This is a genomic window from Streptomyces sp. MNU76 (assembly GCF_020982545.1).
Lineage (GTDB): Bacteria > Actinomycetota > Actinomycetes > Streptomycetales > Streptomycetaceae > Streptomyces.
In genome coordinates, this window is record NZ_JAJKLK010000001.1 from 115,344 (window position 1) to 171,896 (window position 56,553).

Genomic DNA, 56,553 nt, shown 5'->3' on the forward strand with positions numbered 1-56,553 from the left:
TTTCCGGGCCTGGTGGCCACCAGCGTCTTCTCCTTCATCTCGACCTGGAACGACTTCCTGTTCGCCAAGTCGTTCATCATCAGCGACACCTCCCAGTCGACCCTGCCGATGGCCCTGCTGGTCTTCTACAAGCCGGAGGAGCCGGACTGGGGCGGTGTGATGGCCGCCTCCACGGTGATGACTGTGCCGGTGCTGATCTTCTTCGTACTCGTACAGCGGCGCCTGGTCTCCGGACTGGGCGGCGCGGTGAAGGACTGACACGATGCACACGGACCTGATTCCTGCGCCCGTCTCTGTCGAGGGGCCCCTGCGGTGCCGCGTGGCGCTCGGCGAGAACACCCCCCTGTGGGCGGCGCCGGGCACGGAGGGCACGCAGCGGTGGCTGCGCTCGACCCTCGGCGCGGCCCTCGGGCTGTCGCTGCCGCCCGGCCCCGAGGGCGCGCGCGACGCGGTGCGGCTGTGCCTGGACGAGAGCCTGGAGCCCGAGGCGTACCGGCTCAGCGTCGTCACCGACCGGGGCATCGAGATCCGCGGCGGCGGCCCGGCAGGCGTCTTCTGGGGGGCCCAGACCCTGCGTCAGCTGCTCGGGCCCGAGGCCTTCCGGAGGGCCCCGGTCCGGTCGGCCACCACGTACGGCATCCCGCACCAGATCATCCACGACAGCCCCCGCTTCCGCTGGCGCGGCCTCATGCTCGACGTGGCCCGGCACTTCCTGCCCAAGGACCAGGTGCTGCGCTATGTCGACCTGATGGCCGCGCACAAACTCAACGTCCTCCATCTGCACCTGACGGACGACCAGGGCTGGCGGGTGGAGATCAAGAGGTACCCCCGGCTGACCGAGGTCGGCGCCTGGCGGGCGCGTACGAAAATCGGCCACCGGGCGTCACCGCTGTGGGAGGAGAAACCGCACGGGGGCTATTACACCCAGGACGACCTCCGGGAGATCGTCGCGTACGCGGCGGAGCGGCACATCACCGTGGTCCCCGAGATCGACGTCCCGGGGCACAGCCAGGCCGCCATCGCCGCGTATCCGGAACTCGGCAACACCGATGTCGTCGACACGGCCTCCCTCGGCGTGTGGGACACCTGGGGCGTCAACAAGAACGTCCTCGCCCCCACCGACCACACCCTGCGCTTCTACGAGGGGGTGTTCGAGGAACTCCTGGAGCTGTTTCCGGCCGACGCCGTCGGGTCCTCGGGGTTTTCGGCGTTCGTGCACATCGGCGGCGACGAGTGCCCCAAGGACCAGTGGCGGGAATCCGCCGCCGCGCGGGCCCGGATGCGGGAGCTGGGGCTCGCGGACGAGGACGCGCTGCAGTCCTGGTTCGTCCGGCACTTCGACAACTGGCTGGCCGCGCGCGGGCGTCGCCTGATCGGATGGGACGAGATCCTGGAGGGCGGCCTTGCGCGGGGGGCCGCCGTGTCCTCCTGGCGGGGTACGCGGGCGGGGTCACGGCGGCCCGCATGGGCCACGACGTGGTCATGTGCCCCGAGCAGCAGGTGTATCTGGACCACCGTCAGGACGGCGGCCCCGACGAGCCGGTGCCCATCGGCTGGGTCCGCACCCTGGAGGACGTCTTCCGGTTCGAGCCGGTACCACCGGAGTTGACGGCCGACGAGGCCCGGCACGTGCTGGGCGCCCAGGCCAACGTGTGGACCGAGGTGATGGAGGACCGCGCCCGCGTGGACTACCAGACGTTCCCGCGCCTGGCGGCCTTCGCCGAGGTGGTCTGGAGCCGGCTGCCGGCCCCCGCCGAGCGTGACTTCGGCGACTTCGAGCGGCGGATGACGGCCCACTACGCGCGACTTGACGCCCTGGGGGTCGGTTATCGGCCGCCTTCGGGCCCGCGCCCGTGGCAGCGGCGACCCGGGGTGCTCGGACGTCCGATCGAGGGGGCGCCCCCGAACGTGTGAGGCGGGTGCGAAGACGTAGGACCGAAAGCGCGTGCCCTGCGACCGTGGCCGCTCGGGGAACGAGCGGGACAAGAGGTGCTTGAGTCAACGGAAGGTGCCGATATTCACCTATGGGCAATGACGTATCAAATCGGACCATCTCTCGGGTGAGGCGGGCGAATGCCTCCTAGCGGACCCCCGCGTTCGGGCCTCGCGAGAATGTGCCAGAGTTGCCACGTCCGCCCTGTCAGCACGTACCGTACGGCAACACAGGCGGACCAGGTGGGGCAGCGGGAAGGGGTAGCCGGTTTGACCACGCACGCACCGCAGGCGGCGCAGGCCGTGACCCTGCCCGGCTCGCTGGACGAGGCCGTGGCGGCCCTCGCCGCCATGCCCTGGGCGGTTCCGGTGGCGGGAGGCACGGACCTCATGGCCGCGGTCAACTCCGGGCAGCTCAGGCCCGCGGCACTGGTCGGCCTCGGCCGGATCAGCGAGATCCGCGGCTGGCAGTACCAGGACGGGCATGCCCTCCTGGGGGCGGGACTGACGCACGCCCGGATGGGGCGCCCGGACTTCGCGGCGCTCATTCCGGCGCTCGCCGCCGCCGCGCGCGCCGCCGGACCACCGCAGATCCGCAACGCCGGCACCCTCGGCGGCAACATCGCGACGGCCGCCCCCACCGGGGACGCGCTGCCCGTGCTCGCCGCCCTGGAGGCCACGCTGATCATCGCGGGCCCGGGCGGGGCCCGCCGCGAGATGCCCGTTTCGCACCTGCTGGCCGGCATGGAAATGTTGCGACCCGGTGAACTCATCGGCTTCGTGCGCGTGCCGCTGCTGCACGCCCCCCAGGTCTTCCTGAAGGCCACCGGGCGCACCGGCCCCGGCCGCGCGGTCGCCTCCGTCGCCCTCGTCCTCGACCCCGCCCGGCGCGGGGTGCGGTGCGCCGTCGGAGCCATAGCGCCGATGCCGCTGCGCCCGCTGGACGCCGAGGCGTGGGTCGGCCAACTGATCGACTGGGACGGCGAGCGCACCCTGGTGCCCGAGGCGCTCCAGGCCTTCGGCGAGTACGTGGCCGCCGCCTGCATCCCGGACCCGGCCCCCGAGGTGGACGGCTCCGTGGCACCGCTTCCGCCCGCCGTACTGCACCTGCGGCGCACCGTCGCCGCGCTGGCCCGACGAGCACTGGGGAGGGCGCTGTCGTGACCGACGACCAGCACGGGGAGGGCACCCCGCAGCAGGGGGGCCAGGGCGGCTGGGAGCGGCTGCCGCAGGGCGACTACGACGACGGCGCCACCACGTTCGTCCAGCTCCCCGAGGGGGGCATCGACGCGCTGCTCGCCGCCGACAGCCCGCTGGCCGCGCCAGGCCACGGCTACGTGCCGCCGCAGATAGCGACGAACTCCATCAACGCGGCCAACCCGGTCCCGGGGCAGGTCGGTGACACGGCCCACACCGCCGGTACCGACCCGTCCGTCCCAGGCACCTGGACGATGCCGGCCGGGGGCGCCGAGTGGCACGACCCGAACGCCGGGCAGCCCTCGCCGCTGACGCAGCACGGGTTCACGTACAACCCCGGCTCGACCGGGCAGTGGATGTTCGAGGAGCCGGCCGCCCCGGAAGGCGCCGCTCCCGGTCACGATGTGACCGGCGAGTGGTCGATTCCGGTCGCCGGTGGTGATCTTCCGGACGAATCCGGTGAGTTCAGCACCTCGGCCCTGGTCGAGCAGTGGGGCGGCACCCCGCCCGCCACGCTCCCCGGCGGAGCCGCCGCGCCCTGGGCGACGGAGGAGATCGGCACGGCGTGGACCGCGCCGCCGCCCCCGCCCGGACCGAGGAGCCCCCGGCCGACGAGCACCCTGGAGGGGAACGTCCGGCCGAGGGTCCGGCGGCGGACGGGAGCGCGCCGGGTGCGGCGCCGGACGCGTCCGGTGAGCCCTCCGCGACCGCGGCGACCGCGGCGACCGCCGCGGCCTCCGGGGCTCTGGGGGCGCGTACGCCGGTCAGGGGTCGGAGGGCGCCGAGGAGGCCCCGGAAGGCGCCCAGGAGCCCGCTGGGCCGGCCGGCGGGCCGACGCGGAGACCTCGGGCCCCGAGCGGACCGAGCAGCCGGAGACGGGCGCCGACGCGCCGGGGCCACCGGGCCTGCCGAGTCCGCCGACCGCGCCGAGTCCGCCGACTCCGTCCAGTCCGTCGAGCCTTCCGGGGCCGAGGGCGACCCGGCCGCGGCCGAGGAAGCCGCCCCGACCCCGCCCCCGCACGACGACCACCCCTCGCCTCCTACGTCCTGCGCGTCAACGGCACCGAGCGGCCCGTCAGCGACGCCTGGATCGGCGAGTCGCTGCTCTACGTGCTGCGCGAGCGGCTCGGCCTGGCCGGCGCCAAGGACGGCTGCTCGCAGGGCGAGTGCGGCGCCTGCAACGTGCAGGTCGACGGCCGTCTCGTGGCCTCCTGCCTGGTGCCCGCGGTCACCTCCGCCGGCAGCGAGGTGCGCACCGTCGAGGGCCTCGCCGCCGACGGCCGGCCCTCGGACGTGCAGCGGGCCCTCGCCAAGTGCGGTGCCGTGCAGTGCGGTTTCTGCGTGCCCGGCATGGCGATGACCGTGCACGACCTCCTGGAGGGCAACCCCGCCCCCACCGACCTGGAGACCCGCCAGGCCCTCTGCGGCAACCTCTGCCGCTGCTCCGGCTACCGGGGCGTCCTCGCGGCCGTCCGTGACGTCGTCGCCGAGCGCGAGGCGCACACGGCCGCCGAGAACGAGGCCGCCGCCGACACCGACGAGGCCCGCATCCCGCACCAGGCCGGCCCCGGCGCGGGCGGCGTCAACCCGGCGGCGTACGACGCCCAGCGGACACCCTCGCCGGCCCCGCACGACGCCGACCGGTCCTACGGCGGCCAGGGACTGTCGTTCACCGGCCCGGACGACTCGTACGGCGGCCAGGGCCAGTCGTTCGGCGCCAGCGGCGACACCTACGGCGGTCAGGGCCAGTCGTTCGGCGGCCAGGACCAGTCCTTCGGTCAGGACCAGTCGTTCGGCGGTCCCGGCGACACCTACGGCGGTCAGGGGCAGTCCTTCGCCGGGCAGGGCGACACCTACGGCGGCCAAGGGCAGTCCTTCGTCGGTCAGGACGACTCGTACGGCGGTCAGGGCCGGTCGTTCGGCCAGGACGGAGGCCAGGCGTGAGCAACGAAACCGTCATCGCGACGCCCGCGGGCCCCGGCGAGACCGCGCCCGCACCCGAGCAGTTGCCGCACGGCCTCGGCGCGTCCCTGCCGTCCGCCGACTCCCGGGCCAAGTCGGAGGGCACCTTCCCGTACGCGGCCGACCTGTGGGCCGAGGGCCTGCTGTGGGCCGCCGTGCTCCGCTCGCCGCACCCGCACGCGCGCATCGTGTCCATCGACACGACCCACGCCCGCGAGATGCCCGGCGTCAGGGCCGTCGTCACCCACGAGGACGTGCCGGGCGTCGCCCTGCACGGCCGGGGCAAGGCCGACCGGCCCCTGTTCGCCTCCGAGGTCGTACGCCACCACGGCGAGCCCATCGCGGCCGTCGCCGCCGACCACCCCGACACCGCGCGGATGGCCGCCGCCGCCGTCATCGTCGAGTACGAGGTCCTCGACCCGGTGATCGACCCGGAGCAGGCCTTCGAGGCCGAGCCCCTGCACCCCGACGGCAACCTCATCCGCCACATCCCGCTGCGCCACGGCGACCCGAACGCGGCGGGCGAGATCGTCGTCGAGGGGCAGTACCGCATCGGCCGCGCGGACCCGGCCCCCATCGGCGCCGAGGCCGGCCTGGCCGTGCCCCGCCCCGACGGCGGCGTCGAGCTGTACGTGGCCTCCACCGACCCGCACACCGACCGCGACGCGGCCGCCGCCTGCTACGGCCTGCCGCCCGACCGCGTCAAGATCGTCGTCACCGGCGTCCCCGGCGCCACCGCCGACCGCGAGGACCAGGGCTTCCAGCTGCCGCTCGGACTGCTCGCCCTGAAGACCGGGTGCCCGGTCAAGCTGACGGCCACCCGCGAGGAGTCCTTCCTCGGCCACGCCCACCGCCACCCCACCCTGCTGCGCTACCGCCACCACGCCGACGCCGAGGGCAGGCTCGTCAAGGTCGAGGCACAGATCCTGCTCGACGCCGGCGCGTACGCGGACACCTCCTCGGAGGCGCTGGCCGCCGCCGTCTCCTTCGCCTGCGGCCCGTACGTCGTCCCCAACGCCTTCATCGAGGGCTGGGCGGTCCGCACCAACAACCCGCCCTCCGGCCATGTGCGCGGCGAGGGCGCGATGCAGGTCTGCGCCGCGTACGAGGCGCAGATGGACAAGCTGGCGAAGAAGCTGGGCATCGACCCGGCGGACCTGCGCATGCGCAACGTGATGTCCACGGGCGACATGCTGCCGACGGGCCAGTCGGTGACCTGCCCGGCGCCGGTCGCCGAACTCCTCCAGGCCGTCCAGGAGTTCCCGCTGCCGGCCCTGCCCAAGGACACCCCCGAGGAGGAGTGGCTGCTTCCGGGAGGCCCGGAGGGCGCGGGCGAGCCGGGAGCCGTCCGGCGCGGCGTCGGCTACGGCCTCGGCATGGTCCACATGCTCGGCGCCGAGGGCGCGGACGAGGTCTCCACGGCCACCGTGAAGGTCCACGACGGCATCGCGACCGTGCTGTGCGCGGCCGTCGACACCGGCCAGGGCTTCTCCACCCTCGCCCGGCAGATCGTCCAGGAGACCCTCGGCATCGACGAGGTGCACATCGCCCAGGTCGACACCGACCAGCCGCCGGCCGGCCCGAGCTGCCGGGGCCGCCACACGTGGGTCTCGGGCGGCGCGGTGGAGCGGGCGGCGAAGATGGTCCGCACGCAACTGCTGCAGCCCCTCGCCCATAAATTCGGCATGTCCACGGAGCTGCTGCAGATCACCGACGGCAAGATCACGTCGTACGACGGTGTGTTGTCCACCACGGTCGCGGAGGCGATGGACGGCAAGGAGCTCTGGGCCACCGCCCAGTGCCGCCCGCACCCCACCGAACCGCTGGACGAGGCCGGACAGGGCGACGCGTTCGTGGGCCTCGCGTTCTGCGCGATCCGCGCGGTCGTCGACGTCGACATCGAACTCGGTTCCGTACGGGTCGTGGAGCTGGCCGTCGCCCAGGACGTCGGCCGCATCCTCAACCCGGACCAGCTCGCCGCGCGCATCGAGGCGGGCGTCACCCAGGGCGTGGGCATCGCGCTGACCGAGAACCTGCGCACCCCCCGGGGCCTGGTCCGCCACCCCGACCTGACCGGCTACGCCCTGCCCACCGCCCTCGACGTCCCCGACATCCGGCTCGTCAAGCTGGTGGAGGAACGCGACGTCGTCGCCCCCTTCGGCGCGAAGGCGGCCAGCGCGGTGCCGGTGGTGACCTCGCCGGCGGCCATCGCGGCGGCGGTACGGGCGGCCACGGGACGCCCCGTGAACCGGCTGCCGATCCGCCCGCAGGCGGCGGTGGTGACGGGGGCGTAGGGCCGGGGGAGGAGGCCGCGAGCCGCCTCCGGCACCGCCCTTGAGGTGCGTGTTCGCGCGTACGGCAGGTGTTGTCAGTGGGGCGGCGTAAGGTTCTTGGAAGTGGGGACGACGACCGCTCGGCGGCTGTTCGGCGGTGCCGTGGTCCCCGCCGCTGGGGGACGCACGCCGAGAAGCACGTGCCGGGGGGAGCCATGAGCACAATGACGATGGGGACAATGGGCCTGACGGACCTGAACGACCTGCGCGATCCGAACCTTTCGAACGACCTGGCGGTGCTGACCGGAGGCCCGGTCACCCGCTCCGGACTGGCGCTGGACCTGCCGGCCCGGCTGCTGGACGAGGAGTTCGGCCGGAGCAGGGTGTGGCGCTTCGAGGACTTCGACTTCCCGGCCACGCTCACCCACGAGCCGACCCGCCGCTTCCTGCGGGACATGGGTCTGCCCGAGGACCACGGCTTCTTCCACCTCGACACGGACATCCCGCTGCCGACCCTCGCCGAGTACTACGCGCATGAGCGCGCCGACGCCCTCACCCCCGGCCGACTCCCTTCCAGAGCGGCCCACTTGATCCGCCTCGGTCACTTCGTCGAGGGCAACAGCGTCGTGGTGGACGGCACCACCGGCGCGGTCCTCAACTGGAGCGAACCCGAGTCGACCCTCTGCCCCCTCGACGCCGACCTCTCCACCCTCGCCTTCACCCTCTGGCTCCTCCACCGCGAGAAGCACGAGAAATCGGCAACGGGCTGCTGGGTGGACCGCCTCCGCAACGAGGCGTGCGCGGAGCTCTGACCCACGGGGCCGCATGGGCGCCCGCTATCAGCACACGGGGATGCCGTGCGGACGGACATCGCGAGGCAACCAGCCTGCTGTGATGCCAGGGCGGCCATGAGCTCCCCTCTCGACCTCGCCGGGCCAGTGGCCATGGTGCCCAGCCCTCGCACCGAGCCCGAGACGGAGGCAGCCCGGCCTGGCCGCGGCGTTGCCGGTTGACGGACCTCATCGTGTTCAGCTGGCTCATCTGCCGTAGGCGTTCATGAGGGGCGGGGGGCGATGTCGGCGTGGCGGCCGGGGCGCCGGCCGAGCGCTGACGCTCCCGATCGGCTCTTGGTGCGGTGGGCACCGCACGGGCCACGGTCGGCTGCTGGATGCGGCACCGCGTGCAACGGCCGGCGGGCACCGGACCAGGGAAGGTCAGGCGGCGGCCAGGGCGGGCAGCGTGGCGCCGAGCCGGCCGGTGGCCTCGTCGGCGACGGGCTTGAGGGCATCCAGGCCGAACCCTTGATCGTTCAGTGCCTGGCGAACGGCGGCAGTGGCGGCGTCGAAGTCGATCAGGTTTCTTGATACCCCACCGGGTATTCCCGCAGTGAGCGCGTTGCCGGACCAGGGGGCCTCCACCTGACAGGAATACCCCCCCAGGTATTCCTGTTAGGGTAAGTGTCGAATACCCCCAGGGGTACACCGTTTTCTTGTGGAGGAGCCGCAGTCGTGTTCTTCGTAGACACCTTGGAGTTCGAGGGGCTGGGCAACCGCAGCTACCTGGTCGGCGGGCCCGCGGCTGCGGTGGCTGTCGATCCGCCGCGCGACATCGACCAGGTGATCGCCGTCGCCGCCCGGCGCGGGGTGCGCATCGCCTACGTGGCGGAGACCCACGTGCACAACGACTACGTCACCGGCGGCCTGGAGCTGGCCCGCGTCACCGGCGCCTCCTACCTGGTTCCGGCCGCGGCGCATGTGTCCTTCGCCCGCACCCCGGTCGCCGATGGCGACACCGTGGACGTGGACGAGGGTCTGGTCCTGCGGGCGATCGCGACCCCCGGGCACACCCCGCACCACACCTCCTACGTCCTGGAGGAGGACGGGCGCGGTGTGGCGGCGTTCACCGGCGGGTCGCTGCTGATCGGCACGGTGGGCCGCCCCGACCTGGTCGAGCCGCGGCTGACCGAGCAGCTGGCCCGGGCCCAGCACGCCTCCGCCCACCGGCTGGCCGCCGAGCTGGACGACGAGGTGCCGGTGCTGCCCACCCACGGGTTCGGCAGCTTCTGCTCCTCCGCCCAGTCCGAGGGGGACGCGAGCACGATCGGCCAGGAGCGCAAGACCAACGACGCGCTCACCCTGGACGTGGACACCTTCGTCACGCAGATGCTGGCCGGGCTGGAGGACGTGCCCGCCTACTACGCGCACATGGGCCCGGCCAACGCCGCCGGCCCCGCCCCCATCGACCTCACCCCGCCGCGGCGTGCGGAAGCAGGCGAGATCGCCTCCCGGCTGGCCGCGGGGGAGTGGGTGGTGGACCTGCGCAGCCGCATGGCCTTCGCCGAGGGACACGTGGCCGGATCGTTCAACTTCGAGGGCGAGGGCAAACTCGCCACCTACCTGGCCTGGCTGATCCCGTGGGGCAAGCCCGTCACCCTCCTCGCCGACACCCCCGCGCAGATCGCCGACGCACAGCGGGAGCTGGCCCGGGTGGGCATCGACCGCCCGGCCGCCGCCGCCACCGGCGACCCAGCCACCTGGGTCCGCGCCGACGAACAGCTCGCCACCTTCCCGCGGGCCCGCTTCGCCGACCTCGCCCAGGTGCGCGAGCGTGGCGACGAGGTGGTGGTCCTGGATGTGCGCCGGGACTCGGAGCGCATGGGCGGCTACATCGACGGCTCGGTCCACATCCCGATCCACGAGCTGCACGGCCGCCTCGGCGAAGTACCGGACGGGACGGTGTGGGTGCACTGCGCGGGCGGGATGCGCGCGGCGATCGCCGCCTCCCTGCTCGACGCCGCCGGCCGCGATGTGGTCGCCGTCGACGACGGCTTCGACGCCGCGACGGATGCCGGGCTGTCCCTGACGTCCGACTGCTGATCTCAGCCGTTCCCCCTCGCAAGGAAGGAAGCGTGTGATGTTCCTCTTTCGCCGAAACGGGCCCCGCGTCACGGTCGACGAGGCGCGCAGCCGTACCAGCGGCGACCGGCCCGACGCGGTCCTGCTGGACGTCCGTGAGAAGCCCGAGTGGACCGCGGGCCACGCCCCGGTCGCTGTCCACGTACCGCTGACGAGACTGGTCGCCGGCGCCACCCTGCCCGCCGAGGCGCAGGGCCGTCCGCTGGTGGTGATCTGCCGCAGTGGTCACCGCTCCCAGCAGGCCGCGAAGCTCCTCACCGGACGCGGAGCGCAGGCGGTGGACGTCGAGGGCGGCATGAACGCGTGGGCCGCCGCCGGGCACCCGGTCGTCGACGAACGCGGGAACAGCGGTCGGATAGCGTGACCGTACTCGTTCTCGCCCTCATCGCCGGGGCCGTCACCGGTCTCGCCCTGGGAGCCCTCGGTGGCGGCGGCAGCGTCCTTGCCGTACCGGCACTGATCTACCTGCTCGGCTTCACCGCGGCCGCCGCCACCACCGCCAGCCTGATCATCGTTACCGCCACCTCCGCCACCGCCCTGTACGCCCACACCCGCGAGGGGAACGTGGCATGGAAGACAGGGGCGCTGTTCGCCGCGGCGGGCGTCGTCCCCGCCTTCCTCGCCGGCGCTGTCGCCGGACGCCTGCCCGAAGCAGTACTGACGGCGGCGTTCGCGGTCATCGCCGCGCTGGCCGCCCTGCGCATGCTGCGGCCGTCCGCGTCAAAGCCGCCGGAGCGGATCCGTCCCGGCAAGGCGGTCGGCGCGGGTGCCGGACTCGGTTCCGTCACGGGCTTTCTCGGCGTCGGCGGCGGCTTCCTCGTCGTGCCTGCCCTGGTGAGCGTCCTGGGACTGGCCATGCGCCGGGCGGTGGGCACCAGCCTGCTCGTCATCACGGTGAACTCACTCGCCGCCCTCGCCGCTCGCACCGGCACCACCGGCGGGCTCCACTGGGAGATCATCGGCCCCTTCACCGGAGCCGCGATCCTCGGCGCCTGGGACGGCAAACGCCTCGCGGCGAAGATCCCCGGCACCACGCTGCAGAAGGTCTTCGCCGGCGTCCTGCTGGCAGTAGCGGCCTTCATGCTTGCTGACGTGATTGTCTGAACACGAGGGCCGCCAACGGCTCGGGCCAGGACCAGGAGAGCCTCTCCAGCCAGCCGCGCATCCCAGGACAGGACTGCCTTCAGTCCGGCTCCCGCCAGATCAGCTCCAGCACACCCCGACACACAAGGATGACTCTGCCATGACCACCCCCACGGCCCTCGCCACCGACGAGGCGCGCACCCGCCTGCACGAACTGACCATCATCGACGTGCGCACCCCGGGCGAATACGCCGGCGGCCATCTCCCCGGCGCGCTCAACATCCCCCTCGACCAGATCCGGCGCGCGCTGCCCGACATCCGTCACGCCACCGACCGCGGCGACGTCCTGGTCGTCTGCGCCTCGGGCGCCCGCTCCGAGAACGCCTGCAAGATCCTCGCGGAGAACGGCATCACCGCCGTCACCCTGTCGGGAGGCACCGGCGCCTGGGCGGCCGACGGCCACGAGCTCCACCGCCCCCAGGGCGCATCCCGTGCCACCTGGGGAATGGAGCGGCAGGTAAGGCTCACCGCAGGAGTGATCGTGCTGCTCGGCCTGCTGCTCGGGCTTGTCGTCCACCCCGCCTTCCAGCTCATCTCCGCCGGCATCGCGGGCGGTCTGGTCTTCTCCGCCCTGACCGACACCTGCGGCATGGCCGCCATGCTCGCCAAGCTCCCCCACAACCGCCCTCGCGCCGCCGACCTCGACAACACGCTGGCCGCACTGCGCAACCGCTGAACATCACCACGAAGGGGAGGGACCCGGAGCCGGGTCCCTCCCCTTCGCATGCCCGGCCATGTGGTCACCCGCCCCGAACCGGGCGGGTGATCCGGCACCGCGGCACCACAGCTCAGGCCAGAGAAAGAAACAGCTTCTCCAGTCGAGTACGCATCTGCTCCCGGTCGCCGGAAGCAGCCATGTCCGCATCGGCCAGACAGTGCTGCAGCCCCGTGGCGATGATCGCGAAACCGGCCTTGTCCAGAGCCCTGGACGCTGCGGCGAGCTGGGTGACGACGTCCTCGCAGTCCCGCCCCTCCTCGATCATCTTGATCACACCGGCGATCTGACCCTGCGCCCGGCGCAGCCGGTTGACCACCGTCCTCAGCTCCTCAGCCGCCATCGCCAGTTCCACAACCCACACTCCTTCGAGATACCCCCTTGGGTATCCTACCGAAGGGGTAACCCCCGCCGGGCAAAGTGAAGATCCCCGCCGCTCCACCGACCGCCATAAGCCGTTCATGAATGGGGGTGTGGGGGCTTCGGACAGGGGCGAAAGTCTGCTGTGCCCCTTACGCTGGCTCGCATGGCCGCTTCCGAACCGCGTGACGCCGGTGTCACGCAGAGCCCTGCCCCGACGCCGGTCGCCGACGGTGGGGAGAGCGTGCTGAGCCGCTCCTATCGGGGGCTCAGTATCGGGATCGTCTCGGTCGTGCTGCTGATCGCGTTCGAGGCCATGGCGGTCGGTACGGCGATGCCGGTCGCGGCGCGTGAGCTGGACGGGATCCCGGTGTACGGCTTCGCGTTCTCGGCGTACTTCACGACCAGCCTGTTCGGGATGGTGCTGGCGGGTCAGTGGGCCGACCGGCGGGGGCCGTTGGGGGCGCTGACGGCGGGGATCGGTGCCTTAGCGGCCGGGCTCGTGCTGTCGGGGACGGCCGGCGCGATGTGGCTCTTCATCCTCGGACGGGCCGTGCAGGGCCTCGGCGGCGGGCTGGTGATCGTCGCGCTGTACGTCGTGGTCGGGCGCGCGTACCCGGAGCGGCTCCGGCCCTCGATCATGGCGGCGTTCGCGGCCGGTTGGGTCATCCCCTCCGTGGTCGGCCCCCTCGCGTCGGGCGCGGTGACGGAACAACTGGGCTGGCGGTGGGTGTTCCTGGGGATCCCCGCGCTGGTGGTCCTGCCGCTGGGGCTCGCACTGCCGCAGATACGACGGCGCGCTTCCGGGCCGGTCGCTTCGGCTTCCGGGCCGGATGCTTCGGCTTCCGGGCCGGTCGCTCCTCCTTCCGCCCCGGCTTCTGCGTCTGCTTCCGCCTCCGCCCCCTCCTTCGACCGCCGTCGGATCCGGCTCGCCTTCGGGATCTCGCTCGGGGCCGGGCTGTTGCAGTACGCGGCTCAGGATCCGCGGTGGTGGTCGCTGGTGCCGGCTGTCGTGGGGGTCGCGCTCCTCGTGCCGGCCGTGTCGGGGCTGCTGCCGAGGGGGACGTACCGGGCGGTGCGGGGCTGCCGGCGGTGGTGCTGCTGCGCGGGGTGGCGGCGGGCTCGTTCGTGGCGGCCGAGTCGTTCGTGCCGTTGATGCTGGTGACCCAGCGGGGGCTGTCGCCGACGCTCGCCGGGTTCTCGCTGGCGGCCGGCGGGGCGACCTGGGCGCTGGGGTCGTGGGTGCAGGCGCGGGCGCGGGTGGAGCCGTACCGGGAGCGGCTGATGACGGTGGGGATGGTGCTGGTGGCGGCGGCGATCACCACGCTGCCGGGTGTGCTGGTCGACTCCGTCCCGGTGTGGACCGTGGCCGTCGCCTGGGCGTTCGGGTGCTTCGGGATGGGGCTCGTGATCGCCTCGACCAGCGTGCTGTTGCTCCAGCTCTCCGCCCCGGAGGAGGCCGGCACCAACTCCGCGTCCCTCCAGATCTCCGACGGTCTGTCCAACGCGCTCCTCCTCGCGGCGGGCGGTGCCGCGTTCGCCGCGCTGGGCGGTGGCGCGGTCGGGCAGGGGGCCACCACGACCGCCGCCGCGTCCCACCCGGCCGCCTTCGTCGTGGTGTTCCTGCCGATGGCGGGGGTGGCGCTGGTGGGGGCTTGGGTGACCACGCGGTTGCGGGCCCGCTAGCTGGATCTGGTACCGATGTGACCCCACCCGGTGGTACGGCGCTCTCGACGAGGTCAAGGTCATTTCCGAGGCGCTGCGAGACCTGGCCGAGTAGCGATGTGACCTCGGTCCCATCCTTGGGCGGCCCGGCGGAATGAGCGCGTTGGCGCGACCGCCCCGCCGGTAGGGTGGCCCGGTTGTCATACGTAGCCGAGGTGTCCGCGTCGCTGCGCGAGCCACCCGGGCTGCCCGCCGAGCCGCTCGACCCCCACCGGAGACCGTGACTACCACCGCCACCTCCTCCTCGAACCACCACCTCTCGCCCGCCTTCCCCGGCCGTGCCCCCTGGGGTACCGCCAGCAAGCTGCGTGCCTGGCAGCAGGGGGCGATGGAGAAGTACATCCAGGAGCAGCCGCGGGACTTCCTCGCGGTCGCGACCCCGGGCGCCGGTAAGACGACCTTCGCGCTGACGCTCGCGTCCTGGCTGCTGCACCACCACGTCGTCCAGCAGGTGACGGTCGTGGCCCCCACCGAGCACCTGAAGAAGCAGTGGGCCGAGGCAGCGGCGCGGATAGGGATCAAGCTCGACCCCGAGTACAGCGCGGGGCCGCTCAGCAAGGAGTACGACGGGGTCGCGGTCACCTACGCGGGTGTGGGCGTACGGCCCATGCTGCACCGCAACCGCAGCGAGCAGCGCAAGACCCTGGTGATCCTCGACGAGATCCACCACGCCGGTGACAGCAAGTCCTGGGGCGAGGCCTGCCTGGAGGCGTTCGAGCCGGCCACCCGCCGGCTCGCGCTCACCGGTACGCCCTTCCGGTCCGACACCAACCCCATCCCCTTCGTCACGTACGAGGAGGGGACGGACGGCATCCGGCGCTCCTCCGCCGACTACACCTACGGCTACGGCAACGCCCTCGCCGACAACGTCGTGCGGCCCGTCATCTTCCTCTCCTACAGCGGCAACATGCGCTGGCGCACCAAGGCGGGCGACGAGATCGCCGCGCGCCTCGGCGAACCCATGACCAAGGACGCGGTCAGCCAGGCCTGGCGTACGGCGCTCGATCCGCGCGGCGAGTGGATGCCGAGCGTGCTGCGCGCCGCCGACCAGCGGCTCACCGAGGTCAGGAAGGCCATCCCGGACGCCGGCGCCCTCGTCATCGCCACCGACCAGGACTCCGCCCGCGCCTACGCCAAGCTGATCCGGGAGATCACGGGGACGAGCGCGACGGTCGTCCTGTCCGACGATTCCGGTGCCTCGGACCGTATCGACGAGTTCAGTCGCAACACCGACCGGTGGATGGTCGCCGTGCGCATGGTGTCCGAGGGCGTCGACGTGCCCCGGCTGGCCGTCGGGGTCTACGCCACCACCATCTCCACCCCGCTGTTCTTCGCCCAGGCCGTGGGCCGGTTCGTACGGTCCCGGCGGCGCGGCGAGACCGCGTCCGTGTTCCTGCCGACCGTGCCCGACCTGCTCACCTTCGCCAACGAGATGGAGGTCGAGCGGGACCACGCCCTCGACAAGCCGAAGAAGGGGGGCGAGGAGGACCCGTACGCCGAGGAGGACAAGCTCCTCGCGGAGGCGGAGAAGCAGCAGGACGAGGACACCGGCGAGCAGGACATGCTGCCCTTCGAGGCGCTGGAATCCGACGCCGTGTTCGACCGGGTCATGTACAACGGGGCCGAGTTCGGTATGCAGGCCCACCCGGGGAGCGAGGAGGAGCAGGACTACCTCGGGATCCCGGGGCTCCTCGAACCCGACCAGGTGCAGCTGCTGCTCCAGAAGCGGCAGGCGCGGCAGATCGCGCACAGCCGCAAGAAGCCGGACGCCGAGGCCGACCTGGTGGAGCTGCCGGCCGACCGGCGGCCCGTGGTCACCCACAAGGAACTCCTCGAACTGCGGAAACAGCTCAACGGCATGGTCGGCGCGTACTCCCACCAGAGCGGCAAGCCGCACGGGGTCATCCACACCGAGGTACGGCGGGTGTGCGGCGGACCGCCGAGCGCCGAGGCCACGGCGGGGCAGCTGCGCCAGCGGATCGCCAAGGTGCAGGAGTGGGCGACCCGGATGAAGTGACGCGGCGAGCGCGCTCCGGGGGAGGAGTCGGGAGGGTGCCGCCCGGGCGCGCACCGAGTGGGCGCCCCGGCTTGCGCACTGAGCGGCGCTCCCGGGGGGCGTGCGCCTGTCCTGCGGGGTGTGTGACGTGCTTCGTGCGCCCGTACATTTCGCGACAAAGCGAAGTAGTCCGTACCGGTCACTGACCGGATTCTGGACGGAGTCTTCCGCTCAGCGAACCGGCTCGTCTACTGTCCCGCTACGCACACGCCCCGTGGCAGCGCCGCCGCGGAGCGCAGCCGTGAAGCGACTCCGCCCGGATCATCCGGGTTCAGCCGATCGGCGGCCTCTGTAGCGCGTCGCCGAACGGGACCGGTGACGCATCAGCCGTGACAGGGGTCGCCGCCCTCACCCAAGAAGGAGTGGGCGTCGTGACCGCGGAGACCTCTCAGACGCTTGATCGGGGACTGCGCGTCCTCAAGCTGCTCGCCGACACCGACCACGGGCTGACCGTCACCGAACTGTCCAACAAGCTCGGGGTCAACCGGACCGTCGTCTACCGCCTGCTCGCCACCCTGGAGCAGCACTCCCTCGTCCGCCGTGACCTGGGCGGACGTGCCCGGGTGGGGCTGGGGGTGCTGCGGCTCGGGCGGCAGGTGCACCCGTTGGTGCGGGAGGCCGCGCTGCCCGCGCTGCGGTCGCTGGCCGAGGACATAGGGGCGACCGCCCACCTCACACTCGTCGACGGCACCGAGGCGCTGGCCGTCGCCGTCGTCGAGCCGACGTGGACGGACTACCACGTGGCGTACCGGGCCGGCCCGGCACTCGCTGGACCGGGGGCCGCGGGGCGGGCCATCCTGTCGGGGCGGCAGCAGCCGGGGACTGGCCGGGGTACGCGCTCACGCACGGCGAGCTGGAGGCCGGGGCGAGCGGGGCCGCCGCCCCGCTGCTCGGGGTGACGGGCGTCGAGGGCAGCGTGGGCGTGGTGATGCTGGCCGACGCGGTGCCGGAGCGGGTCGGCCCGCGGGTGATGGACGCGGCCCGGGAAGTGGCCGACGCGCTTCGGTGACGTGACGCCCTTTCGGTGACTGGCACGTCCTCCGGTGACGCGCACGCCCTTCGGCGGTCCCTAGGGCAGTCGGTTCAGCCAGTTCAGCACGTGTGCGGTGAAGGTGTCCGGCTGCTCCATGTTCACGTAGTGTCCGGCGCCCTCGACGGTGACGGCGTGGCCCTTCGCGGCGACCGTGGTGACCAGGCGTTCGGCCATGGCGATGAGGTCGGGAGCGTCCAGGGCGCCGTTGACGGCGAGGGTGGGGACCGTGATCGTGGCGGCGCGGGCCCAGGTGTCCGTGACCGGCACGTGCCAGTCCCGCTCGCCGACGGTGTGCTTGAGGGCGGTGGCGCGGCTCATCTCCCGTACTCGCCGGACGATGTCGGGGTCCACGTCGTCGACCTCGCGGTGTGGACCGGCGACCGCCTCGGCGACCACTTCGAGCCAGCCCTCCAGGTCGCCTGACATCAGCGTGCCGTAGTACCGGGCGACGCTGTCCTTGGTCCAGGGATCGGTGTACTCGGGCTCGCTGGTGCCCACGCCGCTGACGACGAGGGCGCGTACCAGGTCGGGATGTTCCAGTGCCGTGTCGACCGCCGTGCCGCCGCCCATCGACATGCCGACCAGGATCGCCGGGCCCGTGTCCAGGTGGCGCAGCAGCGCGGCGAGGTCGTCGGCGAAGCGGAACGGCTTGCTCGCGTTGGCGGAGGCGCCGTGCCCTCGCGCGTCCGGGGCGACGACCCGGTGACCGGCCGCCGTCAGCGCGGGTACCAGGTCCCGCCACATGGTGTGGTCCGTGAAGCCGCCGTGCAGCAGGACGAGCGGGGTGCCGGAGCCGGTGTCCAGGTAGGCGAGGGGACCGTCGTCGGACGGGAACGTGTGCGGGCGGACCTGCGAGGCATCAGTCATGACAACCAAGGTGTCATGTTGGCGAGAGGATGACAACCCAGTTGTCATTCTGCGGAGTGGTGGGGGCGTGGAAGACAATGAGCCCGTGACAGGGACCAATGAGCCGCTGCCGCCCGACGCGCTCGCCGGGCGGCTGTCCGAGGTGTTCGCCGTCCTGGGGCCCCTCTACCGGAGGACGACCCGCGCGCTGGAGCTGAAGGAACGGAAGGAGGGGTTCCCCGTCGGCGTACGCGCGGTCCTGGAGCTGTTGCGCATGGCCGAGCGGCCGATGACCGTGCCGCAGATGGGGCGCACACTGGCGCTGAGCAGGCAGTTCGTGCAGCGGATGGTCAACGAGGCGGCCGGGCGGGAACTCGTCGAGGCCATCCCCAACCCGGCCCACCAGCGCTCCTCCCTGATCCGGCTGACCGACACCGGCCGTACGGCCATCGACGCGCTGGTCGCCCGGGAGAGCGCGCTGCTGAAACAGGCCGGAGGCGATCTGACGGCGGCCGACGTCGACTCCTGCGTACGGGTGCTGACGCAGCTCCTCGAACTCTTCGAGGACGTGGACGTCAACTGATGGCTGGGCTCGCCCACTCGCCCGGAACCACGTTGGCCGCCCGTCGCGGGCCCGAGGGGGACCACCGCCCCCTGGCCGGAAGTACCCCTCGCGTTAGATTGGCTCCGTGCTCTCTCGTCTCTCCAGTCTTTCGCGTCCCGTCGCCGTAGCCGTGAGCTCCCTGCCGGTGGTGGGGCTGCTCGTCACGGTGGCGTTCGCACCGTTGCCGTTCTCCGTGGCGCAGCCGGGGATGACGGCGAACGTGCTCGGTGAGAACAAGGGCGAGCCGGTGATCACGATCAGCGGCGCCCAGGCCCGGAAGACCAGCGGCCAGCTGCGGATGACGACGATCGAGGCGACGGGACCGGACGCCCGGGTCGGCCTCGGTGACGTGCTCGACGGCTGGTTCCGCAGCGACCAGGCCGTCATGCCCCGCGAAGCGGTCTACCCCAGTGGTGACACCACCGAGGAGATCCAGGAGCACAACGCGGCCGAGATGAAGGAGTCCCAGGACACCGCCACCGAGGCCGCGCTCGCCTACCTCGGCGAGGACTCCGGTGACATCGAGGTCACCCTGCGGCTCGCCGACGTCGGCGGCCCCAGCGCGGGCCTGCTCTTCTCCCTCGGCATCGTCGACAAGCTCGACGGCGACGGCAGCGGCGGCGACCTCACGGGCGGCCGGGTCATCGCCGGTACGGGGACCATCGACACCGCCGGCAAGGTGGGCGCGGTCGGCGGGGTCGCCCTCAAGACCCAGGCCGCCCGGCGTGACGGCGCCACCGTGTTCCTGGTCCCCAAGGCCGAGTGCGCCGACGCGAAAGCCGAACTGCCCAAGGGGCTGCGGCTCATCCCGGTGACGACCCTGAAGGGCGCGGTGGGCTCCCTCGTCGCGCTGGAGACGGGCAAGGGGTCCGTACCCAGCTGCTGACGGCGGCCCTTTCAAGCCCTCAGGCCGTTCATGCCGGCCATGTCAGTCATGCCGGTCAGGCCCTCAGGTCGTCGTCTCCCGAGGTCCGTCCGTCGGTGCGTTCGCGGAGCGCCTCCTGCTCCACCAACGGGATGATCCGCAGCGGAACGGGGTTCTCCATCACGATCGCCGTGGCGGCCCGGACGATGCCGTCGATACCGACGACCCGGTCGATCACCCGCTGGAGATCGGCGTTCGAACGGGCCACCAGCCGGCACAGCATGTCCCCGCTGCCCGTCGTCGTGTGCAGTTCCAGCACCTCCGGCACGGTCGCCAGGTGCGCCCGTACGTCCGCGCCCTGCCCCTGCCGGATCTGCAGGGTCGCGAACGCCGTGACCGGGTAGCCGAGCGCCGCCGGGTCCACCTCGGGGCCGAAGCCGCGGATGACGCCGTTCGACTGGAGCCGGTCGAGCCGGGCCTGCACCGTGCCCCGCGCGACCCCCAGCCGCCGCGACATCTCCAGCACCCCGATCCGGGGCTCGCGCGCGAGCAGGACGATCAGCCGCCCGTCCAGATGATCGATCGCCACCAGACCTCCCGGGGTGGGCATGCTGTGCGGAACGCGCCGCCCGACGCGCCTGCCGCTGAGCAGATTGTCCAACGGACCCGCCAACTGTTGCACACCTTGTGGGCGCGGAGGACGCTGCGGTCATGGCAGCCACCTCCGCGCACACCCACGGCTCGCACGACGTCCCGCGCACCGCACGGCAGGCTGATCCCTTCCCGGTCAAGGGAATGGACGCGGTCGTCTTCGCGGTGGGCAACGCCAAGCAGGCCGCCCACTACTACTCCACGGCCTTCGGCATGCGCCTCGTCGCCTACGCCGGCCCCGAGACCGGCAGCCGCGAGACGGCGAGCTACGTCCTGGAGAACGGCTCGGCCCGGTTCGTCCTCACCTCGGTCGTCAAACCCGCCACCACCTGGGGCCACTTCCTCGCCGAGCACGTCGCCGAGCACGGCGACGGCGTGGTCGACCTCGCCATCGAGGTCCCGGACGCCCGCCGCGCGTACGCCTACGCCGTCGAACACGGCGCGCGTTCCGTAGCCGAGCCGTACGAGGTGAAGGACGAGCACGGCACGGTCGTGCTGGCCGCGATCGCCACGTACGGCACGACCCGGCACACCCTCGTCGAGCGCACCGGCTACGACGGGCCGTACCTCCCCGGGTACGTCGCCGCCGAGCCCCTCGTCGAGCCGCCCGCCCAGCGCACGTTCCAGGCCATCGACCACTGCGTGGGCAACGTCGAGCTCGGGCGCATGGACGAGTGGGTGGAGTTCTACAACCGGGTCATGGGCTTCACCAACATGAAGGAGTTCGTGGGGGACGACATCGCCACCGAGTACAGCGCGCTGATGTCGAAGGTCGTGGCGGACGGCACGCTCAAGGTCAAGTTCCCCATCAACGAGCCCGCCATCGCCAAGAAGAAGTCCCAGATCGACGAGTACCTGGAGTTCTACGGCGGCGCGGGGGTCCAGCACATCGCGCTCAACACGAACGACATCGTGCGGACGGTACGGACGATGCGGGCGGCGGGGGTCGAGTTCCTCGCCACGCCCGACTCGTACTACGACACGCTGGGGGAGTGGGTCGGGGAGACCAGAGTGCCTGTCGACACCCTGCGTGAACTCAGGATCCTGGCGGACCGGGACGAGGACGGGTACCTGCTGCAGATCTTCACCAAGCCGGTCCAGGACCGGCCGACGGTCTTCTTCGAGATCATCGAGCGGCATGGGTCGATGGGGTTCGGCAAGGGCAACTTCAAGGCGCTGTTCGAGGCGATCGAGAGGGAGCAGGAGAGAAGGGGCAACTTGTAGGTCGGGCGCTTGATAGCTCGGGGGGTGCGGTGCGTGGGCGGGTGCGGCTCGGTGGGGCTTCTCGCGCAGTACCCCGCGCCCCTAGGGCGTGTTTCGGAAGTCCCTTCTGCTCTGCGACGCCCGGCACGCTCCCCCGGTCTCGGCTGGCGCTCGACCGGGAGGTACCCCCACCGCCGCACCGGACGAAAGGCCAAGTACACCCAGTACGAGGCCTTTCGTCCGGCGCGCCGAGAGCACGCACCGGACGCCGCAGAGCCGCCCTTCGGGCGACGAAGGGACTTCCGAAACACGCCCTAGAAGACCAGGCCCCTGCGGGCCTGAAGCGCGGCGGGGCCGCGGGATGAAAAGCACGGGGCGCAGCCCCTGCTTTTCAGGGGCGCGGGAAACTGCGCGAGAAGCCCACCGGAGCCGCACCCGCCCACGCACTCGCCCACGCACCCGAACCCCCCCCGTTACGCGAACCGCCCACCCTCCCCGACATACGGATTCAACCGCCGCGCTCCTCCAGATGCCGCCGCCCCGCCGCCTCCAACCCCACCGCCCGCTCGATCACCCCCGGTGATACGCGTAGGCCACTCCGTACCTCCCCACCCCGCGCCCGATCCGTCGCCCGCCGTGCGAACCGCAGTGCCTCCCCGTCCCGCCCGGCCCGGTGCAACGCCCACCCCAGCGCGTCGGCCACCCGTAGCCCCGGTTGCCGCTCCCACTCCGCCCGCAGCACCCGCACCGCCTCCGCCGGATCCCCGTGGTCCGCCTCCAGCGTCCCGAGGACGAGCGACTCGTCCACCCCGGCCGCGGCGGACCGCGCCACCAACGCCCGCACCACGCCCCACTGCTTCCGAGTCTCCCTCGGCCGCCCCAGCGACTCGTACAACTCCCCCAGACGCAGGGCGACTTCGGCGGACGGCCGCCGCGCCAGTGCCGCCCGGTACGCCCGTACCCCCTCCGCCGTACGCCCCAGCGCGACCAGCGCCCGCGCCCGGCACGCCCCGGCCTCGGGTTCACCCGCGGCGGAGGCGGACCCGCCGGCCTCGCAGTACCGCAACGACTGCTCCGCGTCCCCGCTCCCAGGCCAGTTCCCCGGCCCGTACCCACCACGCCGCCCCCGCGGCCGACGGGCCCGCCGCCGAGGTCTCGGCTGCCGCCGCGTCCGAGAGCGCCGCCGCCGCGTCCTCACGCGCCCCTGGTCCCAGGAGACCCGCGCGGCCCGCGCCCTGGCCGCCGGCCCGGAGTCGACGGCGAGCATCCTGTCCCGGGTCGCGCGGGCGGCCTTGTACCGGCCGAGCCCGTCGTACGCGTCGATGAGCAGGGCGTACGAGGTCCAGCGCCCCGGCGCCACCCGGACGGCCTCCTCGCCCCACCGCTCCGCCGCCCGGAAGTCACGGCGGGCCACCGCGAGGGCGGTGAGGCCTTCGAGGGCGTCCGCGTTGCCGCCCGGCCGGAGCCGCAGCGAGGTGCGCAGGGCGCGTTCGGCCCGGGGGTAGTCGGTGACGCCACCGGTCCGGCGGGCCCGCTCGACGTACGCCACGCCGAGCACCGCCCAGGAGACGTGGTCCCCGGACGGGCCCGCACCCGGGCCTCCCGCTCCCGCACGGTCGCCACCACGTCGGGCAGCGCGGTGGCACCCGGCGGACAAGCGGGCGGGCACCCCGGCAGCCGCGACGGCCCCGGCCCGCCGGCCCTCGGCCCCGGCCGCCCCACGACCCGCGCCTCCCGACCGCCGCCCACTTCACCCGCGTCACCCCGCCCGGCGGCACCACCATCAGCACACCCCGGGCACGAAACGCCCGACGACGGCCGCCACCACGCCTCCACCGCGCCGCCGGACCCGTCCCCACGCCTGCCCCCGGTCGGCCATCCACCCCGGCCACGGCACCGAACGCACCGCCCGCCCGCACCAGCAGCCCGACCCGCCCGCTCCTCGTTCTCCTCAGACATGCCGTCACTGTGCGTCAATACGACGACCACATTCGGCACCCGAACGCTCGCGCCGACGGGTTCACACCGATGGCCGCGAGTGCGAACCTGTGATCATGAGCCGTATCCAAGCCCCGCCCGACGAGACGACCGGCAACCTCGTCGACCGACTGCTCAGCGGCCTGCCGCCGGAGGCGGTCCTCGTCGACCCGGACGTCACCACCTCCTACGCGAACGACATGGCGAGCTTCTGCGAGGCCGGTGTCCCGGCGGTCGTCGTCCTGCCCCGGACCGTCGAACAGGTGCAGCACGTCATGCGCACCGCCACCGAACTGCGCGTCCCGGTGGTCCCGCAGGGCGCCCGCACCGGCCTGTCCGGCGGCGCCAACGCCGCCGAGGGCTGCATCGTGCTGTCCCTGACGAAGATGGACCGCATCCTGGAGATCAACCCGGTCGACCGCATCGCCGTCGTCGAACCCGGTGTCGTCAACGCCGCCCTCTCCCGCGCGGTCGACGAGCACGGCCTCTCCTACCCGCCGGACCCCTCCAGCTGGGAGACGTGCACCATCGGCGGCAACATCGGCACGGCCTCCGGCGGCCTGTGCTGTGTGAAGTACGGGGTGACCGCCGAGTACGTCCTCGGCCTGGACGTCGTGCTCGCCGACGGCCGGCTGATGTCCACCGGCAGGCGCACCGCGAAGGGCGTCGCCGGTTACGACCTCACGCGGCTCTTCGTCGGCTCCGAGGGCTCGCTCGGCATCGTCGTCCGCGCGACCCTCGCCCTCAAGCCGCGGCCGCCCCAGCAGCTGGTGCTGGCGGCGGAGTTCGCGTCGGCGGCCGCCGCCTGCGACGCGGTGTGCCGGATCATGGCCGGCGGACACGTCCCCTCACTGCTCGAACTCATGGACCGTACGACGGTGAAGGCCGTCAACGACCTGGCGCACATGGGACTGCCGGAGACCACCGAGGCGCTGCTGCTCGCCGCCTTCGACACCCCGGACCCGGCCGCCGACCTCGCCGCCGTCGGCGCGCTGTGCGAGGCCGCGGGCGCCACCCAGGTCGTCCCGGCGGACGACGCGGCGGAGTCCGAACTGCTGCTCCAGGCAAGGCGGTTGTCGCTCACCGCGCTGGAGGCGGTGAAGGGCACGACGATGATCGACGACGTGTGCGTGCCGCGCTCCAGGCTCGGCGAACTGCTCGACGGCGTCGACCGCATCGCCGAGAAGTACGACCTGACCATCGGGGTCTGCGCACACGCCGGCGACGGCAACACGCACCCCACCGTCTGCTTCGACGCGGCAGACCCCGACGAGTCCCGGCGCGCCCGCGAGTCCTTCGACGAGATCATGGCCCTCGGTCTGGAACTCGGCGGCACGATCACCGGCGAGCACGGAGTGGGCATCCTCAAGAAGGAATGGCTGGCCCGGGAGATCGGCCCGGTGGGCATGGAGATGCAGCGGGCGGTGAAGTCCGTCTTCGACCCGCTGAACATCCTCAACCCGGGCAAGCTGTTCTGACGTCCGTGTTCCCGAGGCACGCGCCTCACTGGGCGAGGAGTTCGGCCAGGCCGTCGTCGATGCCCAGCCTGTCGAACTCCGAGCCCGGCGGGACCATCCGCAGGGTCCGCTCCAGCCAGGCCGACACCGCGGCCACCGGTGCTTCGAGCAGGGCGTCCCCGTCCGGCGAGCTGAGCGCCATCAGGACGACGCCGCGGCCCGACACCTTCGTCGGCCACACCCGCACGTCCCCGTGCCCGCACGGCCGGAACACCCCCTCGACCAGCAGCTCCCGCGCGAACGTCCAGTGCACCGGCCGGTCGGAGTTGACGTGGAAGGTGATGTGGACGGCGTACGGGTCGTCGCCGCGGTAGACCAGCTTGGCCGGCACGGGGATGCTGCGCTCGGGCGACAGGACGAGTCTGAGCTCCAGTTCGCGCTCCACGACGGTGTGCCGCATGGTGATCGTTCCTCTCTCGTAGAGGGCTCCGTGAGCGGGCCCGTACGAGTGAGAGGGGCGTGGCCCCCGAAGCATTACGCGGGTTCGCGAAACTCTTTTCCGACGAGTCCACCGACCGCCCGCGGACGCCCATGCCGCCCGCTCCGCCGTAGCAGATCCGTGCGCGAATGGGGCGGGTCCGGAGGCAGCGGTCATGGACCGGGCCGACGTCTGGTAGATCTGGATGCCTCCACCCGACCCACGAGCAGATACGGGACGACGGACATGAGCGCCCCAACCCCGGCCCCCGGCGACGACAGGCCCCGCGAAGGGTATTACCCGGACCCGTCCATTCCTGGATATGTCCGGTACTGGAACGGCGCGGCCTGGGTGCCGGGTACGAGCCGTCCGGCGCCCTCGGACGGTGACCCGCTCGCCCCGCCGCCCGGCTCCGGCTCGTCCGGCGCCGTGGAGGAGACGGGCCCGCACTTCTTCGACGAGGACCCCGTGGGCGACGGCGGCGCGGCGCGGTCGGCCGCCGACAGCGCCCTGCACGGCTCCCGCCCCGAGCCCGCCTCCGCATGGGGCGCCGACCGCTCCCGGCAGACCGGCTTCGGCGGCGACAACGACCGTCGGGTGTCCTGGGGTTCCGCCCGCGGCGCCGACCCCCGCCTCTCCCTCACGGCCGGCCCGGGGGACACGGGCGGCGCCGCCGACGGCTCCGCCGTCCCGGCCGCGCCCGTCGGCTCCCCGGGCTACGGCGACCCCGGGCGGACGGCGAGCACGGACGGCACGGCGACCATCCCGCCGGCGGACGCCGAGGACGAGGACGGGGCCACACCCGGCACGGTGGTCTTCCGGCGCCCGGCCGCCTCCGGGCGCCCGGAGGCGGCCGAGAGCGCGGAACCCGCTCCGTCGGACGGCACCATGACGTTCCGTCCGTCCTCGCCCGCGGGGCAGCAGGACGGGGCCGCCCCGTGGCCCCGCCGCCTTCGGCGCGCCCCTGACCCCGGCCCAGGTCGCCGCCCAGCAGGCCCTGGGGCTCGCCCCCAGTCCTCGTCGCCCTCATCGGCGCCGTCCGGTCCTCAGCAGGGCCCGCAGACGCCGCCCGCCGCGCAGGACCCGTCGGTGCCGCAGCAGGGTCCGCGGCCTGGCCCAGCGGTCCCGGCGGCGGCATCCGCCCAGGCCTCGGCTCCCTCGGCCACTGCTCCGGCGGCCCCGGCCGCCCCTGCCGTCCCGAGCCCGCAGCAGCCCCGTTCGGTGGCGCATTCCCACCGGCCCCGCAGTCCCGCAGGCGGCCCCGTCCCCGAACCTCGCGCCGGGTGCGCCCCGCAGTCCACCACCCCGCAGTCCGCCGACACCCCGATGGCCGTGGGCCTCGGCGGCGGGCAGCCCTCCTGGGCCCAGCAGGTGCATCAGCTTGCCGGGGGCGACGGGGAGCAGCCGGTCGCGCCGTGGAAGCCGGTCGTCGAGGACCCCTTCCAGGCGGCCGCGCGGCGGCAGGCCGAGGCCAGACCGGCGGGGCTCGGCAGACGGCTGGCGGCCCGGCTGGTGGACAGCCTGGTCGTCGGCGGGGTCACGGCCGTGGCCGCCGTGCCGTTCGGCACCAAGGCGGTCGACCACGTCGAAGAGAAGATCGACGAGGCCAGGCTCTCCGGCGAGCGGGTCACCGTCTGGCTGGTCGACGGCACGACCTCCGTCTACCTGGGCATCATCCTGGGCGTCCTGTTCCTGGTCAGCGCCCTCTACGAGGTGCTGCCCACCGCCAAGTGGGGCCGCACCCTCGGCAAGAGGGTGTTCGGCATCGAGGTCAGGGACATCGAGGGCCACGAGCCACCGTCCTTCATGGGCTCACTGCGGCGCTGGCTCGTCCACACCGTCTCCGGGCTGCTGGGCATCGGTGTGATCGGCGTGCTGTGGTGCGTGTGGGACAAGCCGTGGCGCCAGTGCTGGCACGACAAGGCGGCCCACACGTTCGTGGCGGGCGACTAGTAGACTGTCGCGGCTAGTTTTTGGGATAGAGGTGGCGCAGTTTGATGCGTGCGTCGTGGGTGGTGAACTGCCAGTTCACCTGACGCTGGTCGGTGTTGGTGGCGTTCTGCCAGGCTGAGAGTTCGGTGTTGAGGGTGTCGAGGTCGCTGATCCGGCGGTCGAGGCATTGCCGGGTCAGTGCGGAGAGTTCGATCTCGGCGATGTTGAGCCATGACCCGTGCTTGGGCGTGTGGTGGATCTCGAGGCGTTGGGCCAGGGCGAATGCCTCTTCGGGTTCGAACGCCTCGTACAACGAGGCGATGTTGTGGGTGTTGAGGTTGTCCATCACCAGCACCACGGTCTCGGCGTCGGGGTAGTCCACGCTCAGTAACTGTTTGACCTGGTAGGCCCAGTCGATCCGGGTCCGCCGGGACAGTGCCTGAACGCGACGCCACCCGCGCAGGGGTTCGACCCACACGAAGATCGAGGACGTGCCGCAGCGGATGTACTCGCTGTCCTGGCGGGCGTCGTGACCAGGGCGGGCCGGGAGTGGGTCGCGGGCATCGCCGAGGAGCTGGTAGGGCTTCTCGTCCATGCACACCACCGGACGTGCCGGGTCGTAGGGCCGGGCATAGACGGCCAGCACGTCTTCCATCCGGGCCGCGAACTCCGCGTTCGCCCGGGGTGGGATGGTCCAGCACTTTCTCAGGTGAGGGCGCAGTTCCGTTTTTTTAAGACCCGCCCGATGGTGGAGTGGTCCAGATCGGGGATGTCCTCGGCCAGCGCGACATGTTTCTCCAGCAGCCGCAGCGACCACCGGGTATGGCCCTGGGGTGGCTGTGAGCACGCCATCGCGATCAGCCGGGCTTCGACCTCGCCGGTCACCGGCGAGGGCACCGGTGGGAGGTCGCGCTTCTTCCGCGCGATCGTGGCGTGCACATCGCCACCGGTCTCGGCGAAACGCTTGGCGACCAGCCGTAACGTCTCACCGGAGACGCCGAGCCGGGCCGCGATCACCGCCTTGGGATCCACGTCTCCCACCGAGGTGTCCAGTGCTAGCAGTACACGCGCACGCATGATCATCGAGGCCCCACGAACACCCGTGGTGGTCACCCGGACCAACTCCTCACGATCCTGCGGTGTCAACCTGACCGGCCGCTTCTTCTGTGAACCCATGACGACAGTCCTGTCCGGCAAAAGGGAAGGAGGAACCCACCAGACACCAGCCTCCCAACCAGACACGCCACAACTAAGCAGCGACGCACTACTAGGGCGTGTTTCGGAAGTACCTTCTGCTCTGCGACGCCCGGCACGCTCCCCCGGTCTCGGCTGGCGCTCGACCGGGAGGTACCCCCACCGCCGCACCGGACGCCGCAGAGCCGCCCTTCGGGCGACGAAGGGACTTCCGAAACACGCCCTAGCCGGGGGCCACCCCAGGCCCTGGCCTCCCCGCCGGAGCCGTACTCCGGACGGCCCCGTGCCGGATGCGGAGGCGGGGGGTTCGCGGTCGACTCGGGCCATGAGTACCGAACCGCCGCCCTTCGGCTCCGGTCAGTCCCCGGACGACGACCCGTTCAGGAAGCAGCAGCCCCCGCCGCGGCAGGGCGGCGGCTCCCCGTACGACCCGCCGCCCCAGCAGCCGCCGTCCGGGGGAGGCGCCGGGCAACCGCCCTACGGCAGTCAGCCGCCGCCCTACGGCGACCAGCCGCCTCCCCCCGGCGGCGGCCCCTACGGCGGCGGTCCCTACGGCGGTGACCCCTACGGCGGCGGGCCGTACTCCAACGACCCGCTGTCCGGCATGCCGCCGCTCGCCGACAGCGGGAAGCGGGTGCTCGCGCGGATCCTCGACATGATCCTGGTGGGGATCGTGGTGGGGCTGCTCGCCTGGGCGTTCCGGATCAGCCAGTACACCGTGGACTCGGACGACTTCGAGTTCGGCAAGTCCCTGGTCCAGGAGGCGCTGGCGGCGGTCCTCTACATCGCCTACGACACGTACTTCACCGTCCGGAACGGCCAGACCCTCGGCAAGAAGCTGCTGCGCCTGCGGGTGGCGAACCTCAACGACGGCTCCACGCCCTCCGTGCAGACCGCGCTGACGCGCGCGGCCGTGCTGTGGATCCCCTTCGCATTCTGCTGCGCCTGCATCTGGACGGCGATCGCGGGCGGCTGGAGCTTCTTCGACAAGCCCTACAAGCAGGGCCTGCACGACAAGGCGGCCAAGACGGTGGTGGTCAGCACCGGTTGAGCGGCGCGAGCGGGCACGGGGGGCGCACGACGACGGCGGGTCCGTGGACCACGGGCCCGCCGAAGCGTTTCATCAAGCTTGTCACCGAATGCCGGTTCAGGAACCCATTCGCTCGTGCACGGGCTCCCGTACGGACTCGGACCGCGCGGTCACCCGGCTTCGGGCCGGGGTGGCGGCGGAGATCCTGGAGCGTGCCGCGGGGCGGGCGGAGGCGCCTGGCGCGGACTTGGGCAGCGGCACCGTCAGCGCGACGAGCAGGCCCAGGGCCAGGGCGGACAGCGCGATCACCGCGATGCCCGCGCCGGAACTCGTCTGTGACAGCAGCAGCATGGCGAGGGTGGACAAGATCACGGTGCAGGAGCCGTAGGCGAGCTGTGCGGTCGTCGGACGAGGCATGGCAATCGTGTCCTCGGGTGGGAATCAAAGGTGAAGCAGTGCAGTCGGCTTGGCTTCTACCGACCTCCGGCGTTCCGCCAATCGACTCTATTCGCCAGGGTGCCCGAGTGGAACGACGGGTAAGCGTGACCTGACACACGGTGCCGGGTGCACAGGGGGCGCACGGATTCATGGGGTCCGGCAAGTGGACGCATATGCGCGCCGGTTCGAGAGGCGGACGAGAGGGCGGGCGAGCGGTGGACGAGCGGCGGACGGCCGCACGCGTAACGACCGGATAACGAACAAGCGCTTCCCCTGGACGCCGATAATCCACTTGACCTGACCAAGTCAAGATCTGTTTTTTCAGTCGAAACTCCGGTCGAATGGCGCCACTTGACTACACGCGTATACCGCGCGCGGACTCCTCCACGATCGGGGCCATCCCCCTTCCGCGCGAACGGTACGCGGGGGAGGAACTCAAGTGACCAGTAGACCCTGGACGTACAGAGCGGCGGCGATCGGTGTCGCGGTCGCCACGGCGGCGGCGACCATGTCCGCGTTCACCGTGGCGCAGGCCGCGGACACCGCTCCGGCGGCGTCCGCCGACCGGCACGACCCGGCGGACCACGAGCACGCCGACGACCACGACCTCGAAGGCCCCCTGAGCAAGACCCAGGAGGCCCAGCGCGAGGAGGCCCTGCAGCAGGTCATATCCGGCGACGCCACGGTCAAGGACCGCGACGGCTCGCAGGTCGTGCAGCTGAAGAGCAAGAAGGGCAAGAGCAAGTACGTCGAGCTCGGCCGCGAGAAGACCGACAAGATCTTCACGATCCTGGTCGAGTTCGGCGACGAGATCGACAGCCGCTACGGCGGCACCCCCGGCCCGCTGCACAACCAGATAGCGAAGCCGGACCGCACCCAGGACAACTCCACGGCCTGGCAGGCGGACTACGACCAGAAGCACTTCCAGGACCTGTACTTCGGCACCGGCAAGAAGACCGAGTCGATGAAGAAGTACTACGAGAAGCAGTCCTCGGGCCGCTACTCGATCGAGGGCGAGGTCTCGGACTGGGTCAAGGTCCCCTACAACGAGGCCCGCTACGGCAACAACGCCTGCGGCCAGAGCACCTGCTCCAGCGTGTGGAACGTGGTCAGCGACGGTCTCACGTCCTGGGTCGCCCAGCAGAAGGCAGCGGGGCGCACCGACGCGGAGATCAAGGCGGACGTCGCCGAGTTCGACCAGTGGGACCGTTACGACTTCGACGGCGACGGCGACTTCAACGAGTCCGACGGCTACATCGACCACTTCCAGATCGTGCACGCCGGTGAGGACGAGTCCGCGGGCGGCGGCGCGCAGGGCGAGGACGCCATCTGGGCGCACCGCTGGTACGCGTTCGGCTCGGACGCCGGCGCGACGGGCCCCGAGGGCAACAAGCTCGGCGGCGCCAAGATCGGTGACACCGGCATCTGGGTCGGCGACTACACCATCCAGCCGGAGAACGGCGGACTCGGTGTCTTCGCCCACGAGTACGGCCACGACCTCGGTCTGCCGGACCACTACGACACCCAGGGCGGCGACAACTCCACCGGCTTCTGGACCCTGATGTCCTCCGGTTCCTGGCTCGGCACCGGCAAGGAGGCCATCGGCGACCTCCCCGGCGACATGACCGCCTGGGACAAGCTCCAGCTCGGCTGGCTCAACTACGACACGGCGAAGGCCGCGACGAAGTCGAAGCACAAGCTGGGTGTGGCGGAGTACAACACCAAGGACAAGCAGGCCCTCGTGGTCGAGCTGCCGAAGAAGAAGGTCACCACCGAGATCGTCGAGCCCGCGCAGGGGTCGGCCCAGTGGTGGAGCGGCAGCGGTGACAACCTCGCCAACACGCTCACCCGTTCGGTGGACCTCACGGGCAAGTCCTCGGCCGCGCTGACCCTGGACGGCTGGTACGACATCGAGGCCGAGTACGACTACCTCTACACCGAGGTGTCGACCGACGGCGGCGCCAACTGGACCGCCGTCGACGGCACGGTGGACGGCACGGCGATCCCGCGCGACGCCAGCGGCAAGCCCGCGCTGACCGGCTCCTCCGCCGCGTACAAGAAGCTGTCGTACTCCCTGGACGCCTACGCGGGCCAGAAGTTCGACCTCCGCTTCCGCTACCAGACCGACGGCGGTGTGGCGCCGAAGGGCTTCGCGGCCGACTCGATCACGGTGACCGCCGACGGTTCCGCCGTCTTCTCGGACGACGCGGAGAGCGCGGACGCGGCCTGGACCGCCAAGGGCTTCTCCCGCATCGGCGCGTCGATCACGGACGACTACGCGCAGTACTACATCGCCGAGAACCGTCAGTACGTGTCGTACGACAAGACGCTGAAGGTCGGCCCGTACAACTTCGGCTTCTCGACCACGCGTCCGTCCTGGGTGGAGCACTTCCCGTACCAGAACGGTCTGTTGATCTGGAAGTGGGACACCTCGCAGGCGGACAACAACACCAGCGTGCACCCCGGTACGGGTCTGCTCCTGCCGGTCGACTCGCACCCGGCGGCGCTGAAGTGGGCCGACGGCACGGTGATGCGCAGCCGGATCCAGTCCTACGACTCGCCCTTCAGCCTCTACCGCACGGACGGTCTGAAGCTGCACAAGGCGGACGTGCTGACGAGGATCCCGTCGTCGAAGGGTGTGTCCACGTTCAACGACCGGACCCACACCTACTACGACGAGGCGACCCCGCTCGCCGGTGTCAAGATCACTGACACCAACACCAAGATCAAGATCGTCAAGGAGGCCAAGGACGGCTCCACGATCTCGGTCCAGGTGGGCCCCGCGGTGAAGTAAACAGCATTTGCGCAGGTCAGAGCATGTCCGGCCGTGGCCCTCTTGGCGGGTCGCGGCCGGACGTGTTTAGGTGCGGGGTGTGGTCTTCTTATTGACACCGACATCGACTCTGACGCTCACGGGGGTGTGACCTGCATGGCCGCAGGAGGTTTCTGCAAACTGCCGGACGGCAATGTCGTCGTCGCCCTGAACCTGCCGGGGGCGCAGGCGCCGGGCACGCCGGGCACCAGCTGGGCCCCGGTGGACGACGGCTCCGTACGGGTCCTGGTCCTCGCCGCGAACCGGGCCCGGGCCCTGACCCGGCTCCGCAATCTGGGCATGCGAGCGGTCTACCTCCGCGGCAACGCGGCGCCTCCGACCCTGGACGAGATCACGGCCGTCCTGCACCACCCGGACGGCCTCATATGGCGCACGTCCCCGGTGTGCCCGGCCTCCACGACCCCGGAGCTGTGGCACCCGATCAGAGCGCTCCTGAGGAGGCCGACGGTACGGGTGTGACCGCCGCCGCCGACCGCAGTGAGGCCGACGGCATCTCACGGCCACGCTCCGCCGGCGGGGCACCACGGCCACGGTCGTCCCCTGGGGTTCCTCGGCCACTCCTGTCCGCCGCAGCGGTGATCAGCCACGACGGTGGATCTCGGCGGTGCCGGGCCGGCCGGTGGCCGCGACGTCACCCGGCGAGGGAGCGGCACCCGTCGACGGCCGGGCCCGGGAGCGGACCGACCGCTACACCACCGGCTTGCCCGACAGCTCCACGCCCGCCTCGCGCAGCTCCTCCAGGGCGCGCTCGGTCGTCTCCTCGGCCACTCCGGCCGTCAGGTCCAGGAGGACCTGGGTGCGGAAGCCCTCGCGGGCGGCGTCCAGGGCGGTGGCGCGCACGCAGTGGTCCGTGGCGATGCCGACGACGTCGACCTCGGTGATGTCACGGGCCCGGAGCCAGTCGGCGAGGGACGCGCCGTTCTCGTCGGCGCCCTCGAAACCGCTGTACGCCGCCGCGTACGCCCCCTTGTCGAACACGGCGTCCACCGCGCCGGAGGCGATCGCCGGGGCGAAGTTCGGGTGGAAACCCACCCCCTCCGTACCGGCGACACAGTGCGCCGGCCAGGAGTGCGCGTAGTCGGGGTTGTCGGAGAAGTGGCCACCGGGGGCGATGTGGTGGTCACGGGTGGCCACCACATGCTGGTAGCCGGGGCCGGCCGCCTGGCCGATCAGCTCGGTGATGGCGGCGGCCACATCGGCACCGCCGGCCACCGCGAGGCTGCCCCCCTCGCAGAAGTCGTTCTGCACGTCGACGACGATCAAGGCGCGGCGCATGGTGTCGGTGTCCTTACGACTCTTCGGTTCTCGGGTGTGGGGTGAGTGCGGGTCACGGGTGCGATGGGAAACTGCGAACTTCCGAGCCTAGAGACTTCGAGAGCTGTTCGGGAGGGGGCATCCGGCGCTCGCCCGATGCGCGGGCCGGAGCACGGGCCCACCACGCGGGCGCCAGGGGGCTCGCAAAGAGAGCGCACCGGACACATTCACTCCGGCCCACCCCAGCGTGCGCCCGCCCGCCGCCCCTCACATACCCGAGCGGCTCAGACGTACTCCGTCGGAATGACCGCCTCGCCGCGCGACAGCTGCGTCGCCGACAGCGGCAGACCGCCCCGCGCGGTCGCGTGCCGTTCGCGGACGACGTCCAGGGGCTCCCGGGAGAGCACCCGCCCGTCCTTGACCAGCGGGACCAGCAGCTGACGGTCCCGGAGGTCGTCCGGCACCGGCCCGGTGCCGATCACCTCGGCCTCCGCCACCCCGTGCTCGTCCAGCCGCCGGGCCGCCCACTTGCGGCCCCCGACGGACGTCTTCCCGCCGCTGGACTTCTTCGCCACCGGCACCAGCGGGTCCGTGGGGTCCGCCGACTCCGCCCGGGCGACGAGCTTGTAGACCATCGAACAGGTGGGGTGCCCCGAGCCGGTCACCAGCTGCGTCCCGACGCCGTACGCGTCCACGGGCGCCGCCGCGAGCGAGGCGATGGCGTACTCGTCGAGGTCCGAGGTCACGATGATCCGGGTGTCCGTCGCGCCCAGCTCGTCCAGCTGCTGCCGCACCCGGTGGGCGACGAGGAGCAGGTCGCCGGAGTCGATGCGCACGGCGCCGAGCTCGGGCCCGGCGATCTCCACGGCGGTCCGTACGGCCTCGGTGACGTCGTAGGTGTCGACGAGCAGCGTGGTGCCGCGGCCCAGCGAGTCCACCTGGGCCTGGAAGGCGTCCCGCTCGCGGTCGTGCAGCAGGGTGAAGGCGTGGGCGCTGGTGCCCACCGTCGGGATGTCGTAGCGGAAGCCGGCGGCCAGGTCCGAGGTGGAGGTGAAGCCGCCGACGTACGCGGCGCGCGAGGCGGCCACGGCGGCCAGCTCGTGCGTGCGCCGGGCGCCCATCTCGATCAGCGGGCGCCCCCCGGCGGCGCTGGACATCCGGGAGGCGGCGGCCGCGATCGCCGAGTCGTGGTTGAGGATGGACAGGATCACGGTCTCCAGGAGCACGCACTCCGCGAAGGTGCCCTCGACCCGCATGATCGGCGAGCCCGGGAAGTACACCTCGCCCTCCTGGTAGCCCCACACGTCCCCGCCGAAGCGGTAGCCGGCGAGCCAGTCGAGGGTCTCGGCGTTGACGATGGAGCGCTCGCGCAGGAAGCCGAGGACGCCCGGGTCGAAACGGAAGTTCTCCACGGCGTCCAGCACCCGTCCGGTGCCGGCGACCACGCCGTACCGGCGTCCCTCCGGAAGCCGCCTGGTGAAGACCTCGAACACCGATCGCCGCTCGGCCGTGCCCGCCTTCAAGGCGGCCTGCAGCATCGTGAGTTCGTAGTGGTCCGTGAAGAGCGCGGTCGAGGGAACGTCGACCGGCAAACCAAGGTCCGCTGTGTTCATGGCAAGGGATCGTACTCCCATTTCGTCAGTCTGACGATTTCAGGTCGATCTCCGGTCGATCTCCGGTCGGTCTCCGGTCGATCGCTGGCCGATCCGCGCCGGATCGATTCTCGTAGCCCCAGGTCGGAGGCCCGCATTTGTGCGGGCACCCCCCTGTGGTGGCAGCATGGGCGGTGTGACGGCAGCCGTACCCATGGAGATCGAGAAGACCGAGTCGGCGGAGGAGGTCTTCGCCGTACCCGAACCCGACGTGCCGTGGGTGACGATCGTCCACAACGACCCCGTGAACCTCATGAGCTACGTGACGTATGTCTTCCAGACGTACTTCGGGTACCCGAAGGACAAGGCCACCAAGCTCATGCTCGACGTCCACCACAAGGGCCGCGCGGTCGTCTCCAGCGGAACACGCGAGGAGATGGAACGCGACGTGCAGGCCATGCACGGCTACGGTCTGTGGGCCACCCTCCAGCAGGACCGGAAGTAGCGACGCACCTGATGCCAGGACAATTCGAATCGCTCCCCGGCGGCGGCGCGGCCGTCGCGCTCGACGAGGTCGAGATCTCCATCATCCGCTCGCTGGCGGTGCAACTCCTGGAGCTGATCGGGCCGGGGCCCGCCGAGGACGCCCCCGACGACCCGCTCGCCGAACTCTTCGCCGATGGCCCGAGCGAACCGCCCAAGGACCCCGTCCTGCTCCGGCTGTTCCCGGACGCCTACAGCGACCCCGAGGGCACCCCGACGGCCCGGGAGGCCGAGGAGCAGCGGGCGTACTCCTCGGAGTTCCGCCGCTTCACCGAGAACGACCTGCGGGCCGGCAAGCGCGACAACGCCCTCGCGGTGATCCACTCCCTGGACGCGCTGGCCGCGGCCGGTGAGGGCGGGGCCGTGCTCAAGCTGTCGACCCAGGAGTCCCGGCAGTGGCTCGGCTGTCTCAACGACCTGCGGCTGGCCATCGGCTCCCGCCTCGACGTCGTCGACGAGGAGGACACCGACCTCCTCTACCACCTGCCGGACGAGGACCCGCGCAAGCCGATGGTGATGGCGTACCTGTGGCTGGGCGGCCTCCAGGACTCGCTCGTCGAGACGTTGACCCCCTGAGACCCGGGAACGCGACCGGGACCCTTCGTCGCCGAGGTGCTGGTGAAGCGCTTCGACGTGGCCTTTTCATCTTTCCGTCTCTCCGGATTCGCTGCCCGTTCGCTCAGGGAACACTCAAATCCGGATAACGATCCCGTCACCGGTCCTGGGCTTCTGTGCCCAGGGCCGGATCTGTGTGAGGCGGGTCACCCAAGTGGCAGTAAAGCGTGTGGTAGGACTTCCCAAATCCATTTGCGGCGACTCCCCTCGCCGTGAGAGAGAACGTCGGCCATCGTCGGCGTGCAAGACCGAAAGTGAACCGGGCCGGGGCCGCAGGCCACCACCCGGTCGCCGACCGGACAAGGCGTCCGCGCCACGACCACAGCCCGCACCGCTGCTGCACCCCGCCAGCAACGTCCCCGCGCCACCGAGGTAACTCGATGTCACTCGAATCCATCACCAACTCCATCGACGACGCCGTCAGCGGGTTCTTCGAACCCGTGGCCGAAAGCGTTGGTGAGGTCGTCTTCTACACCGTAGGTGTCGGCGACACCGAGCTTCCGCTCATCGTCGCCTGGCTCGTCATCGCCGGCCTGGTCTTCACCGGCTGGTTCGGGCTCATCCAGGTACGCAAGTTCAAACTCGCCCTGGAAGTCGTGCGCGGCAAGTACGACGAGGACGACTCGCCCGGTGAGGTCAACCACTTCCAGGCCCTGACCGCCGCGGTCTCCGGCACCGTCGGTCTCGGCAACATCGCCGGTGTCGCCATCGCCGTCTCCATCGGTGGGGCCGGCGCCACCTTCTGGATGATCCTGTGCGGTCTGCTCGGCATGGCGACCAAGTTCGTCGAGGTCACCCTCGGTGTGAAGTACCGTGAGCAGCACGCGGACGGCACCGTCTCCGGCGGTCCCATGCACTACCTGCCCAAGGGCCTCGCCGAGCGCTTCGGCAGCCGTGGCGCGAAGTTCGGCAAGGTGCTCGCCGTCCCCGCCGCCGTCATGATCCTCTTCTTCGGCCTGTTCGGCGGCAACCTCTTCCAGACCAACCAGAGCTACGCCCAGGTCTCCTCGACCTTCGGCGGCGAGGACGGATTCCTGGCCTCGTCCGCCGGTGCCGTCCTCTTCGGTCTGGTCGTCGCGGCGCTGGTCGGCCTGGTGCTGCTCGGCGGCATCCGCTCCATCGCCTCGGTCACCAGCAAGCTGGTCCCGGCGATGGCCGCCATGTACATCGTGGCCTGCCTGGTCGTCATCATCGGCAACGTCACCGCGGTGCCGGACGCCGTCATGGAGATCTTCCGGCGTGCGTTCGAGCCCCAGGGTGTCGTCGGTGGTGTGATCGGCGCCCTGATCGTCGGCTTCCAGCGGGCCGCCTTCTCCAACGAGGCCGGCCTCGGCTCCGCCCCGATCGCCCACTCCGCGGTCAAGACCAAGCACCCCGCGAGCGAGGGCCTGGTCGCTCTGCTGGAGCCGTTCATCGACACCGTCGTCATCTGCACCATGACCGCGCTGACCATCATCATCGCCAAGCCGGACAGCTGGGCCGAGCGCGCCGCGGGCAACGGGGAAATCGGCGGTGTCACCATCACCTCCGACGCCTTCGCGACCGCGCTGCCCTGGTTCCCGCACCTGCTGACCGTCGCGGTGCTGCTGTTCGCCTTCTCCACGATCCTGACCTGGGGCTACTACGGCCTCAAGGCGTGGTCGTACCTCTTCGGCCGGAGCAAGGCCAGCGAGGTCACCTTCAAGGCCCTGTGGAGCGCGTTCGTCGTCCTCGGCGCCCTGATGTCCCTCGGCTCGCTGATCAGCCTCGCCGACTCGGCCCTGTTCCTGCTCTCGGTCTTCAACATCATCGGCCTCTACCTGCTGGCCCCGGTCGTCAAGCGCGAGCTGAACTCCTTCCTGGGGTTCGTCAAGCGCCGCAAGGCCGGCCTGCCGGAAGCCGACGAGACCCAGGCAGCCGTCAAGGCGCTCGACTGAGCCTCCCCGCCCAGCATGTGGGCCGTCCCGTACCACTCTTCGGTACGGGACGGCCCTCTGCTTATCCTGACGAACATGCTGACCATCACCCAGGCCCTCGTCGACCAGATCGTCGCCCACGCGCGCAAGGACCACCCCGACGAGGCGTGCGGCGTCGTCGCCGGACCGGCGGGCTCGGACCGCCCCGAGCGCTTCATCCCGATGCTGAACGCGGCCATGTCGCCCACGTTCTACGAGTTCGACTCCGGCGACCTGCTCAAGCTCTACCGCGAGATGGACGACCGCGACGAGGAGCCCGTGGTCATCTACCACTCCCACACCGCCACCGAGGCGTACCCCTCGCGCACCGACATCTCCTACGCGAACGAGCCCGGCGCCCACTACGTCCTCGTCTCCACCGCCGACACCGACGGCCTCGGCGACTTCCAGTTCCGCTCGTACCGCATCGTCGAGGGCGAGGTCACCGAGGAGGACGTGCGGATCGTCGAGGTGTACTGATCCGTCGACGGACCACGTTCGCGGCTACGGTGGTCCTGCCCAGGCGTACGCACGCGCACGCACCCAACTGCCCGTGACGGAGACGGCGTTGACACAGCAGACGCGACGACTGCCCGGCCGGCGCCCCACCCTCGACGACGTGGCACGCGGCTCGGGTGTCTCGAAGTCCACCGTGTCACGGGTGATCAACGGCGAGGACAAGGTGCGCGCGGAGGTGGTCGAACGGGTCCGGGAGGTCATCGCCGAACTCGGTTACGTCCCGAACTCCGCCGCCCGCCAACTGGTCACCCGCCGCAACAACGCCATCGCCGTCGTCGCCAGCCAGCCGCAGAACCGGCTCTTCATCGACCCCTTCTTCGACCTCCACATCCGGGGCATCCGCAAGGAACTGGTGGCCCACGGCGCCCAGCCCGTCCTGCTCTTCCTGGAGGAGCCCGAGGAGTACCCCCGGGTCGGTGACTTCCTCGGCGGCGGCCACGTCGACGGTGCCCTGCTGTTCTCCCTGCGCGCCGACGACCCGCTGCCCGGCATGATCGACCGGCTCGGGCTGCCCGCCGTCTTCGGCGGCCGGCCGCTGGTCCGCGACGGCGAGCCCGCGCACGACCGCGTGTACGTCGACGCCGACAACCGGGGCGGGGCCCGCGAGGCCGTCCGCCACCTGGTCGCCCTCGGCCGGGAACGCGTCGCCACGATCACCGGCCCCGTCGGCCAGGAGGCCTCGGCGCTCGACCGCCTGGACGGCTACCGGGACGTCCTGCCGGACGCTTCGCCCCTCCTGATCGAACACTCCGACTACACCCGGCAGGGCGGGGTCGACGCCATGACCGCGCTCCTCGACCGCCGCCCCGACCTGGACGCCGTCTTCGTCGCCTCCGACCTCATGGCCTCCGGCGCGCTCCAGGTGCTGCGCGAGCGGGGCCGCCGGGTGCCGGACGACGTGGCCGTCGTCGGCTTCGACGACCTCGCGCCCATCGCCGAGCACACCGATCCGCCGCTGACCACCGTCCACCAGGACATCGAGGGCATGGGCCGGCTGATGGCCCGGCTGCTGTTCAGCCACGGCGACGACGGCCCCACGGACGGCGGGGCGACGGCGCCCGGCCCCCAGTCGTCGGTGGTCACCCCGACGCGACTCGTCGTACGGCAGTCCGCCTGACAGGCGTACGGGCGGCGGCCGAGCCGGCGTTCGAGCAGTGGCTGAGCGGCGTTCGACCGGGTGACCGAAGCGCCGCTGAGGTGCGTGGTCTCACTCCCCGGCCCGAAACCGTCCGGCATGTGGGATCACATTCCGGGACCCGGACCGGGAATCGATACGATGAGCGCATGGTTTTTGACGACGTGAGCGAGAAGACGCCGGGCGCACTGCTCGTGGCGCGGCTGCACGTCGACCTGTGCAGGCTTGCCAGCGCCATCTGTTGACGCCGACCCCTGCCGCCGTACGGCCGTGAGCCGCGGCGCCGACACCTGTGTGACCACGCACTCCGCGCTGCCGCGCGCCACCGACCCACCACTCCCGACAGGAGCCGCACACCATGGCCATCGAGGTCCGCATCCCCACCATCCTCCGCCAGTACACCGACGGTCAGAAGGCGGTGGAGGGAGCCGGTGACACCCTCGCCGACCTGTTCACCGACCTCGAGAGCCGTCACGCGGGCATCCAGGCGCGCATCGTGGACGGCGGTGAACTGCGCCGCTTCGTCAACGTCTACCTCAACGACGAGGACGTCCGCTTCCTGGAGGGCATCAACACCAAGCTGTCCGACGGCGACAACGTGACGATCCTGCCGGCCGTGGCCGGCGGCATGGCCTGATCACCCATGCGCTACGACTCCCCGCTGGCCGCGGTGGGCAACACCCCTCTGGTGTGCCTGCCGCGGCTGTCGCCGTCCGCCGACGTCCGGATCTGGGCGAAGCTGGAGGACCGCAACCCGACGGGTTCGGTCAAGGACCGGCCCGCCCTGCACATGATCGAGCAGGCGGAGAAGGAGGGGCGGCTGACCCCCGGCTGCACGATCCTGGAGCCCACCTCGGGCAACACGGGCATCTCCCTCGCCATGGCGGCCAAGCTCAAGGGCTACCGCATGGTCTGCGTCATGCCCGAGAACACCTCGCAGGAGCGGCGTGAGCTGCTCGCCATGTGGGGCGCCGAGATCATCCCGTCCCCGGCCGCCGGCGGCTCCAACACGGCCGTACGCGTCGCCAAGGAGCTCTCCGCCGAGCACCCCGACTGGGTGATGCTCTACCAGTACGGCAACCCCGACAACGCGGGCGCCCACTACGCGACGACGGGCCCGGAGATCCTGGCGGACCTCCCCTCCATCACCCATTTCGTCGCCGGTCTCGGTACGACGGGGACGCTGATGGGCGTGGGCCGTTTCCTGCGCGAGCACAAGCCGGATGTGCGGATCGTCGCCGCCGAGCCGCGCTACGACGACCTCGTCTACGGGCTGCGCAACCTCGACGAGGGGTTCGTGCCGGAGCTCTACGACGCGTCGGTCCTCACCACCCGCTTCTCCGTAGGCTCCGCCGACGCGGTGACCCGCACACGGGAGCTGCTGCAGCAGGAGGGCATCTTCGCGGGCGTCTCCACGGGGGCCGCGCTGCACGCCGCGATCGGAGTCGGCAACAAGGCGGTCAAGTCCGGCGAGCCGGCCGACATCGTCTTCGTGGTCGCCGACGGCGGCTGGAAGTACCTGTCGACGGGCGTCTACACCGCCGCGACGACGGAAGAGGCCATCGAGACACTGCAGGGCCAGCTCTGGGCGTAGGGGTGCGTGGCGGGGTGGGCCGGGGTGCGTCGTCGGGTGCGGGTGGGTGGGGTTGCTCGCGCAGTTCCCCGCGCCCCTAAAGACCAGGCCCCTGCGGCCTGGAAGGCGACCGGCGGCGGGCCTGAAAGCATGGGGCGAAGCCCCTGCTTTCAGGGGCGCGAGAACTGCGCGAAGCCCCACCCGAGCCGCACCCGACAACGCACCCCTTCCGCTCCCCGGGACGGCCCACCACCAGCCGAACCGGTGACAGCACAGGTGAGTTCGCCCACAACGGCCCCTGGCGGAGGAGCGACCCACCCTTTTGCGCCTTACGCTCAACGGACCGCACCACTCGTGCTGCACCCATGTCCGTCCTTCGCAACCCCGCCACCCGCAATACGCAACCCGTCTGCACGTCACGACTGACACGACTGTCACGACTTCACGCCAGCGCGGAGGTTCCAGCTCTCATGAAGCTCACCGTCGTCGGCTGCTCGGGGTCGTTCCCTTCCGCGGAATCGGCCTGTTCGAGCTACCTCGTAGAGGCCGACGGCTTCCGGCTGCTCCTCGACATGGGCAACGGTGCCCTGGGCGAGCTGCAGCGCCACTGCGGTCTCTACGACCTCGACGCGATCTTCCTCAGCCATCTGCACGCCGACCACTGCATCGACATGTGCGCGTATTTCGTCGCACGGTACTACCGCCACGACGGCGGCCGCTGCGACCCCATCCCGGTCTACGGACCCGAAGGCACCGAGCAGCGCCTGACCACGGCCTACGCCGACACCCCGTCCGCCTCCTCCATGAGCGAGGTCTTCGACTTCCACACGGTCAAGCCGAGCACGTTCGAGATCGGCCCGTTCACCGTCCACACGGAACGGGTCGCCCACCCCGTCGAGGCGTACGGCATCCGCATCGAACACGGCGGCCGGGTCCTGACGTACTCCGGGGACACCGGCGTCACCGACACCCTGGACGAACTGGCGCGCGACGCCGACCTGTTCCTGTGCGAGGCCGCCTTCACACACGGCAAGGAGAACATCCCGGACCTCCATCTCAACGGCCGCGAGGCCGGTGAGACGGCCGCCCGGGCGGGCGCCCGCCGTCTCGTCCTCACCCACGTCCCGCCGTGGACGGACCCCCAGGTCAACCTCGTCGACGCCCGCGCGGTGTACGACGGCCCGGTGGAGCTGGCGGTGCCCAGGGTGTCGTACGAGATCTGAGGACGCCGCAGGCGATACGCGGTATCCGGGCACGACGTACGCGAGAAGCCGAGCACGACGTACGCGAGAAGCCGAGCACGACGTACGTGAAAGGCCCCCGGAGCGGACTCCGGGGGCCTTTCACGTACGTCGTGCTCGGGGGAGCCGTGGCGGCTACTTCGCCTCCGCCTTCTGGAGCTCGGCGAGCTCCTCGTCCGTCTCCCGGCCGGGGGTCGGCAGGTTGAAGCGGACGATCGCGAACCGGAAGATCACGTAGTACAGGGCGCCGAAGCACAGGCCCACCAGGAGCAGGGCCCAGGGCTTGGTGGCGATGCCCAGGTTGAGGCCGAAGTCGATCACGCCGGCCGAGAAGCCGAAGCCGTCCTTCATGCCGAGCGCCCAGGTCAGGGCCATGGAGACACCGGTGAGCACGGCGTGGATGGCGTACAGGACCGGGGCGATGAACATGAACGTGAACTCGATCGGCTCGGTGACACCGGTGACGAACGAGGTCAGCGCCATGGAGAACATCATGCCGCCGACCACCGCACGGCGCTCCGGGCGGGCGGCGTGGTAGATCGCGAGACAGACGGCCGGCAGGCCGAACATCATGATCGGGAAGAAGCCGGTCATGAACTGTCCGGCGGTCGGGTCACCGGCCAGGAAGCGCGCGATGTCACCGCTCTTGCCCTCGTACGAACCGGCCTGGAACCACGGGAAGGAGTTCAGCAGGTGGTGCATGCCGACCGGGATCAGCGCACGGTTGGCCACACCGAAGACGCCCGCGCCGACCGCGCCGGAGCCGACCAGCCACTCGCCGAAGTGGTGCAGACCCGCGCCGAGGACCGGCCAGATGTAGCCGAAGACGATGCCGATGAGCAGGCCCGCCAGGGCGGCCAGGATCGGCACCAGGCGGCGGCCGCCGAAGAAGCCGGCCCAGTCGGGCAGCTTGGTGCGGTAGAAGCGCTGGTAGAGCAGGGCGACGACCAGGCCCATCACGACGCCGCCGAGGACACCGGCGTTGACCGACGCGTCCACCATCACGACCTTGCCGTCGACGACCGTGGCCTTCTGGGGGAGGTTGGAGTCGGTGAAGGTGCCCAGCACCTTCTGGAAGACGAGGTAACCGACGACCGCGGCGAGGGCGGTCGAGCCGTCCGACTTCTTCGCGAAGCCGATCGCGATGCCGACCGCGAACAGCAGCGGCATGTTGTCGAGGATGGCACCGCCGCCGGCCGCCATGAAGCTCGCGAACTTGGTGATGAACCCGGGGAACGAGTCACTGCCCAGCATGTCCGTGGTGCCGAGCCGGACGAGCAGGGCTGCGGCCGGCAGGACGGCGACCGGCAGCATCAGGCTGCGGCCGATACGCTGCATGACAGCCATCGTGCGGGAGCCCCAGCTGGGGCCCTTGTTGTCTGCGGCCGGGGGAGCGGCGCTGGCCGTGGTCACAACTTCCTCCATGAGAGCAGGGCGCCGCCCGGGGACGGGAGAGTGGGGGAGGGGCAGCACGGAGAGGTCTACACCATTCAGTGGTGTAGACCTGTTGTAGCACGGTGGGGGGCGGCCAAGGAACCCGCGATTCCCGTTTTATGCCTTCGTGATGTCGCCGGGACTTCACCCCTTGTCCCCGGGCCCGCTTGGCGGGCATGCCCCGCGTGGTGTAGACCAGTCGCGAACGATTCGCAACGGTCATCAGGGAGAGACGCCATGGCCACCAAGGCTGAGAAGATCGTCGCCGGGCTCGGCGGCCTCGACAACATCGACGAGGTCGAGGGCTGCATCACCCGCCTGCGCACCGAGGTCCATGACGCCTCCCTCGTCGACGAGGCCGCCCTCAAGGCCGCCGGCGCGCACGGCGTCGTCAAGATGGGCACCGCCATCCAGGTCGTCATCGGCACCGACGCCGACCCCATCGCCGCGGAGATCGAGGACATGATGTAGGCCCCGAACGCGATGAGGGGGTGTCGCACGACACCCCCTAAGCTCAGCGGCATGTCTCGAATCGACGGCCGCACGCCCGAACAGCTCCGCCCGGTCACCATCGAACGCGGGTGGAGCAAGCACGCCGAGGGCTCCGTCCTCATCTCCTTCGGCGACACGAAGGTCTTCTGCACCGCCTCCGTCACCGAAGGCGTCCCCCGCTGGCGCAAGGGCAGCGGCGAGGGCTGGGTGACCGCCGAGTACTCCATGCTCCCCCGCGCCACCAACACCCGCGGCGACCGGGAGTCCGTACGCGGCAGGATCGGCGGCCGCACCCACGAGATCTCCCGCCTCATCGGACGCTCCCTGCGCGCCGTCATCGACTACAAGGCGCTCGGCGAGAACACCATCGTCCTCGACTGCGACGTCCTCCAGGCCGACGGCGGCACCCGCACGGCGGCCATCACCGGCGCGTACGTCGCGCTGGCCGACGCCGTGTCCTGGGCCCAGGGCAAGAAACTGATCAAGGCCAACCGCCAGCCCCTCACCGGCACCGTCTCGGCCGTCTCCGTCGGCATCGTCGGCGGCGTCCCCCTCCTCGATCTCCGCTACGAGGAGGACGTGAAGGCCGACACGGACATGAACGTCGTCTGCACCGGCGACGGTCGCTTCGTCGAGGTCCAGGGGACCGCCGAGGCCGAGCCGTTCGCCCGCGAGGAGCTCAACTCCCTGCTGGACCTTGCCGTTTCCGGCTGTGACGAACTGGCTGCCCTCCAGCGCAAGGCGCTTGATACGGTCCTCGAAAGGTAAAGAAGGGTAAAGGGCGCGCCAAGGGCGACGGCCGCCGGTGGCAACCACCGCGGCCCCGCCCGCGTCCTTGCACATACGGGTGCACGGCACACCACCGTGCACCCGGCCACACCGCAGTAGCCGTTCATGCGCCACACAGGGGGCCGTCAGGCCTGCACCCAGTTCCCCAGGAGGACCGTTCCATGGCCGCGAGTCGCCGACGTCGTACGACCACCATCGCCGGAGCCGTAGCCGCCGTCGCCCTGACGGTCGGGCTCACCACCGGCTGCGACGCCGTGAACAAGGCCCTGGACTGCGTCCAGACCGCCGACGCCATCGCCCAGAGCGTGAACGACCTCCAGCAGGCCGTCCAGAACGCGGCGGACGACCCCACGCAGCTGGAGGAGTCCCTCGCCTCCATCGACAAGAACCTCGACGAGATCGGCGACAAGACCGACAACGCCGACGTCAACAAGGCCGTCGACTCGCTCCAGAAGGCCGTCACCGACACCCAGACCGCCGTGGAGAACGGGGACGCCACCCCCGACATCAGCGGCATCACCGACGCGGCGGGCGAACTGACGAAGGTCTGCACGTCGTAACCCCGCGGAACCCGGCCGAGGCGGAACTCGGCTGGACCCGGTGAGACTCGGCGGAGCCGGGCGGCGGGGATCGCGATACTGGTGGGCATGACCCGCCTGATCCTCGCCACCCGCAACGCCGGCAAGCTCACCGAACTGAAGGCCATCCTCGCCGACGCCGGTCTGACCCACGACCTCGTCGGCGCCGACGCCTACCCGGACGTCCCCGACGTCAAGGAGACCGGCGTCACCTTCGCCGAGAACGCCCTGCTGAAGGCCCACGCCCTCGCGCAGGCCACAGGCCTCCCCGCCATCGCCGACGACTCCGGCCTCTGCGTCGACGTCCTCGGCGGCGCCCCCGGCATCCTCTCCGCCCGCTGGGCCGGCCGCCACGGCGACGACAAGGCCAACCTGGAACTGCTCCTCGCCCAGCTCGGCGACATCGCCGACGAACACCGCGGCGCCCACTTCGCCTGCGCGGCCGCCCTGGCCCTGCCGGACGGCGCGGAGCGGGTGGTCGAGGGCCGGCTGAGGGGCGTACTGCTGCACTCCCCGATCGGCACGAACGGCTTCGGCTACGACCCGATCCTCCGGCCGGACGGCGACACGAGGAGCTGCGCCCAGCTGACGGCGGAAGAGAAGAACGCGATCAGCCACCGGGGGCAGGCGTTCCGGGGGTTGGTGCCGGTGCTGCGGGAGCTGTTGGGCTGAGGCGCGTGCACGAGGAAGGTCCGGCTTGCGGAAGCCGCAAGCCGGACCTTGGAAATGAAGGTGAGTGCGGCCTGAGGGACTCGAACCCTCACGGGATTGCTCCCATCGCGCCCTAAACGCGAGGCGTCTGCCAGTTCCGCCAAGGCCGCCCTGCCGCCCGTCGTCGAGCATGACGGGCGGCTGCAAGTGTACGGTGATCGATGCCTATCCGGCGAGCGACGTTCGCTCTTTCTGTCGGCACCATGTATCTGTCAGCGCGTGGCAGTTCGGGCACAGGTACCGCAGGTTCTCCCGACGGTTGTCGTGCCAGTCCCCGTTGATGTGGTCGATCTGCAAGGTGATGCTACGGCCCAGCCATTCACCGGTGTTGCCGCAACTCATGCATGTGTACGGCACTCCGATTTCGGTCAGGGCCCGGTGCAGTTGGGCCCTGTTGGTCCGCCCGGCGTCCGGGGGCAGAACGACAAGCACGCGATGAGCCGTCGGTGTGGGGGCCCGCCTATCCACTTTGCCCCAGGTGCGGCGCTTGAAGTGGCTGGTGTCGAGGCCGAGGCGCGCCGCAGCTCGCTGCACGCGTCGATGGTTGGTGTAACTGACAACCAGACCGAGTCCACGCATCACGTCGGCATAGCTGGATGCCTGGGGGACCAGGGTGCGAAGTGCTTCCTCGTCAAGGGATACCCGGGTGTGAGTGAAGTGCTCGGTGTCGATGTGCCGCTCACGCAGCATGCGTAGCAGCGTGGCGCGCGAGCGGCTGTCGTCCGGAACGCCCAGTGCTCGCGCCACTCCGCGCACGCTGTCCGCTGAGACCGTGGCCGCCTTCAACTCCTCGGTGGTGAAGGGCAGGTCCAGCTCAACACGGTCGATGCCGGGGAAGTGGCTGATGTCGATTCCTGCCGCGTCGATGCGGCGTCGGATGTGGGAAAGCGTGCCGGTGGCCGGAGTGGCGCCCAGCTTCAGCGCTACCTCGCGCAGTGAGGAGGACGTGGCGGTGGCTTCGACGATGGCGGCGTCCGGATATTTGCGCCACGGGCTGCGCTTGACGAAGTGGCTCGTGTCGAGTCCGTGGCGTGCCACCTTCTCCTGGAGTACGCGTCGTTGCCCCCCGCTTGTCTTGAGTCCGAGTCTGCGCATCAAGTCGTTCCAGTTGCGAGCTTCGGCGACGGCTGGTGAGAGCCGCCCCTCGCTGTACACGCTGTCCCCCATGGAACCTTCTCCGTTCCGGCCGCATGTTCGTGGCTCGTACGGAGAAACGAACTATTCGTCGGACGGTCACGGCGGTGCTGATGTGGTGTGGGTCACCAGGCAAGCCCTCAGGGCTTTCGGGCGGCGTGTGGCCGAGGACTGGCCCCGGGGTGCTTGACCGAGGAGCACAGGCCGGGTGTCGGAACGGCCCGTGCCGGGTGATCCGGTGCGGGCCGTTCTGTGGGGCGGAGGTGTGGAACGGAGGTGGGGCGGTAGTGGGGGTCAGATGCCCAGGTCCTTGATGATCTTCGCTACGTGGCCCGTCGCGCGGACGTTGTAGAGGGCGTGTGCCACCTTGCCCTCCTCGTCGACGATGATCGTGGAGCGGATGACGCCCAGGTACGTCTTGCCGTAGTTCTTCTTCTCGCCGAAGGCCGCGTACGCGTCCAGCACCGTCTTGTCCGGGTCGCCGAGAAGGGTGACCTTCAGGGACTCCTTCTCGCGGAACTTGGCGAGTTTCTCGGGCTTGTCGGGGGAGATGCCGATCACGTCGTACCCGGCGTCCGCGAGGAGCTCCAGGTTGTCGGTGAAGTCACAGGCCTGCTTGGTGCAGCCCGGGGTCAGGGCGGCCGGGTAGAAGTAGACGATGACCTTGCGGCCCTTGTGGTCGGACAGGGACACCTCGTTGCCGTCGGCGTCCGGGAGGGTGAAGGCGGGGGCCACGTCCCCGGGTTGGAGTCGCTCGCTCATCGGTCCAGCGTAATGGCGGGCCCTGGCGGTCCCGTGCCGGGTGGAGCTGACAGACTGTGCGGAACCAAGGGATTTCAGGGACAACCGACTACGGGAGGCCGCGCGGTGGCGGAGAGCTCGGACATCAGGACCCCGGCCGAGATCGAGGCGGACATCAAGCGCCGCCGTGAGAACCTCGCCGAGACGCTCGACGAGATCGGCGTCCGGGTGCATCCCAGGACCATCGTGGGCGACGCCAAGGCCAAGGTCGCCTCCAACATCGACCACACCCTCGGCGCGGCGTACGTCTCGGTCAACCGTGTGGTCAGTGACGTCAGGGGCCAGTTCGTCGACGAGGACGGCGCGCCCCGGGTCGAGCGCATCGTGCCCGTCGCCCTCGTGGTCGTCGCGGTGGTGGGGCTCCTCGCCCTCGGCACTCGGCGTCGTCGGGTCTGACGGGGACAGGTAGGTTCGGGGTGTGAGCGAGAAGACCCAGCACGACGACAAGTTGCCCATTCGGATGCTGCACGACCGTGTGCTCGTGCGGCAGGACACCGCCGAGGGCGAGCGGCGTTCCGGCGGCGGCATCCTGATCCCCGCGACGGCGGCCGTCGGCCGGCGTCTCGCCTGGGCCGAGGTCGTCGCGGTCGGCCAGAACGTCCGGACCGTCGAGCCCGGCGACCGGGTCCTCTACGACCCCGAGGACCGTGCCGAGGTGGAGGTGCGGGGCGTGGCGTACGTCCTGATGCGGGAGCGCGATCTGCACGCCGTGGCCGCGGACCGGTTCGAGGGGTCGGAGGACTCCACGGGCCTGTATCTCTGAGATGCGTCTCTGAGATGTATCTATGACTCCGAGATGTATCTCTGCGATGCGTCTCTGATTCGCAGGCTGTGACAGGCGGTGGGGGCTGGTGAGCATGGTCACCAGCCCCCACCGCCTTCTGCTTGTGCCGGGGCTACCCGAACGGTCCCACCGAGGTGTCGCCTCCCGAGTTCGCTCCGCCGTCGCCGGTTCCTCCGTCGGCTGTGGCTCCGCCGGTGGAGGAGGCTCCTCCGTCGGCTGTCCCTCCGCCGGTGGAGGTCGCTCCGCCGTCGGTCGAGGTGCCGCCGGTGGAGGCCGTTCCGCCGTCCGTCGTCGCCCCGCCCGTGGAACTCGTGCCGCCGTCGGTGGTGGGTGTGCCGCCGCCGGTGGTGGTGCCGTTGTCGGTGCTGTCGTCCGTCGGGCCGCCGGGCTCCTCGTCGCCCGTGGGGCCGCCGGTCTCCTCGTCGCCGGTGGCGCTGGGCTCCTCGGCCGGGGTGCTGGGCGGGGTGATCACGACGTCCGCGCCGACCTGGAGGTCGAGGTCGAACTCCTTGACCTTCTTGCCCTTCAGGGCGGCCTTGGTGAACTGCGCCCAGATCTGGGTGGGCGCCCCACCGCCGTTGATGCGGGGCAGACCCATCGCGCCGTAGAGCGGCTTGTGGATGCCCGTCTTGGGGTCTTGGCCCATCACGGAGACGACGGTGGCGAGGTCGGGGGTGTAGCCCGCGAACCAGGCCGCCTTGTCCTCCTCGGCGGTGCCCGTCTTGCCGGCGACCGGGTGACCGGAGGCCTGCGCGGCGGTGGCGGTGCCGTTCTGGACGACGCTCCGCAGGACGGAGGTGGTGGTGTCGGCGGCCTTGCGGCTGACGGCCTGGGTGGACTCCGTGCTCGGGAGCTTGATCACCTCGCCGTCCTTGCTGATCTTCTCGATCATCGTGTACGTGCCGTGCTTGCCGTGGTTGGCGAGCGTCGCGTACGCCTCCGTCATGTCGAGGACGCTCGCGGTGGCGGTGCCCAGGGCGATGGACGGGTACGGGTTCATGTCCGGCGTGTTCTTGGGCAGCCCGAGGTCGATCGCGGTCTTCTCGATCTTCTCGGGGCCGACGTCCACGGCCATCTGCGCGTACACCGAGTTCACGGAACTCTCGGTGGCCTGGCGGACGGAGATGTTGCCGTAGTTGACGTAGTCCTCGTTCTCGGGGGCGTACGCCGGGCCGGGCCAGCCCGTCACGGGGCGCTTGTTGGTGCCGTCGTAGACGGTGTTCGGGGTGATCGCCTGGCCGCTCTGGGTGTTGGAGGCGTTCTCCACGGCGGCGGTGAACACGAACGGCTTGAAGGTGGAGCCGACCTGGAAGTCACGGCGGGTCGCGTTGTTGACGTACTGCTTGGTGTAGTCGATGCCGCCGTACATCGCGATGACCTTGCCGGTCTTCGGGTCGATGGAGACACCGCCGGCGCGTACGTAGTTGTCGACCTTGCGGTTCTTCTTGTCGAGCTTGTCCATCAGCTGGTCGTCGACGGCCTTGATGAAGGCGTTCTGCATCTTGGGCTGGATGGTGGTGGTGATGCGGTAGCCACCGCCGTTCTCCAGCGCCTCCTCGTCGATGATCTTGTGGTCGTAGAGGTACGACTTGATGGCCTCGACGAGGTAGCCGCGCTGGCCGGAGAAGGCGCTGGGCGTGATGGCCTGCTTCGGCATCGGGAACTTCGCGCCGGTGCGCTCGGACTGCTTGAGCCAGCCCTCCTTCACCATGCCGTCGAGGACGTAGTTCCAGCGGGCGACCGCCGCGTCCTTGTTCTCCGGGTGGGCGACGACGTCGTACACGCTCGGCGCGTTGACGAGCGCGGCGAGGTACGCGCCCTGCTCGGCGGTGAGTTCGTCGGCGTCGACGCCGTAGTAGGCCTGGGCGGCGGCCTGGATGCCGTAGGCGTTGCGGCCGAAGAAGCTGGTGTTGAGGTAGCCCTCCAGGATCTCGTCCTTGGTGACCTCGCGGTCCAGCTTGATCGCGATGAAGAACTCCTTCACCTTGCGGGTGACGGTCTGGTCCTGGGCCAGGTAGTAGTTCTTCACGTACTGCTGGGTGATGGTGGAGCCGGACTGCTTGCCCTTGCCGGTCGCGGTGTTCCAGCCGGCGCGGACCATCGCCTTGAGGTCGATGGCCGGCTCGGAGTAGAAGTCGCGGTCCTCGGCGGCCAGTACGGCGTGCTGGGCGGCCTTGGAGACCTTCGACAGCGGGACGTTCTCGCGGTTGACCTCGCCGTCGCGGGCGATCTGGGTGCCGTCCGCGTAGAGGTAGACGTTGCTCTGCTTGGTCGCGGCGTCCTGCGGCTTGGGGATGTGGACCATGTTGTAGCCCAGCACGAAGGCGCCGACGATCAGCATGATGCCGACCACGAAGGCGCCGAGCACCATGCGCCAGGTGGGGATCAGGCGCCTGAAGCCGGTGCGCTTGGGCCGCTTGGGCTTCTTGCCCTTGCCGCCGCCCGCGGGGGCCGGGGTGATGTCGGGCACGGCGGCGGTCGCGGTGGCGGCAGCGGTGGCGACCGTGGGGCCGGTCCCGGGGGCCGCCTTCTCGGCGGAGACGACGCCGAGCGCCTGCGTGGGCGTGTCGGCGCCCGGCCGGGCGGCGGCGGGGGCGACTTCCGGGCGGCCGGGGTGATCCCCAGGGTGGTGGTGGGGGTGTCGTCAGCGCGCCCGCCCGGCGCCGCACCGGGGGCACGAGGGGTCTGAGCGCCGGTGGACTTGGTGGCGGAGGTCGCGGCGGTGTCGCCGTCGCGAGGGGGCGGGGTGCCTCCGCCGCCACGCCGGCGGAAGCTGCGGACCCGGCGGAAGCTGCGGCCCCTGAGGCCCCTGAGGCCCCTGAGGCCCCGGCGAGCCCGGCGGCCTTGGCGGCGCGGGCCGCGCGGGCGGCCCTCGCGGCCCGGGCGTCCGGCACCCCGGCCGCCTTGCCGTCGCGCCCGGCGTCACGGCCGCCTGCGGAGTCGCCACCGCGCACGCCACCGGTCTGGCCGTCGCGAGCACCGGTGGGCTGACCGTCCCGAGCGCCTGCGGGCGGCCGCCGCGACCGCCGGTCTGCCGGCCGTCGCGCGCGCCGGTGGACCCGCCGTCGGCGGGTGACGCCGACTCGGTCCGCGGCGCCTGCCCGGCCGTTGCACCGGTCTGCCCGCCGGATGCCGAGGCGGGAGGGCGGAGCCGGGCTTGCCGCCGGGCGCCGCGCCGGGCCTCCCGCCGGGTGCTGTCGCCGACTGGCCGTCGGACGCCGTGCCGGGCCGTCCGTCCGGCCGTGTGCCGGACGCGGGGCCGGGCTTGCCGCCGGGCCTCCCGCCGGCACCGGAGGCACCGGAAGCACCGGCTGCCTCGCCTGAGCGTGCGCCGGAAGTCGGGTCGGGCTGTCCGCCGGGTGCCGAGCTGGCCTCCCGCCGCCGGAAGCGCCGGAAGTGCCAGGGCCGCCGGACGCGCCCGAAGCCGTGCCGGAGCGCGGGCCGGAAGGCGGGTGGGGTTGCCCTCGGAGGAGGGTCCGGGCGGGCGCCGGAGGTCGCCGGAGGTCGGCCGTTCGGCTGTCCGTCGGACGCGGCTCCCTTGCCGGAGGCCGGGCCGGCGTCGCCGGTGGGCGTCTTCCTGGCGGCGTCGGCGTCGGCACCGGGTCCCTGAGGTGTGCCCGGAGTGCGTGGCTCCGGGTCTCTCGGTGCCCAGCCCGGGCCGTTCCGCTTCGGCTGCGGCTCGTCGCTCATCGTGCTGCCGTGCTCCTGATTCCGCGTCGTACGTTCATTTCCGTACGGACTCGTACGCTTTGCGCCCACTCCGGGCCGGTTCTGCGCCCCTGAGTGAAGACTCTCGTACCGTGCGATCCGTTCCCGGATCACGGCACGTGCCCCGCACGCCTCATGAGTGCCACCGTCCGCCCCGCTGTCCGCCCCGAAAACGCGTGGCAGGCCCCTCCGGCCGCGGACTAGGCTTCTTCGCTTCGGCCCGAATCGGTCCAGGCCTCGGCCTTTCGCCTAACTCTTCGCAGCGGATGGGGGTTTCCTCGTGGGCACAGGGCGGTTGTACGCCGCCGTCGCCGCCGGTGGTTTCAGGCGGTACGCGACATATCGGGTGGCCACCGCCGCGGGGGTGTTCACCAACACCGTCTTCGGCTTCATCCTCGCATACACCTACCTGGCCCTCTGGCAGGAGAAGCCCGACCTCGGCGGCTACGACCAAGCACAGGCCCTCACCTATGTATGGGTCGGCCAGGCGATGTTCGCGGTCATGGTGCTGGGAAGCGTCGGCTTCGAGGAGGAGTTGATCGAGCGGATCCGGACGGGTGACATCGCGGTCGACCTGTACCGGCCCGTCGACCTCCAGCTGTGGTGGCTCGCCGCCGACATGGGCCGCGCCCTGTTCCAGCTGCTGGGACGCGGTGTCGTGCCCATGCTGTGCGGCGCCCTCTTCTTCGACCTGGCCCTGCCCTCCGGCCCGCTGCCGTGGCTGGCCTGTCTCGTCGCGGTGGCCCTCGGCGCTCTCGTCAGCTTCGCGATCCGTTACATCGTCGCGCTGTGGGCCTTCTGGCTCCTCGACGGCGCCGGAGCGATGCAGATCACCTGGCTCACCGGAGTCTTCTTCTCCGGGATGCTCCTGCCGCTGAACGTCTTCCCCGGCGCGCTCGGCGACCTCGCCCGCGTCCTGCCCTGGTCCGCGCTGCTCCAGGCCCCGGCGGACGTCCTGCTCGGCGAGGCCGACCCGCTGCGGACGTACGCCTTCCAGCTCGCCTGGGCGGCGGCCCTGCTCGCGGTCGGACGGCTGATCCAGTCGGCGGCGACCCGGAAGGTGGTGGTCCAGGGTGGCTGACGTGGACGAGCGCCCCGCCACGGGCACCGAGCGGGAGCACCCGTTCGCCGAGTACGGCACGTACAGCCGCGTCCGCGACGGGCTGCGCGCCTACCGCATGATCGCCGCCATGTGGATCCGCTCCACGATGGCCTACCGCGCGTCCTTCGCGATGACGACGTTCGGGAACTTCGCGGCGACCTCTTTCGACTTCGTCGCGATCCTGCTGATGTTCTCGCAGGTCGACGAGTTGGGCGGATTCACCCTGCCCGAGATCGCCCTGCTCTACGGCACCTCCGCCGTCGCCTTCGGCCTCGCGGATCTGATGATCGGCTCGATGGACCGGCTCGGGCGCCGGGTCCGCGACGGCACGCTGGACACCCTCCTCGTACGCCCCGTGCCGGTGCTCGCCCAGGTCGCCGCCGACAAGTTCGCGCTGCGCCGCCTCGGCCGGATCACCCAGGGGCTGTTCGTCCTCGGCTACGCCCTGGTTTCCCTCGACATCGCGTGGACCCCGGCCAAGGTGCTGATGATCCCGCTGATGGTGGGGAGCGGCGGGCTGATCTTCGGCGCGGTGTTCGTCGCGGGTGCGGCCTTCCAGTTCGTCGCGCAGGACGCCTCCGAGGTGCAGAACGCCTTCACCTACGGCGGCGTGACCCTCCTGCAGTACCCGCCGGCGCTCTTCGCCAAGGACCTGGTGCGCGGGGTGACCTTCGTCCTGCCGCTCGCCTTCGTCAACTGGGTGCCCGGACTGTACGTCCTGGGCCGCCCCTACCCCCTCGACCTGCCGGCCTGGCTGGCCTTCGCGCCCCCGCTGGTCGGCGTGGCCTGCTGCGCCCTGGCGGGGGTCGCCTGGCGGGCGGGGCTGCGTTCGTATCGAAGTACAGGGAGCTGAGCGTGACAGACAGCGCGTTTGCGACAGACGGCGCGTTCGTGGCCGACAGCGCGTTCATCGAACTCGACCGTGTCGAGAAGGTCTTCGACGTCCGCAGGAAGACCGGGTTCCTGCGCCGGGAGCGGCGTGAGGTGCGGGCGGTCGACTCGATCTCGTTCAGGGTGGCGCGCGGCGAGATGGTCGGCTACATCGGGCCGAACGGCGCCGGGAAGTCCACCACCATCAAGATGCTGACGGGGATCCTGACGCCGAGCGGGGGGCGGCTGCGGGTCGCCGGGATCGACCCGTCCAGGGAACGGACGCGGCTGGCCCGGCGGATCGGGGTGGTGTTCGGCCAGCGGACGACCCTGTGGTGGGACCTCCCCCTCATCGACTCGTACGCGCTGATGCACCGCATGTACCGCATCCCGGACGCCCGTTACCGCGAGAACCTCGACCGGTGCGTCGAACTTCTCGAACTGGGCGAGCTGCTGGACGTGCCCGTACGGCAGCTCTCGCTCGGGCAGCGGATGCGCGGGGACATCGCGGCGGCCCTGCTGCACGACCCGGAGGTGCTGTACCTGGACGAGCCGACGATCGGGCTCGACGTCATCAGCAAGGCCAAGGTCCGCGAGTTCCTCAAGGACCTCAACACCGAGCGGGGCACGACCGTGCTGCTCACCACGCACGACCTCCAGGACATCGAGCAGCTGTGCGGCCGGGTGATGGTCATCGACCACGGGCGTCTGATGTACGACGGCCCGCTGACCGGGCTGCACGAGGTGGGCGAGAGCGAGCGGACGCTCGTCGTGGACCTGGAGCGGGAGCTGCCGCCGATCGAGGCCGCGCCCGCCCGGGTCGTCCGGGTGGAGGGGCCCCGGCAGTGGCTGGCGTTCCCCGCGTCGGAGTCGGCGGCCCCGCTGGTGGCCCGGATCGCGTCCGCGTATCCGCTGGTGGATCTCT

General features: G+C 71.2%; 52 protein-coding genes, 1 tRNA gene and 3 pseudogenes (2 of these 56 running past the window's edge). 40 read left to right on the forward strand and 16 right to left on the reverse strand.

Annotated features, from left to right (window positions below; genetic code table 11):
- From E4N62_RS00425 to E4N62_RS00450, 6 genes and pseudogenes are all read left to right on the forward strand, one after another.
- Nucleotides 1-258, forward strand: partial view of a carbohydrate ABC transporter permease gene (locus tag E4N62_RS00425; RefSeq protein WP_230211422.1) — the final stretch only. 585 nt of this gene lie to the left of the window's left edge; 258 of the gene's 843 nt are visible here — the last part of the coding sequence; its start codon lies beyond the left edge, outside the window; the stop codon is at nt 256-258.
- A gap of 4 nt (nt 259-262) precedes the next feature.
- Nucleotides 263-1,914 (forward strand): annotated as a pseudogene (locus tag E4N62_RS00430) (beta-N-acetylhexosaminidase).
- 288 nt (nt 1,915-2,202) lie between these two features.
- The gene (locus E4N62_RS00435) at nt 2,203-3,096 is read left to right on the forward strand and encodes a xanthine dehydrogenase family protein subunit M (protein WP_184893457.1); all 894 of its coding nucleotides are present in this window, start codon (nt 2,203-2,205) and stop codon (nt 3,094-3,096) included.
- A gap of 1,143 nt (nt 3,097-4,239) precedes the next feature.
- Entirely contained in the window at nt 4,240-5,073 is an 834-nt protein-coding gene (locus tag E4N62_RS49180; protein WP_374116893.1) for a (2Fe-2S)-binding protein, read from the forward strand.
- Complete coding sequence (locus E4N62_RS00445; RefSeq protein ID WP_230211423.1) at nt 5,070-7,385, forward strand: molybdopterin cofactor-binding domain-containing protein; 2,316 nt, start codon at nt 5,070-5,072, stop codon at nt 7,383-7,385. Before E4N62_RS49180 ends, E4N62_RS00445 begins: the two co-directional genes overlap by 4 nt.
- Nucleotides 7,386-7,579: 194 nt before the next feature.
- Nucleotides 7,580-8,176: an SUKH-4 family immunity protein gene (locus tag E4N62_RS00450; RefSeq protein ID WP_230211424.1), complete on the forward strand. Its 597-nt coding sequence runs from the start codon at nt 7,580-7,582 to the stop codon at nt 8,174-8,176.
- Nucleotides 8,177-8,578: 402 nt separating this feature from the next.
- Here the strand turns inward: E4N62_RS00450 and E4N62_RS00455 are convergent, their stop codons facing one another.
- Nucleotides 8,579-8,782: a hypothetical protein gene (locus E4N62_RS00455; RefSeq protein ID WP_230211425.1), complete on the reverse strand. Its 204-nt coding sequence runs from the start codon at nt 8,780-8,782 to the stop codon at nt 8,579-8,581.
- 90 nt (nt 8,783-8,872) lie between these two features.
- Here E4N62_RS00455 and E4N62_RS00460 point away from each other — a divergent pair, with 90 nt between their 5' ends.
- The 4 genes from E4N62_RS00460 to E4N62_RS00475 all read left to right on the forward strand — a co-directional run bounded on the left by E4N62_RS00460 (nt 8,873) and on the right by E4N62_RS00475 (nt 12,098).
- Complete coding sequence (locus E4N62_RS00460; RefSeq protein ID WP_230211426.1) at nt 8,873-10,240, forward strand: rhodanese-like domain-containing protein; 1,368 nt, start codon at nt 8,873-8,875, stop codon at nt 10,238-10,240.
- 37 nt (nt 10,241-10,277) lie between these two features.
- Complete coding sequence (locus tag E4N62_RS00465) at nt 10,278-10,643, forward strand: rhodanese-like domain-containing protein (RefSeq protein WP_230211427.1); 366 nt, start codon at nt 10,278-10,280, stop codon at nt 10,641-10,643.
- Nucleotides 10,640-11,383, forward strand: coding sequence for a sulfite exporter TauE/SafE family protein (locus E4N62_RS00470; RefSeq protein ID WP_230211428.1), 744 nt, complete (start codon nt 10,640-10,642; stop codon nt 11,381-11,383). Before E4N62_RS00465 ends, E4N62_RS00470 begins: the two co-directional genes overlap by 4 nt.
- Nucleotides 11,384-11,522: 139 nt before the next feature.
- The gene (locus tag E4N62_RS00475) at nt 11,523-12,098 is read left to right on the forward strand and encodes a rhodanese-like domain-containing protein (RefSeq protein WP_230211429.1); all 576 of its coding nucleotides are present in this window, start codon (nt 11,523-11,525) and stop codon (nt 12,096-12,098) included.
- A 112-nt stretch (nt 12,099-12,210) separates the two neighbouring features.
- Here the strand turns inward: E4N62_RS00475 and E4N62_RS00480 are convergent, their stop codons facing one another.
- Nucleotides 12,211-12,492 (reverse strand): metal-sensitive transcriptional regulator, encoded by a 282-nt coding sequence (locus tag E4N62_RS00480; protein WP_230211430.1) that lies wholly within the window; start codon nt 12,490-12,492, stop codon nt 12,211-12,213.
- Nucleotides 12,493-12,663: 171 nt separating this feature from the next.
- On the opposite strand from E4N62_RS00480, the gene E4N62_RS00485 reads away from it, so the two are divergent.
- From E4N62_RS00485 to E4N62_RS00495, 4 genes and pseudogenes are all read left to right on the forward strand, one after another.
- Nucleotides 12,664-13,653, forward strand: coding sequence for an MFS transporter (locus tag E4N62_RS00485; protein WP_374116894.1), 990 nt, complete (start codon nt 12,664-12,666; stop codon nt 13,651-13,653).
- Nucleotides 13,590-14,183, forward strand: coding sequence for a hypothetical protein (locus E4N62_RS49185; RefSeq protein ID WP_374116895.1), 594 nt, complete (start codon nt 13,590-13,592; stop codon nt 14,181-14,183). Before E4N62_RS00485 ends, E4N62_RS49185 begins: the two co-directional genes overlap by 64 nt.
- Before the next feature lie 259 nt (nt 14,184-14,442).
- Entirely contained in the window at nt 14,443-16,239 is a 1,797-nt protein-coding gene (locus E4N62_RS00490; RefSeq protein WP_230211431.1) for a DEAD/DEAH box helicase, read from the forward strand.
- A 410-nt stretch (nt 16,240-16,649) separates the two neighbouring features.
- Nucleotides 16,650-17,287 (forward strand): annotated as a pseudogene (locus E4N62_RS00495) (IclR family transcriptional regulator).
- A 60-nt stretch (nt 17,288-17,347) separates the two neighbouring features.
- Here E4N62_RS00495 and E4N62_RS00500 read toward each other — a convergent pair.
- Nucleotides 17,348-18,178, reverse strand: coding sequence for an alpha/beta fold hydrolase (locus tag E4N62_RS00500; RefSeq protein ID WP_230211432.1), 831 nt, complete (start codon nt 18,176-18,178; stop codon nt 17,348-17,350).
- Between the two features lie 85 nt (nt 18,179-18,263).
- On the opposite strand from E4N62_RS00500, the gene E4N62_RS00505 reads away from it, so the two are divergent.
- Nucleotides 18,264-18,740, forward strand: coding sequence for a MarR family winged helix-turn-helix transcriptional regulator (locus E4N62_RS00505; RefSeq protein ID WP_230211433.1), 477 nt, complete (start codon nt 18,264-18,266; stop codon nt 18,738-18,740).
- Nucleotides 18,741-18,846: 106 nt separating this feature from the next.
- Nucleotides 18,847-19,647 carry a S16 family serine protease gene (locus E4N62_RS00510; protein ID WP_230211434.1) on the forward strand — a complete coding sequence of 267 codons (801 nt, stop codon included), beginning with the start codon at nt 18,847-18,849 and terminating at the stop codon, nt 19,645-19,647.
- A gap of 55 nt (nt 19,648-19,702) precedes the next feature.
- Here the strand turns inward: E4N62_RS00510 and E4N62_RS00515 are convergent, their stop codons facing one another.
- Complete coding sequence (locus E4N62_RS00515; protein ID WP_184898463.1) at nt 19,703-20,215, reverse strand: Lrp/AsnC family transcriptional regulator; 513 nt, start codon at nt 20,213-20,215, stop codon at nt 19,703-19,705.
- A 122-nt stretch (nt 20,216-20,337) separates the two neighbouring features.
- Between E4N62_RS00515 and hppD the strand changes: the two genes are divergently transcribed.
- On the forward strand, nt 20,338-21,501 hold the full coding sequence (gene hppD, locus E4N62_RS00520) for a 4-hydroxyphenylpyruvate dioxygenase (RefSeq protein ID WP_230211435.1): 1,164 nt from the start codon (nt 20,338-20,340) through the stop codon (nt 21,499-21,501).
- 487 nt (nt 21,502-21,988) lie between these two features.
- Here hppD and E4N62_RS00525 read toward each other — a convergent pair whose 3' ends face one another.
- Nucleotides 21,989-23,029 carry a tetratricopeptide repeat protein gene (locus E4N62_RS00525; RefSeq protein ID WP_230211436.1) on the reverse strand — a complete coding sequence of 347 codons (1,041 nt, stop codon included), beginning with the start codon at nt 23,027-23,029 and terminating at the stop codon, nt 21,989-21,991.
- Nucleotides 23,030-23,528: 499 nt separating this feature from the next.
- Between E4N62_RS00525 and E4N62_RS00530 the strand changes: the two genes are divergently transcribed.
- Nucleotides 23,529-24,935, forward strand: coding sequence for an FAD-binding oxidoreductase (locus E4N62_RS00530; protein WP_230211437.1), 1,407 nt, complete (start codon nt 23,529-23,531; stop codon nt 24,933-24,935).
- Nucleotides 24,936-24,960: 25 nt separating this feature from the next.
- Here the strand turns inward: E4N62_RS00530 and E4N62_RS00535 are convergent, their stop codons facing one another.
- Nucleotides 24,961-25,374 (reverse strand): SsgA family sporulation/cell division regulator, encoded by a 414-nt coding sequence (locus E4N62_RS00535; protein WP_230211438.1) that lies wholly within the window; start codon nt 25,372-25,374, stop codon nt 24,961-24,963.
- Between the two features lie 264 nt (nt 25,375-25,638).
- Here E4N62_RS00535 and E4N62_RS00540 point away from each other — a divergent pair, with 264 nt between their 5' ends.
- Nucleotides 25,639-27,345, forward strand: a complete 1,707-nt coding sequence (locus E4N62_RS00540) for an RDD family protein (protein ID WP_230211439.1) — start codon at nt 25,639-25,641, stop codon at nt 27,343-27,345.
- 13 nt (nt 27,346-27,358) lie between these two features.
- On the opposite strand, the gene E4N62_RS00545 is transcribed toward E4N62_RS00540, so the two are convergent.
- Complete coding sequence (locus E4N62_RS00545) at nt 27,359-28,141, reverse strand: IS630 family transposase (RefSeq protein WP_230211440.1); 783 nt, start codon at nt 28,139-28,141, stop codon at nt 27,359-27,361.
- Nucleotides 28,030-28,500, reverse strand: coding sequence for a helix-turn-helix domain-containing protein (locus E4N62_RS00550; RefSeq protein ID WP_230211441.1), 471 nt, complete (start codon nt 28,498-28,500; stop codon nt 28,030-28,032). Before E4N62_RS00550 ends, E4N62_RS00545 begins: the two co-directional genes overlap by 112 nt.
- 343 nt (nt 28,501-28,843) lie before the next feature.
- On the opposite strand from E4N62_RS00550, the gene E4N62_RS00555 reads away from it, so the two are divergent.
- Nucleotides 28,844-29,569 carry an RDD family protein gene (locus tag E4N62_RS00555; protein WP_230211442.1) on the forward strand — a complete coding sequence of 242 codons (726 nt, stop codon included), beginning with the start codon at nt 28,844-28,846 and terminating at the stop codon, nt 29,567-29,569.
- Between the two features lie 96 nt (nt 29,570-29,665).
- On the opposite strand, the gene E4N62_RS00560 is transcribed toward E4N62_RS00555, so the two are convergent.
- Nucleotides 29,666-29,965, reverse strand: coding sequence for a hypothetical protein (locus tag E4N62_RS00560; protein ID WP_230211443.1), 300 nt, complete (start codon nt 29,963-29,965; stop codon nt 29,666-29,668).
- 460 nt (nt 29,966-30,425) lie between these two features.
- Between E4N62_RS00560 and E4N62_RS00565 the strand changes: the two genes are divergently transcribed.
- The gene (locus E4N62_RS00565; RefSeq protein WP_230211444.1) at nt 30,426-32,780 is read left to right on the forward strand and encodes an immune inhibitor A domain-containing protein; all 2,355 of its coding nucleotides are present in this window, start codon (nt 30,426-30,428) and stop codon (nt 32,778-32,780) included.
- A gap of 135 nt (nt 32,781-32,915) precedes the next feature.
- Nucleotides 32,916-33,278: a hypothetical protein gene (locus E4N62_RS00570; RefSeq protein ID WP_230211445.1), complete on the forward strand. Its 363-nt coding sequence runs from the start codon at nt 32,916-32,918 to the stop codon at nt 33,276-33,278.
- A gap of 228 nt (nt 33,279-33,506) precedes the next feature.
- Here the strand turns inward: E4N62_RS00570 and E4N62_RS00575 are convergent, their stop codons facing one another.
- Nucleotides 33,507-34,094 carry an isochorismatase family protein gene (locus tag E4N62_RS00575; protein ID WP_215455762.1) on the reverse strand — a complete coding sequence of 196 codons (588 nt, stop codon included), beginning with the start codon at nt 34,092-34,094 and terminating at the stop codon, nt 33,507-33,509.
- A 263-nt stretch (nt 34,095-34,357) separates the two neighbouring features.
- Entirely contained in the window at nt 34,358-35,686 is a 1,329-nt protein-coding gene (locus E4N62_RS00580; protein WP_230211446.1) for a nicotinate phosphoribosyltransferase, read from the reverse strand.
- Nucleotides 35,687-35,852: 166 nt separating this feature from the next.
- Between E4N62_RS00580 and clpS the strand changes: the two genes are divergently transcribed.
- From clpS to E4N62_RS00620, 9 genes are all read left to right on the forward strand, one after another.
- A complete protein-coding gene (gene clpS / locus E4N62_RS00585; RefSeq protein WP_184893495.1) occupies nt 35,853-36,170 on the forward strand; it encodes an ATP-dependent Clp protease adapter ClpS in 318 nt (105 codons plus the stop codon).
- 11 nt (nt 36,171-36,181) lie between these two features.
- Complete coding sequence (locus E4N62_RS00590; RefSeq protein WP_230211447.1) at nt 36,182-36,784, forward strand: DUF2017 domain-containing protein; 603 nt, start codon at nt 36,182-36,184, stop codon at nt 36,782-36,784.
- Between the two features lie 419 nt (nt 36,785-37,203).
- A complete protein-coding gene (locus E4N62_RS00595; RefSeq protein WP_230211448.1) occupies nt 37,204-38,739 on the forward strand; it encodes a sodium:alanine symporter family protein in 1,536 nt (511 codons plus the stop codon).
- 75 nt (nt 38,740-38,814) lie between these two features.
- Complete coding sequence (locus E4N62_RS00600) at nt 38,815-39,237, forward strand: Mov34/MPN/PAD-1 family protein (protein ID WP_230211449.1); 423 nt, start codon at nt 38,815-38,817, stop codon at nt 39,235-39,237.
- 88 nt (nt 39,238-39,325) lie between these two features.
- On the forward strand, nt 39,326-40,393 hold the full coding sequence (locus E4N62_RS00605) for a LacI family DNA-binding transcriptional regulator (protein ID WP_230211450.1): 1,068 nt from the start codon (nt 39,326-39,328) through the stop codon (nt 40,391-40,393).
- Nucleotides 40,394-40,560: 167 nt separating this feature from the next.
- A complete protein-coding gene (locus E4N62_RS49190) occupies nt 40,561-40,656 on the forward strand; it encodes a putative leader peptide (RefSeq protein ID WP_020115562.1) in 96 nt (31 codons plus the stop codon).
- 113 nt (nt 40,657-40,769) lie between these two features.
- Complete coding sequence (locus tag E4N62_RS00610) at nt 40,770-41,048, forward strand: MoaD/ThiS family protein (protein ID WP_230211451.1); 279 nt, start codon at nt 40,770-40,772, stop codon at nt 41,046-41,048.
- Nucleotides 41,049-41,054: 6 nt separating this feature from the next.
- Complete coding sequence (locus tag E4N62_RS00615; protein WP_230211452.1) at nt 41,055-42,005, forward strand: PLP-dependent cysteine synthase family protein; 951 nt, start codon at nt 41,055-41,057, stop codon at nt 42,003-42,005.
- 449 nt (nt 42,006-42,454) lie between these two features.
- Nucleotides 42,455-43,207 carry an MBL fold metallo-hydrolase gene (locus E4N62_RS00620; RefSeq protein ID WP_184893507.1) on the forward strand — a complete coding sequence of 251 codons (753 nt, stop codon included), beginning with the start codon at nt 42,455-42,457 and terminating at the stop codon, nt 43,205-43,207.
- Nucleotides 43,208-43,360: 153 nt separating this feature from the next.
- Here the strand turns inward: E4N62_RS00620 and E4N62_RS00625 are convergent, their stop codons facing one another.
- Entirely contained in the window at nt 43,361-44,638 is a 1,278-nt protein-coding gene (locus E4N62_RS00625; RefSeq protein ID WP_374116896.1) for a PTS transporter subunit EIIC, read from the reverse strand.
- 258 nt (nt 44,639-44,896) lie between these two features.
- On the opposite strand from E4N62_RS00625, the gene E4N62_RS00630 reads away from it, so the two are divergent.
- The 4 genes from E4N62_RS00630 to rdgB all read left to right on the forward strand — a co-directional run bounded on the left by E4N62_RS00630 (nt 44,897) and on the right by rdgB (nt 47,190).
- The gene (locus E4N62_RS00630; protein WP_045560653.1) at nt 44,897-45,130 is read left to right on the forward strand and encodes a glucose PTS transporter subunit EIIB; all 234 of its coding nucleotides are present in this window, start codon (nt 44,897-44,899) and stop codon (nt 45,128-45,130) included.
- Nucleotides 45,131-45,181: 51 nt separating this feature from the next.
- Nucleotides 45,182-45,919 carry a ribonuclease PH gene (gene rph / locus E4N62_RS00635; RefSeq protein WP_184893511.1) on the forward strand — a complete coding sequence of 246 codons (738 nt, stop codon included), beginning with the start codon at nt 45,182-45,184 and terminating at the stop codon, nt 45,917-45,919.
- 182 nt (nt 45,920-46,101) lie between these two features.
- Nucleotides 46,102-46,500 carry a hypothetical protein gene (locus tag E4N62_RS00640; protein WP_230211453.1) on the forward strand — a complete coding sequence of 133 codons (399 nt, stop codon included), beginning with the start codon at nt 46,102-46,104 and terminating at the stop codon, nt 46,498-46,500.
- Nucleotides 46,501-46,587: 87 nt separating this feature from the next.
- The gene (rdgB, locus tag E4N62_RS00645; RefSeq protein ID WP_230211454.1) at nt 46,588-47,190 is read left to right on the forward strand and encodes an RdgB/HAM1 family non-canonical purine NTP pyrophosphatase; all 603 of its coding nucleotides are present in this window, start codon (nt 46,588-46,590) and stop codon (nt 47,188-47,190) included.
- Between the two features lie 65 nt (nt 47,191-47,255).
- Here rdgB and E4N62_RS00650 read toward each other — a convergent pair.
- The 3 genes from E4N62_RS00650 to bcp form a co-directional block, all read right to left on the reverse strand.
- Nucleotides 47,256-47,339: transfer RNA gene (locus E4N62_RS00650), tRNA-Leu, on the reverse strand.
- Between the two features lie 55 nt (nt 47,340-47,394).
- On the reverse strand, nt 47,395-48,396 hold the full coding sequence (locus tag E4N62_RS00655; protein ID WP_230211455.1) for an HNH endonuclease: 1,002 nt from the start codon (nt 48,394-48,396) through the stop codon (nt 47,395-47,397).
- Between the two features lie 261 nt (nt 48,397-48,657).
- Nucleotides 48,658-49,125 carry a thioredoxin-dependent thiol peroxidase gene (bcp, locus tag E4N62_RS00660; RefSeq protein WP_230211456.1) on the reverse strand — a complete coding sequence of 156 codons (468 nt, stop codon included), beginning with the start codon at nt 49,123-49,125 and terminating at the stop codon, nt 48,658-48,660.
- A gap of 105 nt (nt 49,126-49,230) precedes the next feature.
- Between bcp and E4N62_RS00665 the strand changes: the two genes are divergently transcribed.
- Together E4N62_RS00665 and E4N62_RS00670 are read left to right on the forward strand one after the other, a co-directional pair.
- A complete protein-coding gene (locus E4N62_RS00665; RefSeq protein ID WP_230211457.1) occupies nt 49,231-49,560 on the forward strand; it encodes a DUF3618 domain-containing protein in 330 nt (109 codons plus the stop codon).
- A gap of 22 nt (nt 49,561-49,582) precedes the next feature.
- A complete protein-coding gene (locus E4N62_RS00670; RefSeq protein ID WP_005486682.1) occupies nt 49,583-49,927 on the forward strand; it encodes a co-chaperone GroES in 345 nt (114 codons plus the stop codon).
- Between the two features lie 133 nt (nt 49,928-50,060).
- On the opposite strand, the gene E4N62_RS00675 is transcribed toward E4N62_RS00670, so the two are convergent.
- A complete protein-coding gene (locus E4N62_RS00675; RefSeq protein WP_230212341.1) occupies nt 50,061-52,319 on the reverse strand; it encodes a transglycosylase domain-containing protein in 2,259 nt (752 codons plus the stop codon).
- Between the two features lie 1,617 nt (nt 52,320-53,936).
- Here E4N62_RS00675 and E4N62_RS00680 point away from each other — a divergent pair.
- From E4N62_RS00680 to E4N62_RS00690, 3 genes and pseudogenes are all read left to right on the forward strand, one after another.
- On the forward strand, nt 53,937-54,737 hold the full coding sequence (locus tag E4N62_RS00680) for an ABC-2 family transporter protein (RefSeq protein ID WP_230211458.1): 801 nt from the start codon (nt 53,937-53,939) through the stop codon (nt 54,735-54,737).
- Nucleotides 54,730-55,611 carry an ABC transporter permease gene (locus tag E4N62_RS00685; RefSeq protein WP_230211459.1) on the forward strand — a complete coding sequence of 294 codons (882 nt, stop codon included), beginning with the start codon at nt 54,730-54,732 and terminating at the stop codon, nt 55,609-55,611. Before E4N62_RS00680 ends, E4N62_RS00685 begins: the two co-directional genes overlap by 8 nt.
- Before the next feature lie 38 nt (nt 55,612-55,649).
- Nucleotides 55,650-56,553: pseudogene (locus E4N62_RS00690) on the forward strand (ATP-binding cassette domain-containing protein) (its annotated part continues 62 nt past the right edge of the window); the annotation flags it as partial.

Excerpts from the sequence above, each read along its gene's own strand:
- E4N62_RS00475 (WP_230211429.1), top strand. The coding sequence starts at position 11,523 with ATGACCACCCCCACGGCCCTCGCCACCGACGAGGCGCGCACCCGCCTG.
- E4N62_RS00550 (WP_230211441.1), bottom strand. The coding sequence starts at position 28,500 with ATGGGTTCACAGAAGAAGCGGCCGGTCAGGTTGACACCGCAGGATCGT.
- E4N62_RS00555 (WP_230211442.1), top strand. The coding sequence starts at position 28,844 with ATGAGTACCGAACCGCCGCCCTTCGGCTCCGGTCAGTCCCCGGACGAC.
- E4N62_RS00500 (WP_230211432.1), bottom strand. The coding sequence starts at position 18,178 with ATGACTGATGCCTCGCAGGTCCGCCCGCACACGTTCCCGTCCGACGAC.
- E4N62_RS49190 (WP_020115562.1), top strand. The coding sequence starts at position 40,561 with ATGGTTTTTGACGACGTGAGCGAGAAGACGCCGGGCGCACTGCTCGTG.
- E4N62_RS00535 (WP_230211438.1), bottom strand. The coding sequence starts at position 25,374 with ATGCGGCACACCGTCGTGGAGCGCGAACTGGAGCTCAGACTCGTCCTG.
- E4N62_RS00595 (WP_230211448.1), top strand. The coding sequence starts at position 37,204 with ATGTCACTCGAATCCATCACCAACTCCATCGACGACGCCGTCAGCGGG.
- E4N62_RS00485 (WP_374116894.1), top strand. The coding sequence starts at position 12,664 with ATGGCCGCTTCCGAACCGCGTGACGCCGGTGTCACGCAGAGCCCTGCC.
- E4N62_RS00450 (WP_230211424.1), top strand. The coding sequence starts at position 7,580 with ATGAGCACAATGACGATGGGGACAATGGGCCTGACGGACCTGAACGAC.
- bcp (WP_230211456.1), bottom strand. The coding sequence starts at position 49,125 with ATGAGCGAGCGACTCCAACCCGGGGACGTGGCCCCCGCCTTCACCCTC.
- clpS (WP_184893495.1), top strand. The coding sequence starts at position 35,853 with ATGGGCGGTGTGACGGCAGCCGTACCCATGGAGATCGAGAAGACCGAG.
- E4N62_RS00610 (WP_230211451.1), top strand. The coding sequence starts at position 40,770 with ATGGCCATCGAGGTCCGCATCCCCACCATCCTCCGCCAGTACACCGAC.
- E4N62_RS00620 (WP_184893507.1), top strand. The coding sequence starts at position 42,455 with ATGAAGCTCACCGTCGTCGGCTGCTCGGGGTCGTTCCCTTCCGCGGAA.
- E4N62_RS00655 (WP_230211455.1), bottom strand. The coding sequence starts at position 48,396 with ATGGGGGACAGCGTGTACAGCGAGGGGCGGCTCTCACCAGCCGTCGCC.
- E4N62_RS00540 (WP_230211439.1), top strand. The coding sequence starts at position 25,639 with ATGAGCGCCCCAACCCCGGCCCCCGGCGACGACAGGCCCCGCGAAGGG.
- E4N62_RS00615 (WP_230211452.1), top strand. The coding sequence starts at position 41,055 with ATGCGCTACGACTCCCCGCTGGCCGCGGTGGGCAACACCCCTCTGGTG.
- hppD (WP_230211435.1), top strand. The coding sequence starts at position 20,338 with ATGGCAGCCACCTCCGCGCACACCCACGGCTCGCACGACGTCCCGCGC.
- E4N62_RS00590 (WP_230211447.1), top strand. The coding sequence starts at position 36,182 with ATGCCAGGACAATTCGAATCGCTCCCCGGCGGCGGCGCGGCCGTCGCG.
- E4N62_RS00465 (WP_230211427.1), top strand. The coding sequence starts at position 10,278 with ATGTTCCTCTTTCGCCGAAACGGGCCCCGCGTCACGGTCGACGAGGCG.
- E4N62_RS00600 (WP_230211449.1), top strand. The coding sequence starts at position 38,815 with ATGCTGACCATCACCCAGGCCCTCGTCGACCAGATCGTCGCCCACGCG.
- E4N62_RS00580 (WP_230211446.1), bottom strand. The coding sequence starts at position 35,686 with ATGAACACAGCGGACCTTGGTTTGCCGGTCGACGTTCCCTCGACCGCG.
- E4N62_RS00675 (WP_230212341.1), bottom strand. The coding sequence starts at position 52,319 with ATGGTGCTCGGCGCCTTCGTGGTCGGCATCATGCTGATCGTCGGCGCC.
- E4N62_RS00630 (WP_045560653.1), top strand. The coding sequence starts at position 44,897 with ATGGCCACCAAGGCTGAGAAGATCGTCGCCGGGCTCGGCGGCCTCGAC.
- rph (WP_184893511.1), top strand. The coding sequence starts at position 45,182 with ATGTCTCGAATCGACGGCCGCACGCCCGAACAGCTCCGCCCGGTCACC.
- rdgB (WP_230211454.1), top strand. The coding sequence starts at position 46,588 with ATGACCCGCCTGATCCTCGCCACCCGCAACGCCGGCAAGCTCACCGAA.
- E4N62_RS00575 (WP_215455762.1), bottom strand. The coding sequence starts at position 34,094 with ATGCGCCGCGCCTTGATCGTCGTCGACGTGCAGAACGACTTCTGCGAG.
- E4N62_RS00570 (WP_230211445.1), top strand. The coding sequence starts at position 32,916 with ATGGCCGCAGGAGGTTTCTGCAAACTGCCGGACGGCAATGTCGTCGTC.
- E4N62_RS00560 (WP_230211443.1), bottom strand. The coding sequence starts at position 29,965 with ATGCCTCGTCCGACGACCGCACAGCTCGCCTACGGCTCCTGCACCGTG.
- E4N62_RS00640 (WP_230211453.1), top strand. The coding sequence starts at position 46,102 with ATGGCCGCGAGTCGCCGACGTCGTACGACCACCATCGCCGGAGCCGTA.